The sequence below is a fragment of the Achromobacter sp. KK8 genome (assembly GCF_054188005.1).
In genome coordinates this window covers 954933-1009973 of the sequence record NZ_CM135178.1, presented here as the reverse complement: position 1 = coordinate 1009973, position 55041 = coordinate 954933, and the positions used below count along the sequence as shown (strand labels likewise).

Sequence of the window (55041 nt, the reverse complement as noted above, 5' to 3'; positions counted from 1 at the left end):
GACACGCCCAGCGCCGCGCCGACCTGTTGCAGCGTCGAGACCACGCCGGCGGCCATGCCGGCGTGATGGTCCTGCACCAACCCCAGCGCGAGGTTGACCAGCGGTGTATTGACCGCGCCCTGCGCGGCGCCCAGCCAGATCAGCGCCGGCACCAGCGACCAGGGCGCAAGCAGGGCGCCGGCCGCGTCCACCTGCCACATCAACGCGGCCGTGGCGCCGCCGTACAGCATCGCGGCCACCATGATGGCGCGCGTGCCGAAGCGCGCCACGAGTCGCGGCGCGGCCATCGAGCCCGCCACGAAGCCGACGCTGGCGGGCGCGAACACCGCGCCCGCTGTCAGCGCGTCCACGCCCAGCCCGGTCTGCAACAGCAGCGCGTAGCACAGGAACATCGCGCTGGCGGTGGAGAACACCAGCGTCACCAGCAGGCAGCCTGCCGCGAATCGGGGCTGCGTCAGCAGCGCCATATCGACCAGCGGCACGCGCCCGCCGGCGCCGGCGCTGCGCTGCGTCCACACGAACAGCGCCAGCAACGCGACCGCCGCCGCGCCGCAGGTCAGCGTCCACGCGGGCCAATGACGCGCCGGGCCTTCGACCAGCGCCAGCAGCAACAGGCCCAGTCCCGCCCCGACCAGCGCCGAGCCGCCCCAGTCCATCGGCGCGCCGGCGGTGTCGCGCGATTCGGGGATGTGGCGCGCCAGCCGCCAGGCCAGTACGCCAAGCGGCACGTTCACCAGGAAGATCGTGCGCCATGCCAGGCCGAACAGGTCGGCATGCACGATCCAGCCGCCCAGCACCTGGCCGGCGATGGCCGCCAACCCCAATGTCATGCCGAGCAGGCCGAAGGCGCGGCGTCGCGCGTGGCCGTCGTAGCTGACGCGGATCAGCGCGTAGACCTGCGGGAACAGCATGGCCGCGGCCACGCCCTGCAGCACGCGCGCGCCGATCAGCGTATTGGCGTCGGGCGCCAGTCCGCACAGCGCCGAGGCCAGCGCGAAGCCGGCCATGCCCAGCATGAACAGGCGGCGGCGCCCATGGCGGTCGCCCAGCCGGCTGCCGGCGATCAACAGCACGCCGTAGGCCAGCTCGTACGCGACGATGATGAAATTGATCTGCGCGAAGCTGGCCGACAGCATGGTCTGCATGCTGGGTATCGCGACGTTGACCACGAACAGGTCGAAGATCGTGATGAAGCCGCCGGACAGCAGCACCGCCAGGCCAAGGGGGCCGGGCGAGGCGGGCCGGGCGGGCGTGCCGGGGCAGGGCGAGGGGAGGGTGACGCAAGACATGAGCAGGCCGCGAGAGTGGGATCGGCGCTATTCTGTGGCCTGTTCGAGCCTCATACAATTTAGCTGTTTATGCTATTACTGAAGGCAATAGCCTATGCCCCGTTCCGCCTTGCATGACAGCGCTCCGGCCACCGCGCCGGCAGCGCGGGCCGACGCCCCCGGGCCGGGCGCGCAGCGGCTGGACCGCACCCGCGCCGACCTGGCCGAATTCCTGCGGCTGCGCCGCGAACGACTGAGTCCCGCCGCCGTGGGGCTGCCTGCTGGCGGCCGCCGCCGCACGCCCGGCCTGCGGCGCGAGGAAGTGGCGGCGCTGGCTGGGGTCGGCCTGGCCTGGTACACCTGGTTCGAGCAGGGCCGCAACATCAGCGTGTCGGCCACCTTCCTGGAAAACCTGGCGCGGGTGCTGAAACTGGACGCGGCCGAACGGCGCCACCTGTACCTGCTGGCGCACCAGCGCCCGCCGGCGGAGCCGGGACGCACCTGGTGCACCGTGCCGCCCCAGGTGCGCCGCCTGATGGACGACCTGTCCACCCGTCCCGCCTATATCCTCAACCTGCGTTGGGACGTGGTGGTGTGGAACGCCGCCGCCGAACGCGTGTTCGGTTTCGGCGCGCAGCCGGCGGGACGGCGCAATCTGTTGTGGATGCTGTTCGTGGATCCGGCGATGCGCGAACTGTTCGTCGATTGGGTGGCGCAGGCGCCGGCGATGCTGTCCACCTTCCGCCGCGATTTCGCCTCGGCCTCGGGCGCGCCGGACATCACCGAGTTGGTCGATGAACTCGAACGCGTGGCGCCCGATTTCAAGGCCTGGTGGCGCGAGCACGACGTGCATGGCGCCTGCATGGGCGTGCGCAGCCTGCGCCTGCCGGCGTTGGGCGAAGTGGCATTCGAGCATTCCACCCTGTCGGTCGATGAAAGCCGCCATCTGCGCCTGGTGGTCTACGCGCCCGCGCCGGATGAACCGCAGGCCGCGGCCTTTGCGCGCTGGCTGGCCCGCAAGCCGCGCGCGGCTGCGCGTGGCTCCAGGCAATAGACGTGGCGTGGCTCTAGGGCGGGGGCGAGGCGCACTTCTATAGTCGGGGCGATCCGCTTTCCATTCGCCACCGTCCGCCATGCCCGCTGAAATCCTGTCCCGCCGCAACGCCCTGTCTCTGCTCGTGGTGGTGGTGCTGGCCTGGGGCTTCACCTGGGTCGTCAGCAAGCTGCTGCTGCAATACATGACGCCGGTCTGGGCGGTGGCGGCACGCAGCGTTGTCGGCACTGCCGCGCTGCTGGCGCTGGGCCTGGCGCTGCGGCGCGTTGCCTGGCCGGTCAGGGCCGACATCCCCGTGATCCTGAGCGTGGGCCTGCTGCACATGGGCGCCTTCGCCGCGCTGGTCAGCCTGGGCCTGCAATACGTGCCGGCCGGCCGCTCGGTGGTGCTGGCCTACACCACGCCGCTATGGGTCATCCCGGCGGCGCGACTGTTCCTGGGCGAACCGATCGGCCGCGGACGGCAGCTGGGGCTGGCGCTCGGCCTGCTGGGGCTGGTCGTCATCTTCAACCCGCTGGCGTTCGACTGGCGCGATCACGATGCCGTGTTCGGCAATGGCCTGGTGCTGCTGGCGGCGCTGTGCTGGGCCGCCAACATCGTCTACGTGCGCGCGCATCGCTGGGTCACGCCGCCGTTCGAGCTGGCCTTCTGGCAGGCGTTGCTGGCATCGGTGGTGCTGACCGCCCTGGCCTGGGCGACCGAGGGCGCGCCGCGCGTGATCTGGAGTCCGGGGCTGGCCTGGCTGCTGGGCTATGGCGGCGTGTTCGGCATTGCCGTGGCGTATTGGGCGGCCGTGAACGTGAACCGGTCATTGCCCGCGGGCCTGACCGCGCTCGGCCTGCTGGGCGTGCCGGTGGTGGGCCTGCTGTGCTCGGCGGCGCTGTTGCGCGAGGCGCTGGGCCTGTCGCTGCTGCTGGGGATGGCATTGATCGTGGGCGGCATCGCCGCCGGGGTGCTGGGCGAGGCGCGCGGAGCCGTCGGATCAAAAGACGCTTGACGGCCTGAATCGTGTCTGTGTATCGTACGATCTATATCGTAAGATACATCGTAAGTAACACGTCAGACACCAGCGAGGCCTCCCATGCGCCATTTCCATTTCCTGACCGCCTTTGCCCGCGGCGCGCGCCACGAGTTGCGCGACGCCCATTCCGGACGCCGTGGCCATCACGGCTACCACCACGGCCACCAAGAATTCCACGAGCGCGCCGAGCGCTACGATCATCATGAACGCCACGGCCACCCGGGCGAACGCGAACACGGTCACGGTCGTGGCGCCCGCTACGCCACCGGCGACTGGCACGAGGGCGGCCGCGGCCGCCACGGACGCCATGCCGGCGGCGGGGGCGGCGGCTGGTTCGGCGGCCCATGGGGCGGCCGGGGCGGTGACGCCGACGACAGCTTCGGCGGCGATGGCCGCCACTTCGCGCGCGGCCGCAAGGTCACCGCTGACGACCTGCAGTTGATGCTGCTCGGCCTGCTGGAGCAGAACCCCAGCCATGGCTACGAGCTGATCAAGGCGCTGGGCGCCATGTCCAACGGCTTCTACACGCCCAGTCCCGGCATGGTCTACCCCGCGCTGACCTACCTCGAAGAGCTGGGCTACGCCACCGTCGAGCAGGAAGGCAGCAAGAAGCGCTATCACCTGGCCGATGCCGGCCGCGCGCACCTGCAAGCCAATCGCGAACGCCTGTCGGTGATGTTCAACAAGCTCAAGCACGTCGCCCGCAAGATGGACTGGATGCGCCAGGCCTGGAGCGGCGAACCGCGCGCGGCCGCCAGCGACGAGGACGCCGCCGGCTGGATCGACGAATTCGTGCATGCGCGCCAGGCGATCCGCCATGCGCTGCTGCAACGCACCGACGCGTCGCCGGCCGAGCAGCGCCGCATCGCCGCCATCCTGCGGCGCGCCACCGAGGAAATCACGGGCAAGGACCCTGCCTGATCCCGCCCGCCCCATTGGAGATTCCATGACCCAGACCGACCTGACCGTCGAACGCGTGCGCCATCCGCTCAAGATGCGCGTGCTGACCGTGGCCCGCGTGGAACGCATCGCCGGCCTGCTGGCCCGCGTCACGTTCCGCGGCGAAGACCTGCGCGACTTTGTGTCCGCCTCCTTCGACGACCACGTGAAACTGTTCTTTCCCGCCGACCCCTCGCAACCGCTGGCGTTGCCCGAGGTCGGGCCCGATGGCATCAAGTTCCCCGAAGGCGCGCCGCGCCCGGCCGCGCGCGACTACACCCCGCGCCGTTTCGACGCCGAGCGCGAGGAACTGGACATCGATTTCGTGCTGCACGGCGACGGCCCGGCCTCGAGCTGGGCCGAACAGGCGCAAGTCGGCCAGCGCCTGGGTATCGGCGGCCCGCGCGGTTCGTTCGTGGTGCCCAAGGGCTTTGACTGGCACGTGCTGATCGGCGACGAAACCGCGCTGCCGGCCATCGCCCGCCGCCTGGAGGAGCTGCCCGCCACGGCGCAGGCGCTGGTGCTGATCGAAGTGCCGGGCGCCGCCAACGAGATCCCCTTGCCGACCCAGGCCCGCGCTTCGGTGCGCTGGCTGCATCGCGACGGCACCGCGGCCGGCTACAGCACGTTGTTGCTGGAGGCCGCGCGCGAGTTGGCGTTGCCGCCCGGCGAGGGCTACACCTGGATCGCGGCGGAGTCGGCCGTGGCCAAGGCGGTGCGCGAGATCATGGTGGCGCAGCACGGCGTCGACAAGAGCCGCATCCGCGCCGCCAGCTACTGGAAGCGCGGCGCCATCGCGGTGCACGAGTCGCACGAAGACTGAGGCCGCCGCGTCCAGGCCGCCGTGCCCGGGCGCTACGGTATCGCGCATCATGTCCCGCTGTTGCGCGGCATCGGGCCGGCGCGGCTATGCCCGCGCCAACGCCAGCAGATTGGCCACGCGCCCGCCGGGCGCGTCGTCGCGCACCACCAGCCCCAGCACCGCGCGCGGCCAGTCCAGCGCGAAGGGGCGATAGACCACCCCGTCCGGCCGCAGGTGGCGCAGCGAGGCCGGCACGACCGCCACCCCCATGCCTGCCGCCACCAGGTTCACCGCCGATGACAGTTGCGGCGCGCGTTGGCCCGGCAGCGGGTTCACCCCGTGGCGGCGGCACGCCGCCATGATGTCGGCGCTCAGGCCATAGCCGGACTTGCGCGAATACTGGATGAAGCGTTCCTGCGCCAGGTCGGCCGGCGCCAGGCGCTTGCGCCGCGCCAGCGCGTGGCCCAGCGGCAGCGCCACCATCAACGCTTCCTCCGTCAGTTGCGTGAAGCGCAACCCGCCATCCATCGCGAATGGCGGCCGCACGAACGCCGCGTCGATCAAGCCGTCGCGCAGCCGCGCCACCAGCGTTTCGCTGTCGTCCTGCGACAAGGTCATTTCCACGTCGGGATATTGCTGCCGGTACAGGCGGATCAATTCGGTCACGACCGGATGGAACGAGGCCGATTCGGTGAACCCCAGCGACAGCTCGCCGACTTCGCCGCGCGCGGCGCGCTGCGCTGTCTGCACCGCGTCGTGCGCGCGTTGCAGGATGTCCTGCGCGCACGCCAGGAAGGCGCGGCCGGCGTCGTTCAGGCTGACGCCGCGCCCGCGCCGGTCGAACAACGGCGTGCCGACTTCCTCTTCCAGTTGCCGGATCTGCTGCGACAGCGGCGGCTGCGCCATGCCAAGCTGCTCGGCCGCGCGGGTGAAGTGCTGGGCCTCGGCCGTGGCGACGAAATAGCGCAGGTGGCGCAGTTCCATATCGGTATCCAAAAAGTACTAATTATAGATTTTCCATATATTGGACATTCTAGTTCCGCGGGACGATGATGCGGGCATCGATATCCCGTTTTCAAGGAATGCCCATGGCTACGACCCTTACTCCCGGCGCGCGTTTGCGCCAGCATCTCGCCCAGGACATCGTGGTGGCGCCTGGCGCCTACGACGGCATGTCGGCCCGCCTGGTGGCGGCCGCCGGCTTCAATGCGGTGTACGCCAGCGGCGGCGCCATCGCCCGCGCGGCCGGCTTTCCCGACATCGGGCTGCTGAGTTTCACCGAGGTCATGGACCGGGTCGAGAAAATCGTCGACGCCAGCGGCCTGCCGGTGGTGGCCGACGCCGACACCGGCTTCGGCGGGTCGGCCAACGTCGAGCGCACCGTGCGCGTCATGGAGCGCGCCGGCGTCGCCGCCTTCCATATCGAGGACCAGTCGTTTCCCAAGCGTTGCGGCCACCTGGATGACAAGAGCCTGGTGGACGCAGAGGAAATGTGCCGCAAGGTGCACATCGCGCGCCAGACGCTGGCGGATGCCGACACGCTGGTGATCGCCCGCACCGACGCCATCGCGGTGGAAGGCTTCGATGCCGCCATCGCGCGCGCCGAACGCTATGTGAAGGCGGGCGCCGACATGGTGTTCGTCGAGGCGCCGGAAACGCTGGAGCAGATCCGCGCCATCGCGGACCGGCTGCCGGGCCTGAAGCTGATCAACATGTTCTATGGCGGCAAGACGCCCCTGGTGCCGCTGCCCGACCTGGCGGCGATGGGATATCGCCTGGCCATCATCCCGTCGGACCTGCAGCGCGCGGCGATCCACGCCATGCAGGCCACCCTGGCGGCGATCCGCGCAAGCGGCGACAGCAGCGCGCTGGCCGATCGGTTGACCAGTTTCAAGGAGCGCGAGGAAATCGTGCAGACGCGCCGCTACCTGGCCCTCGACACGCAATAGCGGGGCGTGCGCGCGGCGCCCGCGCCGCGCTCACGCGCATTTCCTCACCGACGGCAGCCCTTCGGCAGCGACAACGGCCACAGCCGCTGGCCGTAGCTGCCGTAGAGCGTGCGCACGCCGCATTCCATGCCGACACGGGCCCGCACGGCGCCGCTTGCGTCCAGGATCATCGACTGCTCCCGGGTCGACACCACGGCGCGCTGGTTCGTGTAGTCGGAAGCCCACAGGTAGGCCGGCGCGATCGCCATGCGGCCCTGTCCGTCCGCATAGCCATATTGATCGCCGACCAGCGCGATCGAAAGGCCGTCGTGCCGGGCGCCCAGGTAGTCGAATGCCGGCCCGTTCGCCACGCCCTTCTCGTCGACCGCGCGCATGCCGCCATTGGGCTGCGCGACCACCGCCTGGCCTTCCGAGAATGCCGTGGCGTTGCCGGCCAGTGTCAGGCGGACCTTGCCGGCCGTGTCGACATAGGAGGTGGCCGGCATGCCCTGTCGTTCGTGGCGCCGCACCAGCCAGTCCGCGCCGGCGGGCCAGTACCACTCACCGGCCGGCAGGCTGGCGACGGTCTTGCCTTGCGTGTCGATCAGGCGCGCGCCATCGTCGCCGCTGAGCAGAGCCCGCGCCGGCGCGCCCTGGAACGCCGTGCCGGCCACCGGGCCGGGCGCGAACTGCCAGCGGCCCTGGCCGTCCACGTAGCCGTGGCGGTCGGCGCGGCGGACCGCGAGCCAGTCGCCCATCGCGGTGTAGCTGGCGTCCTGCAGATCGAGCGCATCGGAGGCGTCGGGCGAGATCACCCAGCGCTGCTTGTCGTTATAGGCCAGGAACGTGCCGTTGGCTTCGCGCGAGGCCTCCAATCCCGGCTCGAAGGGCGTCAGGGCGCGCCCGTCGCGATTGACCAGCGAGGTGGGGCGACGATACTCGTTCTCCTGCGGGCCGGGCTGCTGCACCAGCCACAGTTTGTCGCTGACGCGCTTGACGTCGTGGTGGCGCGGCGGCACGACCCATTTGCCCTGGAGGTCGATCACGCCCACCTTGCCGGGGCCGAGCGAGGCGGCCGCCTGGCCGTCGCGGAAGCCGCCGATGAACTGGAACACCGGGGCCGACACCTCCTTGCCGGCGTGGAAATCGTACAGGCCCCAGGGATCGCCTTCGGCGGCGGTCTTCAAGTAGCGCACCAGGCCGGGCGCGACCACTTCGGCCTCGAAATAATCCGGCAACACGTAGCGTTTGCCGGCGCGGTCGATCAGCTGCGTCACCCCCTTGGCGTAGACCAGCGCATAGCCCTGTCGGAAGGCGCCGATGTATTGCTGCATGGGCAAGTCCATCGGTTTGCCGCTGCCATCGAGCAACAGCACGCCCTCGTTGGTGTGCGCGGCGAAACGCAATTGGTCGGCGCCGAGCTTTTCGGCGTTGTCGTCGTCGGCGGCGTAGCCATCGCGTTCGCCATCGAGCGACACGACCTCGTTCCAGGCCTGGTCGGTGGCGACGCTGCCATCGGCCAGCAGCAGGCCCGCGCCGCCGTCGTTGCAGTGGCAATAGCCCTGGCCCAGCAGGCCGAGCGGTCCGCCCGGCACATCCAGCGGCATGTCCTGCAATTGCGAGCCTTGCGCCGCTTGCAGCGCTTCGGGCCGCAGCACCGTGCGGCCGTCGGCATCGAGTGCGTTGAGCAGTTGGCCGTCCTTGTCCGACAGCCACAGCTTGCCCTGGCGCAGCGTCAGCCGGCTGGCTTTCGCCAGCCAGGGCGGCGCGCTGTCGCCCTGCAGCCAGACGCCCTTGGGCGTCAGCAAGCCGGCGACCTGGCCGGCCGCATCGTGCAACAGCAGGTAGCCGCCTTCCTCCTGCACGGGCTGGAGGCCGGCGCCCAGCGTTACCGGCTCGGCACGGCCGGGAACGAACGCCTTGAGCGTCTCGCCTGACAGATAGAGCAGCGTATCGTCATGGAGCGTCGACGCTTGCGCTTCCTCCGGGGTCAGCGTCGTCAGTGTCTTGCCCGAGGCGTCCAGCAAGGCGTAACCCTTGCGCGGCAGCTGCGCGCTCCAGAAGGCGTTGCCCACGCGCGTCATGCGTTGATAGCCCCGGCCTTCGCCGATCAGTCCGCCGCCGGCGTCGATCAGCACGACTTCCTCCTCGCCGATAGCCAGCGCCACGGCGTCGCCCTTGCGTTGCGAGATGTCGCTGAAACTCGGCGCCACGCGCCAGTTCCAGTTGGCGTCGAGCAGGCCATACATCCCGTGGTTGTCGATCGCGATGAACAGATCCTTGCCATAGTGGGACAGGATGCGGATGCCGTCCCGGGCGTAGCGCCGTTCGCCATCGGGCGAGCGGTATTCTTCGCGGTAGCTGACCGATAGCCTGGCTGGCGACCCTTCGTGCAACCACGCGCTTTCGACGCTGGGATCGATCGCGTCGCCGACCGCCGCGCCGCTGCGATCGATCAGTTGGTACTGGCCGTCGCGCATCACCAGCGCCAACCCATTCTCGACGAAACTGAAGGCGGCGTCGTAGCGCGGCGGCACCGCCATCCGGCCCTTGGCGTCGACGTACCCCCACTTGCCTTGCCAGCGCACCGCCGCCAGGCCGTGGTGGAAGTCGCCCACGCGTTCGAACTGTGGCTTGATGGCCAGCCTGCCGTTGCCGTCGACGAAACCCCAGGCGTGCCGGCGCAGAGATTGGTCCATGGGGACCCGGTCGATCGGCTCCAGGGCGGATGGCAGCAGCACGGCGGCGCGATCGTCCGACAGCGTGCCGATGCAGCCGGTGGGGCCGTATTGGTCCTGGTCGCGGTAGACCGCGGCCGCATCCATCAGGCTGTCGACGCAGTTGGCCTGGCCATATCGATACTGCGCCTGGGCGGACAGGGAAACGCCGAGCGCGGCGACGGCGCAGGCGATGCGGGTGGCATGAAACGCGCGTGAGGTCATGATTGTTCTGCTTTGGCGGATTCGGGGGCGGGCGCGTATTCCATTTCGGCGGCGTCGGGGCAGGTGAGCTTTTCGCGCGGCCAGGTCAGCTTGCCCTGCCCATCCAGCACGATGACCTCGCCGCACATGACGCTGAACAGCGCCGTGGTGGCGCCGCGTTTGTCGATGAACTCCAGCAGGCCTTCGCGCCGCACCAGCGCGCGGCCTTCGTGGAAGTCATCGGCCCAGCCGAATTCAGGCGCGATCACGTAGCGGCCCGTCAGATCGATATAGCCCAGCAACTGGCCGCTGCGCTGGTCGCGCCTGGCCAGGGCCAGCCCGTCGCGCAGGGGGCCAAGACGGTTGAAGTACGGCCCGACGATACGCTTGCCATCGGCGTTGACGAACCCGTAGCGGTCGCCGTCGCCGCGGTAGGTCACCACGCCTTCGCTGGCGGTGCGCTCCTCGATCGTGAATTCGCCCTTGAAGCGCGTGATCTCGCGGCCCTGCAGATCGGTCATGACGCTTTGCGAGTTCTTGCGGTCGCGGAACACCACGCGCTTCATCGACGCCAGCGGCGTGCCGTCGCCAAGCTTTTCCAGCAGCGCCTTGCCGTTCTCGTTCATCACGCGGTAGCGCTGGCCGTCGTAGACGCGGGCCAGGCCTTCGGGTTGGACGAAGAACGGGTTGAACTCGCCAGTGCCGGCGGAAACCTTGAGATTGCCGCGCGCATCGATCGCGCCGTTGCTGGCGCGGTATTGCACATAGATCCAGTCGCCATATTGTTCCTGGCGATCGGGTTTGCCTTCGAACAGGCGGGTCATGCCGCCCTGCGCGTCGAACAGCAGCGTGGCGCCGTCCTTGCCTTGCGCCAGGTAACGGCCCTGCTTGAGATCCTGCGGCTTGTCGTGCAGCACCACGCTGCGCTTGCCGGTGCGCAGGTTGATCAGGCGGTAGTTGTCGCCGTACTCGGAGGCCTCCTCGCTTTTCGGTTCGCGCGCCAGCAGGTGGCCGTTGCCCAGGTATTCGAGTTCGTAGCTGCCGGAATAGGTGGCGGGCACGATCCATTTGCCTTGGCGGTCGATGACGCCCCAGCGATCGTTTTCCTGCGCCTTGGCCCAGTCGTCCTCGAAATCGTCGATGCGGTCCAGCGACGGCTTGACGGCCACGCTGGCGCCGCGGATGTTCCACAGGCCCCAGCGGCGCTGGCGCCGTTCATCCAGCGTGTAGTAGTAGAGCAGATCGCCGTCGAGCTTCTCGCCGTTGGCCGCGACCTGCGCCGGCAGCTTCTGCACTGTGCCGCGGGTATCGATAAGGATCGCGTTGCCCCGCGTCATGTCGGGCGTGCGGGCCCAGGCATAGGCGCCCTTGAAGCCGCCAATGCCGGCGTAACGGGGTTCCATGACCCAGTTGCCTTCGGCGTCGATGGTGCCGAACCGGCGTTCGCGGGTCTGTACCACCAGCGGCGCGACGGCGCCATAGGTATTCATGTCGTCCCAATCCGGATTGGTGACGATCTTGCCGGCACGCGTCAGGATGCCGTTCGGCTGCGTATAGTCCTTCGGGCGCAGCAGGGCCAGCGGCAGTCCATCGCCGTCCTGCCGCGCGTTGCGGGACCTGCCGCCGACAGGCTTGGCGGTGAAGGGCATGACCTGGTATTGCCGCAGCTGCTTTACCGTGTCTGCATCCAGCAGCGGCGTGCCGTCGGGCCGGTAGATCTGCACCAGCGTCCTTTCGGGATCCCTGCCGCCGGCGTCCGCGCTGGTGGCGGCGTCCGCGGCCGCGGCGGCGGCTTCGGCACCCGCGGCGGCGGCGTCGGCTACCGCCTGCGCGTCGGCTTCGACCTGCGCCGGATCCTGGGCCACGTCGATGTTGGCCGGGGCGGTCACCGTGTCGGCGGCCGCGGTTTCGATCGCGGCATCGGCCTCGGCCGCGGCAGTGGCCGCGGTCGCGGCATCGGCCTGGGTTGCGGCATCAGCCTCGGTCGCCCCATCGGCCTCGCTCGTTGGCCCGGCCGCGTCGCGCGCGGATGCATCGAACGGCGCCTGGCCATGAAGCCAGGCCAGGCCGTTGTTGACATTGACATCGCCAAAAACCGCCGGGACCACCTGGTGCTTGCCCGCCGGGTTTATCAGCACCACCGCGTCGATGTCGGCGAGCACTTTCCAGCCATCGGCTTCCTCCACGCTCAGGTAGTCGCGCGTGAAGGTGTAGAGCGGCTTCAGGGCGGCGTCCAGCAAGGCAAAGGGCGCCTTGCCCCGGGGTTTGGTCAGCCACAAACCTGGCACGACCCGCTGCACGGTTTCGTAACGGGTGGCGGTCAGCGGCGAACCGTCGGGGCGCACGAATTCCCACTCGTCCCGGCGGTACACGGCCAGCGTGTCGCCATCGCGCAGCGGCGCCTGTTGCGAGCGCAGCACATCGGGCGCGATGGCCCAGCGGCCATTGGCATCCAGCAGGCCCCACCAGCCGCCGTAGCGCAGACTGCGCTGCTGCGCCGGCAGGTAGCCCGATTCCGGCCGCGCCAGCGTCATCACGTCGGCGGGCAGCGTCAGGGCGTGTCCGGTCGCGGTGTTGAACAACTGCGGCGGCTGCGGCATTTCCATCGCCGCGAGTTTCTGGCCGGGCTCGAAGCCCCACGAGCGGGTGCCCAGTTCGAAAGTCTTGAGCACTTGCCCCTGGCGGTTGATCAGCACGTCGCGTTCTTCCGCCTCGACCAGCGCGGTGCCTTCGGCGTTGAAACCGGAGGCCCGCGTGAAGCGCGGCTTGATGGCCCAGTTGCCGCGCGCATCGATATAGCCCCACAGGCCATCGCGCTGCACCGCGGCCAGGCCGTTCTGGAACGACTCGGCTTCCTGGAACGCCGGCGTGATGACCATGCGGCCTTGCTTGTCGATGTAGCCCCAAGTCCCGGCCTGGTCGCTGGCCTTGCCTGTCAGCACCGCGGCCAGCCCTTCGGCATAGGGCCGGTTGCAGCTGACGTCGGGGTTGATGGCGTACGTGCGGCCGACGCAATCCTGCTGCCAGTCCGCGATCGATTCGGCCGTGGCGGGCAGGGGGCCGAAGCTGGCCAGCAGCGTGGCCAACGCCAATGGCCGCAGGGCGAACGCGCGCGTCATGATGCGCGCGCGTGTTGTGCGCGAAGGCGCGCGGACGTTACAGGACGGAAGAAGCGAAGCCGGACGTGCCGCATGGTCGGAATGCCTGCCAGAAGAGGAACGAAGGCAGCACTGTAACCAGCAGTAGCACTCAAAAAACCGGCAAATGTAACTATTAAGCACGAACCGTTAACAAGGCGTCCGTGTGTGCTTACGTGTCTGCTTACGCGTCCAGCCACGCCCCCTGCTGGCGCATGCGCGAGCGCAGCAGGGCGCGCGCCCGGGACAGGCGGCTGCGCACGGTGCCGACCGGCAGATTCAATTGCGCCGCGGCTTCTTCGTATGACAGTTCATCGGCGCAGATCATGATCAGCAGCTCGCTCAGGGCTGCCGGCATGGCGGCCAGCGACCGGTCCAGGATGCCGAGGGTCTGCCGCAGCTCGACGCAGGCTTGCGGGTCTGTCCGCGGATCGTGTTCCTCGACCAGTTCGTCCTCGCCAACGAAGGCGTAGCGCCGATCAGGCGCGCGCGCCAGATGGTTGCGGATCAGGTTGCGGGCAATGCCGAACAGCCAGGTCGACGCCTTGCTGTCGCCGCGAAAGCGGTCGTAGCAGGATGACATTTCCACGAAGGCCTGCTGCGTGATTTCATCGGCATCGGAACCATTGCCCACGTGGCGTTGCACGAAGCGACGCAGGCGTTCCGATTCCTCCCGCACCAGTTGGCTGACCGGGTCCGCACAGGCAGGGGCGACGGGAACGGAATGGGGAGCAGGGTGCATGGTGACGGTGCGGCTGTTCATGGACGGGATGCTCGGTGCGCCGGCATGGCCGGCGCCTGGCGCGGGCGCGCACCCATCCCGCGCGGAGCCCGGGCGGCCCGCGCACGAAGAGGCGTCGGGGAGTTCTGTGCAGCCCCCGCGATCCCCCATGGCCCCTTGCGGAAGGAGAAGGCGAAATGCTGCAAAACCAGTCTACGTTTGGAAGATTCGGTAGCAAATACGGCGCGTGCCGTATTTTTTCGGCGTCGGCAGGGGCGTGGAGGTGGCGGGCAGGCGGAGCGAGCGCGCCGTGCCGGTCAGGCGCTGGGCAAGCCCAGGCGGACCGCGTAGGCCACCAGTTCGGCGGTGCTGTGCAGCGACAGCTTGCGCATGAGGTTTTCGCGATGCTTGCGCGCGGTCAGCGGGCTGATGTGCAGCGCCGCGCCGATCTGCGCGGCGGTGGCGCCTTGCGCCGCCAGCGCCAGCACCTGTTGTTCGCGCCGCGTCAGGGTGTCGGCCGGCGCGGGCGTGTGGTTCGGCCGGGCGCGCGCCGGCCGGTCCGCGGGATCCTGGTGCAGCCGCTGGATCGCGGCCATCAGCTCATGCGAACTGCCGGTCTTGGCCAGGTAGGCGTCCGCGCCGGCCTCCAGGATCGCCTGGCGGCTGCGCGCGTCGGTATTGGCGGTGAGCACCATGATGTGCAGCGCCGGATGCCGATCACGCAGCGCGCGCACCCAGCCGGAACCGGCCACCCCTGGCATGCCCAGGTCCAGCACCAGCACGTCGGCGCCATGCGCCGCCAGCAATGCCAGCACCTGCTCGCCCGTGGCCGCCTCGTCGATCGTGCCGATCATGGCGGGAGCCTGTTGCAGCACCATCTTCAGGCCCTCGCGCACGATGCCGTGGTCGTCGGCCAGCAGGACGCGTAACAGGGGAGGCGGGAAGGGCAGGGTCATGGGGCGGATGGGGCGCCGCAGCTTGTGTCAGAATGATGCATCATTATAGGGACCGATCCAGGCGCATGACCGCCCCCGCCGCGCTCTCTCCGCCCCGCCCGCCGGGGTCCGCCGCGCCTCCCGCGGGTCCTCCCTCGCCCGCGCCGGTTGCCGATGCCGTCGCGACCGAACTGGCCACGCTGCTGTACAAGCAATCTTATGGCGTGCTGTTCGCCAATTTCGCCGTGGCGCTGCCTGTCGTCTACGTCATGCGCAACGCCGCCCCGGATTGGCTGCTGGCGTCGTGGATCGCCGTCGTGTACGCGCTGACCCTGGCGCGGGTCCTGGTCTGCCATCGTTTCCTGCGGCGCGGGCCCGGTCCGCTGCGGCCATGGATCCGGGGTTTCTGCCTGCTTTCCTGGACGTCGGGCCTGTTATGGGGCCTGGCGGGGGTGGTCGCCGTGCTGTCGGGGCAGGACATGATGCTGGCCTTCGGCTGTGTGATGCTGGCCGGCATGTGCAGCGGCGCGGTGCCGTCCTTGTCGGCCTATCCGCCCGCCTACGCCGGCTCGGCATTGGGCATGGTGGCGCCCTTCATCCTGGCCTGCGTGGCGGCGGCCGATGGCCTGCACCTGGTGTATGCCGCCTTCGGCGTCTGCCTGTTGCTGGTGAACCTGTATTTCAGCGCGGTCACCTATCGCAGTCTCAAGACCACCGTGGCGCTGCGCTTCGAAAACACGGCGCTGGTCCGGAGCCTGGAGCTCGAACGCGACCGCGTGGCCGCGGCCGACCGCGCCAAGACCCGCTTCCTGGCCGCCGCCGGTCACGACTTGCGCCAGCCGGTGCATGCGCTGGGCATGTTCACCGACATCCTGGCCAGCCGCGCCGAGAGCGGCAACGTCACGGCGCAGGACGCGCTGCACGTCGCGCGGCGCCAGCAGACCGTGCTCGACAGCCTGAACCGCCTGCTGGATGGATTGCTGGACGTTTCGCGCATGGATGCGCATCTGTTGCGGATCGAGGGGCGCGCCGTCGATCTCGATCAGCTGTTCGACGACATCCGCCTGGATTTCGAATCGCTGGCCCGCGCGCGCGGCTTGCGGCTGTCGGTCGCGCCCACCTCCCTGGCCCTGGACACCGATCCGGCCTTGCTGCGCCGCATCCTCGACAACCTGCTCACCAATGCCCTGTCGTACACGCCCAAGGGGGGCGTGCTGCTGTCGGCCCGCCGACGGCGCGGCGGCGTACTGATCCAGGTCTGGGACACCGGCGTGGGGATCGCCCCCGAGTTGCAGGAAGCCGTTTTCACCGAGTTCACCCGCGGCGCCGGCGCGCCAGCCTCGCCGCCTGCCGGGCAGGGCCTGGGACTGGGGCTGGCCATCGTGCGCCGCCTGGCAGGCCTGCTGCATGGCGAAATCACGCTGCGGTCGACGCCCGGCAAGGGGTCGGTCTTCTCGCTGTGGCTGCCGGCTGGCATTCCCCCGGCGCATGCAGCCGGCGAAAATTAATCAGTTGATCGGCGGCCGCGCCGCCCCTGTAATAGCGTCAACCGCCCGCCCGCGCGGGATCCGCCTTCACGCCAGGGGTTCGCCATGTCCGTCGCCGTTTCGCCGTCCGATCGTTCCCGCGCGTCGCGCAATCTGTGGCTGATGGTATTGGCCGGCGGCGTCGTCATGGGGCTGGCGCTGGGCGTGCGGCACGTGCAGGGCCTGTTCCTGCTGCCGGTCACCATGGAGCGAGGCTGGTCGCGCGAGACCTTCGCCATGGCCATGGCGGTGCAGAACCTGACGTGGGGCGTGGTGCAGCCGTTCACCGGCATGATCGCCGACCGCCATGGCTCGGCCAAGGTGATCCTGGGAGGACTCGCATGCTATGCCCTGGGGCTTGCCGGGATGGCGCATGCCGGCACGGTCACCGCCTTCATGCTGAGCGCCGGCGTCTGTATCGGCATCGCTTTGTCGGGCACGGCATTCGCGGTGATCTACGGCGCCCTCAGCCGCCTGGTGCCGCCCGAGCGCCGCGGCTGGGCGCTGGGCGTGGCGGGCGCGGTCGGCGGACTGGGGCAGTTCACCATGGTGCCCGCGGCGCAGTGGTTGATCGGCAGCCGCGGGTGGGTCGATGCGCTGCTGATCTTCGCGGTGGTGCTGGCCGTGGTCGTGCCGCTGGCATGGCCGCTGAAGGAAACGGCGCGCCAGGCCCCGGGCGGCGGCACGGCGCCGGATGAGCAGCCGCTGGGCGCCGCGATCCGGCAGGCGTTTGCCCAACCGGGCTTCTGGCTGCTGAACCTGGGCTTCCTGGCCTGTGGCTTCCAGCTGGCGTTCATCGGCACGCACCTGCCGGCGTACCTGATGGACAAAGGCATGCGGGCGGCGGACGCCGTCGCCGCGCTGGCCATCATCGCGCTCGCCAATGTCGCCGGCACCTACGTCTGCGGCATCCTGGGCGCGCATCACCGCCGCAAATACCTGCTGGCGGGCATCTATCTGCTGCGCACCGCCGCCATGGCGCTGTTCTTCCTGTTGCCGTTGTCGGCTGGCTCGGTCTACGTGTTCGCGGCTGTCATGGGCTTCGTCTGGCTGGGCACCGTGCCGCTCACCAACGGCCTGATCGCGCAGGTCTTCGGCGTGCGCTACATCACGACGCTGTTCGGCTTCGTCTTCTTCGGCCACCAGGTGGGGTCGTTTCTCGGCGTCTGGCTGGGCGGGCTGGTGTATGAGGCCACCCATTCCTATGACCTGATCTGGGTAGGGGCGATGGCGCTGGGCGTCCTGTCGGCGGCGCTGCATTGGCCCATCGATGATCGCCAGTTGCCGCGCGTCGGGGCCGCCGTGGCGGCCGGCTGAGCCAGGGCGCGATGCGAGCCGGCGCCCGGCGCGATCCCGCAAAGGGCGGGCATGGCTACAACGGCCGATGCTGCGTGCCCGCGCCCATGGTGATGTGCAGTATGCGACAGGACTCCGTCACCTTGAGCGTGTGCCAGGCGCCCTTGGGTATCACGTAGGCGTCGCCCGCCCGCAGGTGAACCGCCTGGATGCCGGTCGGCCACTCCAGCTGCAGTTCGGCGCTGCCGGACATCAGGCGCACGATCTCGTCGGCCTGGGGATGCATTTCCCATTGCGACCAGTCCGCGGCGCAGGCGTATTCCGACACCAGCCAGCCATCCCCATAGCGTTGCAGTTCGTCGCGAGGCAGCGACCAGAACGCGTCGCCGCCGGCCACCGTGGCGGCGTTGCCGGCGGCATCCAGGAAAACGTAATGCGAAGACAGGTCGGTCGGCATGGAGCGTCTCCAGTGGGTGGGGCGATACGCGCGTTATAACAGCGTTGCGGCCGTGTCGGTGGCGCGCGGCGTCCGGGGGCGAAAAAAGCTGCGATAATCCGGGACTTTCCCAGGGGGCGTCGGGTCGCATCCGGCGCAATGTCGGCATGAGCACAGGCTTTGACGGCGTACGGCCGGCATCCGAATCGTCCATCGAGATCGGCTTCTTCTACCAGGGCCGGCACTGCGTGGAACGCATCCGCGTCAAGCCCACCGCCGCCAACCTCAAGCGCGCCGCCGAGCGGCGCAACGCCATCCTCGCCGCCATCGCGCGCGGCGACTTCGACTACGACGCAGAATTCCCTCGACGCGCCGCTTCCTCCCGCTCCAGCAAGGACCCGACATGACCCGCGCCGCAGCAGTGCCCGTGCACGATCTGACCGCCGATGCCTTCAGCGCCTACGGCTGGATGCTGGGCAAGCCCATGCCCCTGGGCAACGGCGTGCCGCTGTTCAGCAACGACGCCACCGACTTCTGGCAGGAACATGTGTTCAACACGGGCGCTGGTGGCGATGCGCAAGTGTTGTGGGTGAACTACCGCAGCGCTTCGGCCGACGTGGCCAGCCTCGAAAAACACCTGCTGACGCAGCAGGCCATCGTGCCCCTGACCGGCGCCATCATCCAGGTGGTGGCGCGCAGCGCGGCCGACGGCACGCCGGACCTGGCCACGCTGGCGGCGTTTCGCGTGGAGCCGGGGCAGGGCGTCTGCATGCGGCCCGGCTGTTGGCATGCCACGCGCGTGACGGACGCGCAGGTCACCTGCCTGATGCTGACCCGCCGCTCGACCACGCTGGACCTGATCCAGCACCTGACGACCGACGCCGCCGCCAGTGAAAGCGCGATCGCGGCGATCCCCGCTTGCCGGCTGGACGTCCCGCATTCACAGGACTGACTTCCGCTCGGTGCGCCCGCTCGCCAAGGCGGGCCGGACCGTGGCGCGGCCCTGGGGGCGACGCTGTCATCGTCCCGCGGTTTCACTACGGTTGCGAAATGTGCCAGAATTTCAGCGCCTGTTTGTCCTGTCCGCGACGCTGCCGCCATTCGGGCGTTGCCAACGCCTCCCCCTGTTGGAGCATGGAATGCGCATACGCCCCGTCGGCGCCGGATCTTCCCCTTATGTCCGTGGCCTTGCCGCATTGGCGCTGGCCGCCAGCGTGAGCGGCTGCAGCTTCACCTCGCCGGATGCGGCCACGGGATCGCAATTCGTCGGCATCGATGGCGTGTCGGCGCCCGAAGCGCGTCGCATCGCCAAGGAAGCCTACCTGTACGGCTACCCCATGGTGGCCCGCTACCAGGCCATCTATTCCACCAACATCGACCAGGGCGGCGCGCAATACAAAGGCCCGTTCAATACCTTCAGCCACGCCGCGCCGGCCGTCACGCCCGACGACAACGCGACCGCCGCGCCCAATGTCGATGCGCCCGCGTCCTCGGCCGTGCTCGACCTGCGGGCCGAACCGGTCGTCATCAGCGTGCCGCCGATGGAGTCCAGGCGCTATTTCGCGTTGCAGCTGACGGACCTGTATGGCTACAACTTTGCCTACATCGGCAGTCGTGCCACTGGCAACGGCGGCGGTCGGTTCCTGGTGGCCGGCCCGCGCTGGAAGGGCGCCCCGCCGAAGGGATTCACCCAGGTGATCCGGGCCGAGACCGACCTGGTCAGCGTCAGCGGCCGGACCCAGCGATTCGCGCAGTCGGACATCGCCAACGTCAAGCGCATCCAGGCCGGCTACCGGATCCAGCCGCTGTCCGCGTACCTGAAGAAGGCCGCGCCACCGGCGCCCGCGGCGGTGCAGTGGATCAAGCCCGAGCCGCCCACGCAGATGCGCAGTTCGCTCGAGTTCTACAACCAGCTGGGCTTCCTGCTGCAATTCGCGCCGGTGGCGCACAGCGAAAAGACCTTGCGCAAGCGCCTGGACAGCCTGCGCATCCGCCCGGACGCGCAAGCGGTGACCGACGCCATGCCGCCGCGCCTGCGGCAGGTCATGCAGGAAGGCATGCATGACGGCCAGAACGACATCGACAAACATCGCGTGGCGCTGGCTGGCAGGACCGATACCTTGTTCGGCGATCGCCGGACATTGCGCAATGACTACCTGGCGCGCGCCACCGGCGCCCAGGTCGGCCTGGGCACCGACAGCCGCGAAGAATCGCTGTCGACGGTGCTGGCCACCGACATGGCCGGCCTGCCGCTGGATGGCGCCCAGGCCTACACGCTGCGGTTCGCGCCGCGCGCCCTGCCGCCGGTCAACGCCTTCTGGTCGGTCACGCTTTACCGGCTGCCGGGGCAATCGGTCGTGGCCAACCCCATCCAGCGCTACGTGATCGATTCGGCGATGCTGCCCGCGCTCAAGCGCGATCGCGATGGCGGACTGACGCTGCGCATCCAGCATCAGGCACCGGCCAAGGGCGGCCAGGCCAACTGGTTGCCGGCGCCGGCCGGCCCCTTCATGCTGGTCTTGCGCTACTACTGGCCCAAGCCGGGGTTGCTGGACGGCAGCTGGCAAACGCCGCAGGTGCAGCGCGCCGGTTCATAGGGCACAGGGCGCGCCGACGCGCCGCTGCGCGGCTCGCGGCCCGCACGTGCGGGCGGCGCGTCACAGATCCTCGCTGCGCCAGACCTTCAGCACGCGCCCGAAAATCTGCAGGTCCATGTCTTCGGTGATGTCCCAGGCATCGTATTTGGTGTTCTCGGATTTCGCGCGGATCAGCAGGCCGCGGGCGCTGGGAATGCGTTGCAGGCGCTTGATGAAGCCTTCGTTGCCGACGCGAAAGAAGAACACGCCATCCACGTCGGCCTTGACCACGCCCAGGTCCACCAGCAGGGGATCGCCGGGGTTGTACATGGGCCGCATGCTGTCGCCAAAACCGGTCACCACGCACAGGTTGGCGGCGGCGGTGTAGTGCCGCAGGTTCTTGTGTAGCCATTCCTGGCTGACGCGCAGGCTCTGGATCACGCCAGGCTGGTCGCGCAGTTCCACCCCCGCGCCCATGGCGCCGCCCGTGTCGAAGCGCGGAATGCGCAGGTCGCCAGCCGCGCCGTCGTCCGCGCGCGACGCCCCGCCGGTATCGGCCAGCACGACGTCCGGCGGATATTGCGCGGATTCGTCCAGCAGTTGTTCCAGCGTCAGCCCCAGCCCCGCCGCCAGGCGCGAGGCGTACTTGGAGCGTTCGCTGTCGCGCCCTTCAAGGGCGGCGATGGTGCCCACGCCCACACCGGTGCGCGCTTCGAGTTGTTCGAGGGTGAGGCCGAGCGCGGCGCGATAGTGCCTGATTTGTTTTCCGAGAGCCATGATAGGACGCTAAACAGTTGTGGAAAATTGTGCAACAACAAGTGTTGAAATGACGATTATACATTTGTAGAATTCTACTCATGGATCACCTAAAACGTGTGTTGTTATCAGACGGAAGCGTGGGTAGCGTATCGCTACTTGATCGCTTCTCCCGGCAACCCATCCGGACGGCGGCATCGCCCGTCCAACGTCGCGGTGCCGCCACGGCACCCATCCGGCCCCTCGTGTTGACGACGGGCGCCACCATCGAACCCAACGCCAAGGAGCGGCAAATGAATCAGGCAGGAAACATGGCGCTGCGGGCGCCGCAAGACTGGATCGCCGCGGCATCGCAGGCGGGCGCGGCCATCGCGCGCTCGCTTTCCGCGCGGCCGGCAGCGGCGGCCGCCAGCCGCCAGGAGGGCGCGCGCGGCCAGCACCAGAAGGGGCAGAACATGACACGAGAGGAATCGGATCAGGTCGAAGCGCTGATCATGGAGTGGTATCACTGGAGCCGCGGCTATCGGCCGCACCTGGGCGTGGGCAGGGTGGCGGCGTTCGCGCGCGGCATGACGTCCGACGAAGCCTATGACGACGAGGATGTCGACGCGCGCCTGGCCGCCACGCGCGGCGAGCAGACCGAATTGTGTATTGACGAGCTGCCGTGGCAGCAGCGCTCGGCGATCGGCGTGCATGCCGGCAACAAGGCGGCCGGCGCGCGCGTCTTCAGCAACCCGCGGCTGACGCCCGAGCAGCAGCACGCCGCCTACCAGGAGGCCAAGGCCGCATTGCTGCCCGCGCTGCGCCGCCGCGCGCTGGTGACGGCGCCGCAAGTGCGACACGCGGATCGCGCCAAACCTTGCGGCGCGCGCGGTGCTTCCGCATAATTGATTCGTCGGGGCAAGTTGCGCCCGAACCAGCCAGACCCGCTGAACGCCCAAAGGCGCCAGCGGGTTTTTTTATGAGAGCCGTCGGAACGGGCATCGCGCAACACGCATGCCGCGTGGTTCGCCATGCCGTTCCCGACAGACCGATCCAGCCCCGCGGCATTCGCCGCGGGGCTTTTTCGTGGCCGTCCCGGTTTGCCGGGCGTCCGCAATTGCCCGCCATTGGCGGGCTTTTTTTTGGAGTCTGCAATGGCAGGTACTACCGTTTCGCAATTCGTTCAAACCCAGGGCACGCAACTGGAAGTGTCGACCACGGCCACCGAGGACCTGGGCGCGGCTGGCCTGGCTTATGCCGATCTGGCCATCACCATCAAGGACCCGAACTTCCAGGGCGGCCAGACCACCGAGATCGACGTCACCGTGCTCAAGTCGACCGCCAAGGAATACGCCCTGGGCCTGGACGACAGCGGCACCTTCAGCATGGCCGGCAACTGGAAGGCCGGCGACCCGGCGCAGAAAGCGCTGGTGGCCGCGCGCAGCGACAAGAAGACCCGCGCCTTCCGCGTGACCTTCGCCGACGGCGCCAAGTTCGAGTTCCTCGGCCTGGTGACGCAATACCAATGGCAAGGCCAGCTGGACAACGTCGTGTCCGCCACGTTCAACGTGCGCGTGACCGGCGCCGTCAAGATGACCGACGCACCCGCCAACGGGGGCTGAGCGCCATGACGGACACGTCGATCAATTCCCCGGCTCGCGCGGCGGGCGTGCGCGGCCTGGCGGCCGATCCGCTGGCCGGCTTCGCGCATGAAACCCTCAGCGTGCCGCAATGGCAGGACGCGCGCGTCATCGTGCGCGCGCCCAGCGCCGGCGATCACCTGTTTCACATCCGCGCCATCTGGGCGGCCGCGGGCGTGGTGCCGGGCGAGGACAACGAGACCGTGCGCGCCAAGCTGGACGCGCCGGGCGTGGACTACACCCGCGCCTCGGCCAGCCTGCTGGTGCGCACGCTGTTCGAGCAGACCGAGCATGGCCCGCGGCGCGTCTTCAGCGATGACGACGTCGACATGGTGGCGGCGGCCTACGGGCCGGCCCACGCCACGCTGGTGGCCAGGGCAATCGAGCTGGGCAACCTCGGGGAGGGTGCGCAGGAGCGCGCAAAAAAGCCCTCCAGGAAACGCCAGACCTCCGTTTCCTGATGGTCCTGGCTCTTCGGCTGGGACGCACGCTGGGCGAGTTGATGGACAGCATCGACACCCATGAATTGTCCTTGTGGCGCGAACTGGACCGCACCTCTCCCCTGGGAGACGAGCGGGCCGACCTGCTTGCCGCCAGCCTCGCCGCCACGGTGGCGCAGGCCGCCGGCGCCAAGGTGCGCGCCACGGACATGCTGGTGCGTTGGGGCGCGCACGACGAGGAACCTCCCGCCGAGGCGGGGGCGGACGCGTTGAAGGCGTTCCTGCTGTCGAAGGCCGGGAAGGGGTCTTGACGACGTGTCCGGCCCGCGCAAGCGGGCCGGAGGCGGATCTATGAGAGGTAAAGGACCATGACAACCATACAGACCGCGGCGCAGATCGCCGCGGAAACTGCGGCGTTGAAGCAGCAGACCACCGAAATCAACCGGAATTGCACGGCGCTGAAGGCGCGCGGCAGCGAACTCGCGAAGACCGCGACGGCAGGCGCCAAGAACACCGCCGTCACCAGGTTGGGAACGGCTGAAAAGGCCAAGGCGACGCAGGCGCTGGATCGCAACGCCCGCGCTATCCGGTCGGAAGCCGTCGAGCAGACGCTGGCGGACATGCGCAAGACCGGCGCGCTGCTGGGCGTGGACTCGGAAGTTGGACGAATGCGGGTGGAAACCGAGATCGGCAGATTCTCGGGCGAGAGCGATGACGACAAGGTCAGCTTGCTGGCTGGCGCGTCGCGGTTGGACAAGTTGCGCGCGCAGATGAAGATGAGCGCGTATATCCAGAGCCTGGCGAATCCCGACGCGGCCGCCAACGAAGAAAAGCGTCAAAAGCAGGAGGCGCTCGATCAGGCCTTGAGCGATGGCACGCTGAGCCAGGACAAGTACGACACGGCAAGACGCGGTCTCGGTCTGGTGAAGCGGGACGGCGATTTCATGCTGGACGTGAACGACAAGCTGCTCGAATCGGCGCGTAACGGCGCAAGCAAGATCCAGGACATCCTGGGCACGAAGATGTACGACTTCGTCGCGGACAAGTTCGACAAGCTGGGCCTGTCGTTCCTGAACAACGTGGCAAAGATGGTGACCTCGGCGGCGTCCGCCAAATTGATGGAAACCCTGCTGGGCAATAGCTTCATGGAGGGCAAGGGCGGCGTGGGGGGATGGATCGGGAAAGCCGGATCGTTCCTCTCAGACCTGTTCAGCGGCGGCGGGGGGATTTCCGTTGGCAGCAGCTTCGTCTCCGGCGGAACGGCGCTGTCATTCTTCCCCAGCGCCAAGGGCAACGCCTTCACCAACGGCATGGTCACGAGTCCCGTCGCCTTCCCCATGGGCGTCATGGGCGAGGCCGGGCCCGAGGCCATCATGCCGCTGCATCGCGGCGCCGACGGTTCGCTCGGCATTCGCGCGGCCTTCTCGAACGTTGGCGGCGATACCAACCCCGTCGCGGGCGGCGTGGCCGTCAACGTCTACGTGCAGGACGGCAACGTCAGTGCCTCCAGCGAATCCGGGGAGGGCGGCTGGCAGCAGTTCGGCCAGCAGATCGGCGAATACGTCACGCAACTGGTCGATCGCCGCATGTCGCAATCGTATCGCCAGGGTGGCCTGGCGTGGCAAGCCAACAACAACCGTTTAGCGGGGGCATGAGCATGGCAATCGAAGTCTTCAACTGGTCGCCTCGGCCTAATCCCGTCGGCACGCTCAAGGACCGGACCCTGCGCGTGCAGTTCGGCGACGGCTACGAGCAGGAAGCGGCCGATGGCATTCATGCGGCGACGCAATCCTGGCCGCTGGAGTTCGTCGGCAGGGAGGCGTATGTCCGGCCCATTCTCGAATTCGTAAAGCGCCATGCGGGCTACCGCGCTTTCTTCTGGACACCGCCGATGGGGGAGCAGGGGTACTACAAGGCGCGCGAAGTGCGCTTGCGCGCCATGGAGGGCGACATGTTCGCCTTGTCGTTCACGATGGATCAGGTGTTCAAACCATGACGGCAATAAAGCAGATCAACATTGGCGCGGCGCCCAACGACCAAACCGGCGATCAACTGCGATCCGCATTCGATAAGGTCAACGCGAACATCGCTGAACTGGACCGGCGTACGGTCGCCAATGCAACGGCGGCCGCGATCGCCGAATTGAAAGCCGCGGACGCTGGCAAGGCCGCTGATGTCGCTGATGGCAAGGCTGTGGCGGCCCAGCGAACCGGGGACACGGCCGATGCGGCTGCCAGGCAAGCGCGACAGGCCGCCGATGAAGCGGACGCCAAGGCCCTGCATGCCCAGGCCAGCGCAGATTCTGCGGGCGCCGCGGCATCGCAAGCGCAGCGGTCCGCGCAGGCCGCCGCCGATGCGGCGGATCGGGCGCAGGGTACGGCGGACGCCGCGCTTCCTCGCAGCGACAAAGGCAAACCGGAAGGGGTGGCGCCCCTCGGCGCCGATGGTGCCGTGCCGGATGAGTACCGTCCCAAGCGCAAGTGTGTGGTCGTCCAAGGCAACGTCGATTTGAACGAGTACAAGCAGCCAGTGGAGGTTTTCCTGTCCTCGTCCGCGGGCGTGTCGAATCTTCCTGCCGGATTGAATGCTCCCGCCTTCCTGCTGGTCGAAGCGGCGGGCGACGCGGCGGTCCAGACGCTCAGTTCGCGCGAAGCTTCACCCCGGTTGTATTTTCGTACCCTTCTGTCGCAAAACGCCTGGACTCCTTGGCGCGAGGCGGGAACGGTGCAGGACATCACGGGAACCGGTGTGGATTTCAATTCGATGAAGTCCTCTGGCGCTTTCCTGTGGCGCACTGCCTACACGCTCGAGAATGGCGCCAACTATCCCAAGTTGCAGGCCCTGCGCCAATGTGGCGAGGTGAGTGTCCTCGATCTGTCCGGCGTGGTGATGCAACGTCTGCGCTACGGCGCCCTGAAAGCAGACGCGAGCGGACCGGAATTCTCGAGGCAGTTCGTCCCCGCGGGCGACGGAACCGCTACGGGGGGATGGACGCGATGGCGATACGTCGGAGCCATTTCGGATGCCGCCGATCTCGCGAGCGAGGATTGTGGCGACGTCTGGTTTGAAGGCTCCGGATGGCGTCGCTGGTCGCAGGCGCAAGGCGGCTATGTACGGTTCTCTCCGCCTGTCGCTCATATATGGCAGGACCGCAGCACGCAGGACTATGCCAATGGGCCGTTGATCCGTTCGTTGATAGACGAGAACTGCTTTTTCACCGTGGCCGGCAACAATGGCAAGGGCGCGATCTTCCGGGCCACGCCGTACGCCGATCCCAATTCCCCCACCATGATCATGGCCTGCGGCACCGGGGTGGCCACGTTGGGGACGACGAAAAACGGGTGGGGAGGTCCCATGCCCGTCAGATTCATTACCGATGATATCGAACGTGGCCGCATCATCGGGTCGCGCTGGGTTTTCGGCCCGGATCTGCTGACGCCGCCGCCGTATACCCACATCGCGACGATCAATTACCTGGGCGCCAATTATGAGTACGGCTTGATATTCAAGCCCCGCAACGCGGGCACCACGGTGGCGGTGGGCTTCATGAACAGCGCCAATAGCCTTGTGGGGTCGATTCAGGTAACCGATTCGATCACGCAATACAACACGGCGTCCGACTATCGACTCAAACATGATGTCGCCGCAACGCCGATCGCCGAAAGCTACAACCGCGTCATGGGCGTGCGGGTCGTCGATTACAGCATGGCCGACGCCGGCATCCGGTACCGCGGCGCGATCGCCCACGAATTGCAGGCGCTCATTCCTCATGCGGTGACCGGCACCAAGGACGAAATGATCAAGATGCCGGGCATGGAGGAGTCCGTTCCCGCCTACCAGCAGGTGGATTACTCCAAGATCGTCCCGGACCTGATTGCCGCGCTTCAGCATGCCGACATGCGGATCAATGCGCTCGAAGAACGTGTGAAAGCGCTCACGAAAATGGAGGCATAGGAATGCCGATAACCGCAGATATACAGAAACTGGAGCCCGGCGCGCTGGTCGAGTTGTTCGAGCTGGATGCCAGCGAGATCGGCGGCGCCGTACAGCGCTTCCATGGCTACATGCAGGTCGGGGCCATCCACTGGCAGGGCAGGCAATACGATCCGTGGTCGATCCAGGCCGAGGGCTTCGAGCAGGTGGGCGAGGGCCAGCAGCCTTCGCCCACGTTGCGGGTGGGCAACATCGGCCAGGACGAAAAAGGCGACCCTCTGCCCGGCGTCATCTCCGCCCTCTGCATCCACCTGGATGACCTGGTGGGCGCGCGCGTGGTCGTGCGCCGCACGCTGGGCAAATACCTGGACGCGGTGAACTTTGCCGAAGGCAACCCCACTGCCGATCCCCAGGAAGAACTGCCGCCCGAAGTCTGGATCGTGCAGCAGAAGACCGTGGAGACCGCGCAGGTGGTGGAGTTCTCGCTCTCCAGCGCCCTGGACTTCAACGGCCAGAAGCTGCCCGACCGCCCGATCATCGCCGGCGTGTGTTCGTGGCTGCGCAAGGGCGGCTATCGCGGCCCCTATTGCGGTTATACCGGCAGCCGCATGTTCGACCTGGACGGCAAGCCGGTCACCGATCCCACGCTGGACCGCTGCTCGGGGTTGATGTCCGACTGCAAGAAGCGCTTCGGCGAGTACGAAGTCATCAACTTCGGCGGCTTCCCGTCCGCCGACCTGGTAAGGGGGTAGGCATGCTCAAGCGCACGATGCAAGCCATCCGCGACCATGGCGTGGCGACGTATCCGCAGGAATGCTGCGGCCTGGTGCTCAAGGCCGGCCGCCGTGAATGGTATGTGCCGTGCCGCAATACGGCCGCCAGCGAAGAGCACTTCGTCATGTCGGCGCAGGACTACGCGGCGGCCGAGGAAAGCGGCCGGATCGTGGCGGTGGTGCATTCGCATCCGGACGCGCCCGCCGTGCCCAGCGAGGCCGACCGGGTGGCCTGCGAGGCGTCCGGCCTGCCCTGGTACATCGTGGCGGTGGAGAAGGACCTGGATGGAAAGGTCAAGGCGGGAGAGATCCGCGGCTTCACGCCCGAAGGCTTCCAGGCGCCGCTGCTGGGCCGCCAGTTCGCGCATGGCGTGCTCGATTGCTATTCGCTGGTGCGCGACTGGTATGCGCGCGAACGCGGGATCCGGCTGCCGGATTTCGCCCGCGAAGACGGCTGGTGGCAGCCTGGCCGTGCGGGCGATCTGTACATGGATCACTACGCCGAGGCGGGATTCCGGCCCCTGGCGCCGCACGAAACCATGGCGCCCGGCGACGTTGTGGTGATGCAGGTACGGTCGGACCGCGCCAATCACGCCGGCGTCTTCATCGGCCCGGAGCCGCTGCGCGAGGCGCCGGACTTGTTCCCGCTGCCCGACGCAATGTTGCATCACCTGTATGGACGTGACTCCGAACGGGTCGTGTACGGCGGTTTCTGGCGCGAAGCCACCCGCCTGGTGCTGCGTTATGGAGAAAGGACATGAACGACAAGGTACGCCTGGTCCGCCTGTATGGCTGGCTGGGCAAGCGTTTTGGCCGCGAACATCGCCTGGCCGTGGCCAGCCCGGCCGAGGCGGTGCGGGCGTTGTGCGCCCTGTTGCCGGACTTCGAGCCGGCCTTGCTGGCCAGTGAACGACGCGGGGTGCGCTTCGCCTGCTTCGCCGGTCGCCGCAATCTGTCGCAAGACGAGTTGCGGCACCCGGTGGGCGCGGATGTCATCCGCATCGCGCCGATGCTGGCGGGCGCCAAGAACGGCGGGCTGTTCCAGACCATGCTGGGCGCGGTGCTGATCGCCGCCGCGGCGATCTACAGCGGTGGCGTGGCGGCCGCGTTCCAGGCAGGGGGGATGGTGCAGGCCACGGCCACCATGGGATTGTCCATGATGCTGAGCGGCGTGGCCCAGATGCTGTCGCCCCAGCAGCGGCTGCTCAGCGCCAAGGACCGGCCCGACAACGGCGCGTCCTATAACTTCAACGGACCCGTGAACACCACTGCGCAGGGAAACCCCGTGCCTTTGCTGTATGGGGAAATGTTCGTCGGCAGCGCCACGATCTCCGCAGGCATCTATTCGGAAGACCACGTATGAAACAACGACATCGCAACAGGAACAAGGCGCCCGCGGGCGCCTTTGCTTTGGGGGGCGGGCGCCACGCCGGGAATCCGGCGCTGGTTGGCCACAAGGGCAAGGGCGGCGGCGGGGGACGCACGCCCGTGGAATCTCCCGACAGCCTGCACAGCACCGCCTATGCGCGCGTCATCGACCTGCTGGGCGAAGGCGAGATCTACGGCCCCGTGCACGGCATGGACAACGCGCTGCGCGACGTCTACCTGAACGGCACGCCCGTGGCCAACGAGGACGGCTCGTTGAACTTCAGCGGCGCGTCGATCGACTTTCGCACCGGCACGCAGTGGCAGGATCCGCTGCCCGGTTTTCCCGCCTCGGAAAGCACCATCGGCATCAATGCCGAGCTCAAGTCGAGCCAGCCGTGGACGCGCCTGTTCACCAATCTGCAGGCGTCGGCGGTGCGCGTGACGCTGGCCGTGGAAGGACTGAGCCGCGCCGACACCAAGAATGGCGACATCAACGGCTACCGCGTCGAGTACGTGATCGAGCTGAACACCGATGGCGCCGGCTACCAGGTGGTGCTGTCGACCGCCTTCGACGGCAAGACCACGCAGCGCTACACCCGCTCGCATCGCATCGACCTGCCGCGCGCGCGCCAGGGCTGGACCCTGCGCGTGCGCCGGATCACGCCCAATGCCAACAGCAATACCATCTCCGATCGCACCGTGGTGGATACGGTCACCGAGATCATCGATGCCAAGCTGCGCTATCCGATGTCCGCGCTGGTGGGCATCAAGATCGACGCGTCGCAGTTCCAGAGCATTCCCACCCGGGCTTACCACGTGCGCGGCCGCATCATCCGCGTGCCGTCCAACTATCACCCGGATCTGCGCAGCTACGACGGCGTATGGGACGGCACCTTCAAGCTGGCCTGGACCAACAACCCCGCCTGGATCTTCTACGACCTGGTCAGCAACGACCGCTATGGCCTGGGAACCCGCGTGCCGGCGGGCTGGCTGGACAAGTGGGGCCTGTACCAGATCGGCCGCTATTGCGACGAGATGGTCGACGATGGCTTTGGCGGCAAGGAACCGCGCTTCACCTGCAACGTCTACCTGCAGCAGGCGGCCGATGCCTATCGCGTGGTGCAGGACTTCGCTTCCATCTTCCGCGGCATGGCCTATTGGGCCAATGCCGCCGTGTTCGCGTCCGCCGACATGCCGGGCGATCCGGTCTACACCTTCTCGTCGGCCAACGTGGTCGATGGCAGGTTCAGCTACGCCGGCTCGGCGTTGACCACGCGCTACACCGTGGCATTGGTCTCCTGGAGCGATATGTCCGAGATGGGCCGCCAGAAGGTCGAGTACGTCGAAAACCGTGAAGGCATCGCGCGCTACGGCATCCAGCAGGTCGAGGTGACCGGCTTTGGCTGCACCTCGCGGGGCCAGGCGCACCGGATCGGCAAGTGGATGCTGCTGACGTCCAACCTGGAAACGCGTTCGGTCACGTTCTCGGTGGGCCTGGACGCCTGCCGCGTGCGCCCCGGCAGTGTCATCCGCGTGGCGGATCAGCATCTGGCGGGACGGCGCATCGGCGGCCGCATCCGCGAAGGCACCGTCAGCAAGATCACGGTGGACGCGGAGCTGGGGGTGCGCCCGGGCGACCGCCTGACCGTCAACCTGCCCAATGGCCTGTCGGAAACGCGCGTGGTGGCGGCCGCGGTGGGCACCGGCCTGACGGTGGACAACGTCGCCTTCACGGTGGATTCCACCGAGCTGACGGCCGACCTGGTCGGCCTGCCCGGCACCGTGCTGCACATCACGGTGACCACGCCGTTCTCGCAGGCCCCGGAGGCCGAATGCGTCTGGACGCTGGAATCCGAAGCCCTGTCGGCGCAGACCTTCCGCGTGCTGAGCGTCAAGCGCAAGGAAGGGCTGGTGGCCGAGATCTCGGCGGTCCAGCACGAACCCGGCAAGTTCGACAACGTGGACTTCGGCACCCGGCTGGATCCCAAGCCGATCACGGTGGTGCCGCCCTCGGTGCAACCGGCGCCGGGCAACATCCGCCTGGCGTCGCGCTCGGTGATCGACCAGGGCATCGCGCGCCACGTGGGCGTCATCAGCTGGGACGCCGCGCCCTCGGCCGTGGCCTACCAGGTGCAATGGCGGCGCGACAATTCCGACTGGGTCGAGGCGGGCCGCACGGGCGCATTGACGCTGGAGCTACCGGATATCCGGGCCGGCGCCTACGTGGCGCGGGTGCGTGCCATCAACGTGTCGGACATCTCGTCGGTGTGGGTCAATTCGACCGAAACGACGCTGGAGGGCGATATCGCGCCGCCGCCCGCGCTGGCCCTGCTGGCCGCCAAATCCCTGGTGTTCGGCATCGAGCTGCGCTGGGCCTTCCCGGAAGGCCGCTTCACCGCGCAGCGCACCGAGATCTGGTACAGCGCCTCCAACGACCGCGCCAGCGCCATCAAGCTGGGCGACTTCGCCTTCCCGCAAAGCGCGCATACGCTGATGGGCCTGTCGGCCGGCAAGCGCTTCTACTTCTGGGGCCGCATCGTCGCCCTGAACGGCGAGATCGGCGCCTGGTATCCGGCCGATCAGGGCGTGATGGGCGAATCCAGCTGGGAAGCGAGCGAGATCCTGGAGTACCTGAACGGCAAGATCAGCCGCGACGAACTGGCCAAGGATCTCGTCGGCACCATCGACGGCCTGACGACCGGCCTGGACGAAACGCGCGCGGCCATCACCGCCGAGGAGACCAAGCGGGCCGACGGGGACGGGGCGTTGTCCTCGCGCGTCGACACCGTGCTGGCGACCGCCAACGGCGCCGCCGCGGGTGTCGAGCAAGCGCGTACGGCGCTGGTCGGGCTGGACGGCAAGCTCAAGGCCACCTGGAGCGTGAAAGCCCAGGTCACGCAGGACAACAAGGTCTACGCCGCCGGCATGTCGCTGGGCGCGTACACCCAGCCCGACGGCCAGGTGCAGACCTCGGTGTACTTCCTGGCGGACCGGCTGGCCTTGCTGAACCTGGCCAACGGCGCGACCACCACGCCGTTCGTCATCGAGAACGGGCAGACCTTCATCAATGACGCGGTGATCGGCACCGGGCGCATCACCAACGCGATGATCCGCAGCCTGGATGCGGGCAAGATCGACGCGGGGTATATCAACGTGGATCGCCTGGAGGCGAATGCGTTGACGGCCAAGCTGGCGAACCTGGGTACGGCGTACATCTCGCGGGCGCATATCCGTGATGCGCAGGTCGATACGCTGTCGATCGCGGGCAACGCGGTGACGATTCCCACGTCGTGGGCGGGAAATACCGCAGGAACCGTCGTCATCAACAGCAATGTGGCGGGACCGGTCGTCGTGATTGCATACCGGTCCGGCTATGCCGGGCGCGCGTCGACTTTGCGGATCTACGTGAACGGCGCGTTGGTGGAGGCGGCGGCGGGCTCGCACACCGTCTGGCAGAGCGGCAGTGGGGAAGGTACCCAGCCCCTGGAGTACACGAGTCTGCCTTTGACCGCGGTGGCGGTGGGCAACGCCGGGGTGGGAAATACGACGATAACAGTCAACTCGTCGAGTTCAGAAAGCAATCAGGCGACGATCCGTATCGTTGCACTCATGGTGAAGAGGTGAGAAGCATGAACATGCATACCGCATCGTTCTACGATCCGACGGGTCGGATCATCGGTGTCATGCGCGGGCCGCGCGAGAGCGTGGACGCCACGGCGCAGGTCACCGGCCATCCCTTTGTCGACGGGGAGGGAAACCCGGAGTCCCAGTATGTGCGGGAAAACGCCCTCGTTTCCCGGCCGGAATCCCCCGCCATCCTGGCGCGGCATACCCTTTCGGCGCTCCCGATCCCTTGCACCATCAAGATCGGATCTATCGCGTACCCCTGCAACGACACCACCGCCGAGCTCGCATTCGATCAGCCGGGGACTTATCACGTCACCGTCGAAGCCTGGCCCTATCTGAACAAGGAGTTCACCGTTGAAAATCCGCCACTATGAACCCTACGCGCCGCTACGCGCGCGCGCCTATCCCGCCATCGGCGACCAGCTCGACGCGATCATGAAGTTCGCCGCGCACCTGCAATCCTCGGGGCAGGCCTTGCCCGAGCCGGTGGCGCAATGGGTGGCGCAATGCCAGGGCGTCAAACAACGCTACCCCAAACCCGCCAGCGTCGATGCCGGGGGCGGCGCGGAGCTCGCGAGGAATCCGACATGACCCAATCCCTGACAACCATCCGCCTCTATGGCAGGCTGGGCGCGGAATTCGGCCGGCTGCATCGGCTGGCCGTCTCCAGCACCGCGGAAGCGGTGCGCGCCCTGTGCGCGCTGCTGCCCGGCTTTGAAACCCGCCTGCTCGACAGCGAATCCCGGGGCGTGCGCTATGCCTGCTTCATCGGCCGCCGCAACCTGGCCGAAGCGGAGCTCGGCCGACCCGCCGGCAACGAGGACATCCGCATCGCGCCCATGCCCACCGGCGCCAAGCGGGGCGGCCTGATGCAGGTGGTGGTGGGCGTGGCGATGATCGTGGCGTCCTTCATCCCCGGCGTCAACGTGGCGCTTTGGGCGGGCGCCAGCACGTCGCTGATGACCATGGGGGTGGCCATGACCCTGGGCGGCGTGGTCCAGCTGCTGACGCCGCAGCAACGCGCCCTGAGCGTCAAGGACGGCCCGAACAATGGCGCGTCCTACAACTTCAATGGTCCGGTCAACACCACCGCGCAGGGCAATCCGGTGCCGGTGCTGTACGGCGAGCTGTTCGTCGGCAGCGCCACCATCTCGGCGGGGATCTACTCGGAGGACCAGGTGTGAGAAGCGGCGGGCGGGCGTCCCCATGTCGGACGCGGTTCCCATCCGCTCTGCCTGCATTTGGCGCCGACTCGACCTAGAATCAGGAACCGGCGCGAGCAGGGCCGCGCCGGCCATATCCAATCGGGGGAGCCGCGACGCCGCATGAAGCGCAACTTCAATATCCACGACCTGCGCATTTTCTACACGGTGGTCATGACCGGATCCACCCGCCAGGCCGCGCAGGCCATGCACCTGACGCAGCCGGCCGTCAGCCACGCGATCTCGCGCCTGGAACAGGCCACCGGCGTGCAGTTGTTCGACCGGTCCCACAAGACTCTGCGCCCGACCGAAGCCGGGCAGTATCTCTACAGCGAGGCCAAGCACGTCCTGGACGAGCTGGTCCGCATCGACGAGGCATTGCACAGTATCGAGCAATTCGGTGGCCGCAACCTGCGGATCGCGGCATCGCCGGCGCTGGCGCTGGCGTACGCGCCCGATGCGGTGCGGCGCTACCTCGATGCCAACGGCACCCGGCCGTTCTCGATCGACCTGGAATCCTCGGTGCAGGTCATCGGCGCCGTGGAGACCATGCGCGCCGATTTCGGCCTTGGCGCCGTGTCGCGCGATAGCGCCCGCCTTGCCTTCCTGCCATTCCTGCGCACGGAAGTCATGGCCATCGTCCATCGCGACCATCCCCTGGCGCGCCAGGAGGCGGTCGCGGTCGGCGACATCCGGCCCGACAGCTACGTGCAGCCGCTGTGGTCCGACTACGTCATGCCGCAAGGCGATATCGCCGAGTCGCTGCAACTGCGTTCGGGCATGCAGGCCCACATGTCGCTGCTGCCGGGCACCGTCAGGGCGGTGCGCGGCATCAGCATGGTCAACGCCTTGTCGGCCGCCGACATCGTGCCGGCCTATCCCGAACTGGTGGCGCTGCCGCTGGCGTCGCGCCAGTGGTTCGATTTCGTGCTGATCACGCGCAAGGAATCCGCCAGCCAGGATCTGGCGGAGCGCCTGCTGGACGCGTTGCGCGCCGCGGCCGAGGATCGTCGGCACGGCGTCTATGCGCATACCATCCAGCTGCTCGCATGAGTCGCCGGCGGTCGCGTGTCAATCCGCCGGCGGCTGCCAGGGCAGCGACTGCAGGTCGCCATCGATGCTGATGGCCTGGCCGCTGACCATCGCGCCGAACGGGCTGGCCAGGAACAGCGCCATGTTGGCGATGTCGGCCGCCCGCACGAACTGCCCCAGGCTGACACCGGCCAGTTCCAGCCGGGTTTCCTCGGCCACCGTCACGCCCATGTTGCGGGCGCGCGCCTCGATCACCCGGTCGATCCGCGGCCCCGCCACCAGTCCGGGCAGCAGCGCGTTTACCCGGATGCCGTAGCCACCCAGTTCCACAGCCAGCGATCGCGTCAATCCCACCACGCCCCATTTCGTGGCCGCGTAGGGCGTGCGCATCGGCACGCCCATGCGGCCGGCCACCGAGCTGATATTGATGATGCTGCCGCCGCCGGCCTGGCGCAAGGCCGGCAGCGCGTGGCGCACGGTATGGAATTGCGACGCCAGGTTGATGTCCAGCGTCGCGTCCAGCTCCTGCGGCGCAATGTCGGCGATACCGGCGGTCGGCCCGGCGATGCCGGCGTTGTTCACCAGCACGTCCAGCCCGCCCAGCCGCGCCAACGCTTCCTGCATGTAGCGGTCGATCTGGTCGCGCTGGCTGACGTCGGCGCGCGACCAGGGATGCGGGCAGGCCGCCAGCGCGCGTTCGTCCACATCGCAGATATGGACCTGGGCGCCACGCGCGGCGAAGGCGCCGGCGATGGCCGCGCCGATGCCGGCCGCGCCCGCCGTCACGATCACGCGCTGGCCGGTCAGGTCGACGGGCAGGGCGGCGATATCGCCGGGAATGGGGTTCTTCGTGGTCATGCGGATTCCTTGCGGGAGTGGGGCGCGGGATCAGGGCTTCATCAATCGGCAGGTCGATTCCGCCGGCGAGGTGTAGATCTGGTCGCCCGGCGCGCGCGCCACCAGCTTGTAGTAGTCCCAAGGCCCCTTCGATTCCGCCGGGGTTTTCACCTGCATCAGGAACATGTCGTGCACCATCAGGCCGTCGGCGCGGATCCTGCCATCCTTGACGAAGAAGTCGTTCACCGGATTGGCCTTGAGCCACTTCATCACCGTGTCGCCGTCGGTGCTGCCGGTGGCGGCCACCGCCTTCAGGTAGGTCGTGGCGGCCGAGTAGTCGCCCGCCTGCAGCATCGATGGTTTCTTCTTCATCTTCTCCTCGAAGCGCGCGGCCCATTGCCGCGAGGCGTCGTCCTGGTCCCAGTACCAGGCGGTGGTCAGGTACATGCCCTGCGCCGCCGGCAGGCCAAGCGCATGGATGTCGGTGATCAGCACCAGCAGGCCGGCGATCTTCATCTTCGGCGTCAACCCGAATTCGGCCGCGGCCTTGACCGCGTTGCTCGTGTCGCTGGCAGAATTGGCCAGGCCCAGCACCGACGCGCCAGAGGCCTGCGCCTGCAGGATGAACGAGGAGAAATCCGCGGTGTTCAGCGGGTGGCGCACGCGCCCCTTGACCTGGCCGCCGTCGGCCTGCACCACCGCCGAGGCGTCGCGCTCCAGCGCCTGGCCGAAAGCGTGGTCCACCGTCAGGAAGAACCAGTCCTTGTTGCCTTCCTTGAGCATGGCGCGGGCCGTGCCCCGGGCCAGGGACACCGTGTCATAGGCATAGTGCACGGTGTACGGGGTGCATTGGGAATTGGTCAGTTCCGAGGCGCCGGCGCTGACCACGAAGAACGGCGTCTTCTTTTCCTCGGCCACCTTGGCCATGGCCAGCGCCGCTGCCGAATTCGCGCCGGCGATCAGCATGTTCACGCCTTTCTGGTCGAGCCATTCGCGGGCCCGCGACGAAGCGATGTCGGCGCGGTTCTGGTGGTCGGCCACCAGAACCTCGACCTTCTTGCCCGCCACCACGCCGCCCAGGTCCGCCACCGCCATCTTGATGGCCTCGGCGCCGCCCGGGCCGTCGGCGTCGGCCGACAGGCCCGACATATCGGTGATGAAGCCGATGCGGATCACCCCATCATCGGCCTGCGCCGCGCCCGTCCATCCCAGCGCGGCGGCCAGCGCGGCCGCGCACAGTGTTTTTTTCATGTGTGTCTCCTCGATCCCGCGGATCTTGTTGATATGGACGCCCCGCCGCCGCTCAGAAGGCGACGTCGTGCCCGCCCTTCAGTTGCAGGGTCGCGCGCGCCTCGTCGGGCGTGGCGACCTGCAGCGACAGATCTTCCAGGATGCGGCGGATGCGCCGCACCTGGTCGGCGTTGGACCGCGCCAGTTCGCCCGGCCCGTCCCACAGCGAATCCTCCAGGCCCACGCGCACGTTGCCGCCCATCGTCGCCGCCATCGTTGCCAGCGGCGTCTGCTTGCGCCCGGCGGCCAGCACCGACCAGGTGTAGTCGGCGCCGAACAGCCGGTCGGCGGTGCGCTTCATCATCATCACGTCTTCGGGGTGCGTGCCAATGCCGCCACGAATGCCAAAGACCGACTGGATAAGGAAGGGCGGCTTGAGCAGCTTGCGATCCACGAAATGCGCGGCGGTGTAGAGATGGCCGATGTCATAGCATTCGATCTCGAAGCGCGTGCCGTTGTCGCCGCAGGATGCCAGGATGCGCTCGATATCCTTGAAGGTGTTCTTGAAGATCAGGTCGTTGCTGCCTTCGAGATAGGGGCGTTCCCAGGCGTGCTCGAACGCCTTGAAGCGCTCCAGCAGCTCGTACATTCCGAAGTTCATCGACCCCATGTTCAGCGAAGCCACCTCCGGCTTGAAGCGCAGCGCCGGCGCCATGCGGTCCGCCAGCGGCAGGATCGGCGATCCGCCCGTGGTGATGTTGATCACCACGTCCGACGCTTCCTTGATGCGCGGCAGGAACTGGGCATATAGCGCAGGGTCCTGGGTAGGTTGCCCGGTGTCGGGCTGGCGCGCATGCAGATGCACGATGGCCGCGCCCGCCTGGGCGGCTTCGATCGCCGCCTGGGCGATCTGGTCCGGGGTGACGGGAAGGTGGGGCGACATCGACGGCGTGTGGACCGAGCCGGTGATGGCGCAGGTGATGATGACTTTGTTTCGGGACGGCTTCATGGGCCTGGCACCTCGCGGTTTTTTGGGGCCCCGGTTGTCTCCTCCGGGTGCAGGCCATTCTGTCGTACCCCCGCAGGGCTGTCACCTGAACAGAAATTATCAATTGATAGGAAATCCGGTGCTGCGGCGCAGCGCACGGTCCACCGCGACCGTCCCGGCCTCTTGCCGGCGCATGGCATTTCCGGTTGGGACTACGTTCCAGAACAACTGGAACGACGTCATCAGCCTGGGCTGGGGATATGCATTGCGGCCGGGGGACGGCGTGCAGCCCGACGCTCCCCGCGTCGGTCGCGGGCAATAAAAAAGCCGCCGCCGGACATGCCCGGCGGCGGCCTCGCAACTTGACGTGGCGGAATCAGTCCTTGCGGCTGGTGACTTCGACCAGGTGATAGCCGAATTGGGTCTTCACCGGACCCTGGACTTCACCAACCGGGGCGCTGAACACCACGGTATCGAATTCCTTGACCATCTGGCCCGGGCCGAACGTGCCCAGGTTGCCGCCATCGCGGCTGGACGGGCAGCTGGAGTTTTCCTTGGCCAGTTGCGCGAAGTCGGCGCCGTTCTCGATGGCGGTCTTCAGTTCGTTGGCCTTGGCTTCGGTCGAAACCAGGATGTGACGGGCGGAGGCTTGTGCCATGTAGTGGCTCCTTGCTGGGGAATGATCGGGGAGGGGAGAGTAACGCATTTGGGCGGACTCGATACCGCTCCATCATAAACGGGGTTGGGAACGCGGCCGGTGCCTGGCGGGACCGCGCTTACATCTTGGAATGGATGGCAGCAAGGCGCACAAGAAAACGGGCGCATCGCGCGCCCGTTGGTCCTGCTGGATGGCCGTCTTACCGCACCGGCCACCCATACATCAACCCGCCATTCCGATACGACGCATTCAACCCCCGCGACAGCTTCATCGGGCTGGTGGCCCCGAGGTTCTTCTCGAAGCTCTCGCCGTAATTGCCGATCTGCTTGATGACGTTGTAGGCCCACTTGTCATCCACGCCCAGGTTCTTGCCCATGCCCGGCGTCACGCCCAGCAGGCGCTGCACGTTGGGGTTGGTGCTCTTGAGCATCTCGTCCACGTTCTTCGAGGTGACGCCGTATTCCTCGGCCTCCAGCATCGCGAACATGGTCCAGCGCACCACGTTGAACCACTGCTCGTCGCCCTGGCGCACCATGGGGCCGAGGGGTTCCTTGGAGAAGTTCTCCGGCAGGATGTCGTACTTCTCGGGATTCTCCAGGTTGGTGCGGGCCGCGGCCAGTTGCGATTTGTCACCGGTGAACGCATCGCAGCGGCCCACCGCGAAGGCGCGGATGATCTCGTCCAGGCGCTCGACCACCACGGGCTTGAAGGCGATGTTCTGCGAGCGGAACCAGTCCGACAGGTTCAATTCCGTGGTCGTGCCGGGCTGCACGCAGACCGTGGCGCCGTCCAGTTCCTTGGCGCTTTTCACGTTGAGCGACTTGTTCACCATGATGCCCTGGCTGTCGTAGTAGTTCACGCCCACGCCGATCAGGCCCAGGGTAGTGTCGCGCGTCAGGGACAGCGTGGTGTTGCGCGGCAGGACGTCGACTTCGCCGGACTGCAGGGCGGTGAAGCGCTGCACCGCGCTGACCGCCATGATCTTGGCCTTGGACGCATCGCCGAACATGGTCACGGCCAGCGCGCGGCACAAGTCCACGTCCAGGCCCATCCAGCCGCCCTTGCTGTCGTTGACCGAGAAGCCGGCCACGCCCGTGGACACGCCGCACTGCACGAAGCCCTTGTTCTTGACGCTCTCGAACGTCACGCCCGCGCTGGCGCCCCACGCCGAGAGAAGGAGCGCGGCGCCTGCCGCGACGGTAGTCAGTGCTTTCATGGTGTCTCCGCGCGGGCGCGCAACTTATTGATTCGTGTCCGCCGGCCGGCGGAAATTCGGCGAATGGTATCGGCCGGACCCGGGGCGGAGAATCGGGGAATTCCCCTTAAATCCACTGGGCGGAATTTACCGGGGCCAGATCGGTGGGCCGCAGGTCCCGTGGCGCGTCTCACCGCGCGAAATCCACTGAAACCGTCTGCCCCCGGCGCGTAACCCTTTCGATAATTTCCTGCGCGCACACTCGCCTTACCGCGTCCGCATCGGCGGGCGCGACTGCGAGGGAAATGCATCATGAAGAATCTTGCCAAAGCCGCGATGGCTGCGGGCGCCGTGGTGGTCCTGTCCCTGGGGGCGTTGAGCGTCCCGGGTGTGGCGCGGGCCGGCGTGGCCATCAGCATCGACGTGGCGCCGCCGCCGCCGCGCGTGGAAGTGCTGCCCCCGCCACGCGTGGGCTACGTCTGGGCGCCGGGTCATTGGGAGTGGGTCGGCGGCCGCCACGCCTGGATTGGTGGCGTGTGGATGCCGGCCCGGCCTGGCTACGTGTATCACGGGCCGGAGTGGCGCCAGCGGCATGGACATTGGGTGTACTACGAGGGGCGCTGGGGGCGGCATTGAGAGTGCGTCCGGCGTGAGGGGGCAGTGGCGTAAGGGGCGGCCTTCCCGACGCGGGCGGCCCTCTTGCGCTTCAGCGCTTGAACAGGCGTTCGTGCAGCCAGCCGTCGTTGGTCAGCACCAGCCCCGCGTGGCCACGGATGTCGCCCTTCGCTTCTTCCGCCACGTTCGTGTATGCGGCTCGCACTTTGTCGTTCTTGATCCAGTCGGCCGTGTCTTTCGCCTTGTAGTGGAAGTTCACCTGCGAGACCTTCATGCCCATCATGTCGCTGGGCTCGGTGAAGTTGTCCACGTCGACCACGGTGTACGAGCCCGTGCAGAAGGCAAACTTGTGGCGCTCGCCAAGGTACTTCCTGCCCAATTCGGTGACCTCGTATTCGGTGCCGGGCACGGTGCCGCCGAACAGCGCCTTGAGTTCCGTATCGTGCTTGCTGAGCAGGCCGGCATCGGCAAGCGCGTCCGCGCGGGCTTTGCGGCCTTGGCCCAGCATGTCCTGGTTTTCCAGCCTGAAGGGCAGTTCGCGCGCGGGGAGATTGGCGCAGATGCCGTTCTGCGTATCCAGGTAGGCCTGGATGGCTTTGCTGAAGTTGCTCTTGTTGGCGTCCTTGGCGCTGCCGCACGCCGCCAGGGCGAGGGCGATGCTGCTCACGGCAACGAGTTTGAAGGCGGTCTGCAAGGTGGGATCCTCCGTGTAGGCAACGCGCCCAGGCGCAAGCGTGTCGCGACGGATGTCGACCCCTGGCTGAGCCAGACGATTATGTCGGTGATCGCACGGTCGGATCAGGTGAATTCTTCTGATTCGCTCCGTGGAGCGCGGGATCAGGAAGGGCGGCAGTCAATGGTCAGGGCGCGCCCTTCGGGTGCTGAAACCCGGCCGAAAGTGTGCTCGTAATGCCCATGTTGAGGTCTCCGTGCGTGTTGGGGAGCTTACTCCGGCATCTATCCCTTTTGAGCGACAATGTCGAGATCTCGAGCTTCCAGAAGCCGATGTTTGTTCAAGACGGATTTATGGGCGCGTGGGCAACCGCGAAACGCCTGTGGAGCGAACTGAAAGGGAAGGCACTCAAATGATCCAGCTGCGTGATTTCGATCTGGCTAACTACTTGTCCGACGAAGAGACGATTGCGCATTACCTCGCCGATGCCGCAGGCGATCCCGATCCGGATGTCTTCCTCCAGGCCTTGGGCGATGTGGCTCGTGCAAAAGGGGTGTCGGAGCCATTGCCAAGGGACCGGTTTGGCGCGCATGAACCTTTATCTCGTGCTCGTGCAGGGAGCCAACCCAAGATACCTGATGTTGCACCGGGTGATGGACGCGCTGGGGGTATCGTTGACGGCCATCTCTAAAGGCAAGGACGCAGCGCACGCATATAGCCTCACTGACCCAAAAAAAGCCGCGCTGCAAGGCAGTCGCGGCTTTTCAATCTGGTGCCCGGGGCCGGAATCGAACCGGCACGCCTTGCGGCGGGGGATTTTCTGATCCGGTGTGCTTGAGGTGCCAAATCTCGCAGTCTGGCTATGGCCACGCCTTCGAACTCAGCGCACGTGCACTTGTGGCCGGACTCACCGTCTACGCTCTGTATCTTCCAGAGCTGGAAAGCGCTCTTTAAAGATCATGACGACCAACAAAGTGCGGCGTTTCTGGCAACACTGTGTTAGCGAGATGATTCCTTACCTCGCGCGTGATCTCGGCTGCGGATTCACTGCGTTCCTTGCACTTCAGGGCCCACATGCGTCCGGGATGTAGCGTATCCCATCGCGGCCGAAGACCGTTGTAGCGACCCGAGCCAGGATCATGGTTTCCAAATCCCTCCACTATTAGGTTCCATAGTGGAGAAAATTTAGCAATCATCAGGGATTCACCTAGTGGAATCCAAATCTCATCCACCACCAAATAACGGCACGTGAAATCATCGATGTTGAGGGTTTTAGTTGCTTCGACAGATTCGGAATGTTCCTGCAACCGTGAAAATAGCGCCTTCGACTTGGTCGGGTCGGGCAGTACTTTGCCTTTGCGGGCTCCTTGCGGCACTGCTTTGCCGACGTAAATGGGAATGCTTGGACTGGTTATGTCCATTTGGTTCGGCGTGGAGATTGGACCATAGGCTTCATGCTTGCCATGGTAGTAAATCGCGTAGATGCCCGCACCAAAGAAGGACGTTACCGCGCCTAGCGGATGAGCTGGCTGGCTGACCAAGGCCTCCGCAACGCTGGCTCCCAGATTTTTCTTGTCCAGTGGATTGAAAGGAATGATCTCTGCTGTGTGGGATTTATTATTCATGCAGCGGATTTTTTCTTGTTTGCGTTTACGTTGGTTTCGATTTGGCGAAGTTCGCTCTTGATTAATGCTTCTGCTACTGACGACGCCACGATGCGCCCGAGTGCCACCGGCACCGCATTACCGAGTTGGCGCATGGTTTCCGTCCATGATCCATGAAAAACGTAGCCGTCAGGGAAGGTCTGAATGCGGGCCGTTTCGCGCGCGGTGAAATAACGCACGCTACCATCGGTTAGTACCATCATGTTTTCGCCACCGGGCACACCATGATCGCCGGCCTTGATGGTCTTCGCGGGCTGATCCAGCGGGCTACCAGTATGTCCAGGGTAGCTCTTCGCGCCATCCTGGAATCTATGGTCACGGATATTGGCTGCTGCGTGCGACCGTGGGTCAGGCAAATCCGCAATAGCGTCGCGTACCGTGCGCCATGGCAACGTCTTGGGGGGGCAGGCCGTGAGGGCTTGAATACGCTTGGCCAACTTGAGGGGTTGCATTGGACGATTCTTCTGTGCGATCTTGTGACGGTCCCAATATTCGCCGGTTATCCATTGAGCATATATTAGAGCGTCTTCGCTATGTGTCGCATCGGGAAAGTGCCAATCGATGTCGAGGTCAGAGCGGGTGCCTACAATGAAAACACGTTCCCGCTTTTGGGGCACGCCGTAGTCCGCCGCGTTTACGAGGGTCGCGGTCACATTGTAGGTCAGTCCGGTTTCATGCATGCGGCCGCTTGTTTTCTCAGTCTGCAAGCGCATCAAATGGTCAAACCAGGACTCTTCCTCCTGGCGTGGTGCTTCCGGGAACTCTAGTTGCAGCTTGATGTATTCGAAGTAATTCGCAAAGCTCGATCGGGTGAGTCCCTTCACATTTTCGACGATGAAGCTTTTAGGCCGGAGCGCACGCACGATTTGCACCGTGGCCGGGAACATATCGCGCTTGTCGTCATGGGCCTTGTGCTTGCCACCCATCGAGAAGGGTTGGCACGGTGGGCCTCCCGCTAATAGCTCGATGTCTTGCGGGATGTTAGACCAATCGACTGTGCGCACGTCCCCTTCACTTAGTGGCCAATTGCAAACCAACGGGTAGCCGCGCCGCTGATTCTCGCGCACGGTGTCGCAAGCCCATTTGTCCCATTCCACCACGGCCAGGGACCTAAATCCAGCCAGGCTCACGCCCATCGCCAGTCCGCCAGCTCCGGCGAATAGCTCCACCGCTCGCATCATTTCGTTTCTCCTGCATCTTCATTTAGGAATGTCATAAGTCGAGTCAGGACACTTTCCATATCACGCAACTCGCATTCCCATACCACCAATACTTTCCAACCCAACGCAACTAACTGTTCGAGCTTCATTGCGTCACGAGCCCGGTTTCCTTCCAGCTTCGCGCGCCAGAAGTCGAGCTTCGACTTGGGCATGCGCGTGAGCGCGCATGCCCCGCCGTGCATGTGCCAGAAACAGCCATGCACGAATACAACCTTTCGTCGGCTAGGAAAGACCATGTCGGGCTTTCCCGGGAGGCGTTTGTCGTGCAGCCGATATCTAAATCCACGCGCGTGGAGTGCCTTGCGAATGCTAAGCTCGGGCTTCGTGTCACGGCTCCGTATGCGTGCCATGCGTTCCGAGCGTTGTTCGGGGGAGAGTGTATCAATCACTGTAATTTTGTCCAGTGAATCTCGCCTATCTTCGGACGTTTCTGTGGCGGTTCACCATCCAGCAGGAGAAAGGCGGGCATTGTGCGCTCACGACATGCCGCAGAGTGGCAAGGAATGTTAGCTCATGGCAACGGTTAACGGCTATGGAGGGCTTGCCTGCAGCATTTGTTAGCTCGCGGTCGTTGATGGAGCAGTCGTATGTGTCGCGAGGGGCACTCGCTGCATCGGTGCTAACGAGAGGGGCTGACCGAGGCTTGGCGGTTTGTGAGCGCATGCGGCTGAAATCCGGCTAGTTTTACTGGAAGTACTAGGGATTTCTGAGATGGTGCCCGGGGCCGGAATCGAACCGGCACGCCTTGCGGCGGGGGATTTTGAGTCCCCTGCGTCTACCAATTTCACCACCCGGGCAGGCTGGTCGCGGAGCCGTCCAGGTGACGGTCGCGGGTAAAGCGAAGACCGCGATTATATGCGGTCTGGGAAAAATTGTCAGGCAAGGGGCCGGCGCGGGGCGCGCCGGCCCGCATGCTTACTTCTTTTCCGGCAGGAACCAGTTCATCACCAGCGCGCAGATGCCGCCGGTGGCAACACCCGATTCCAGCACGTTTTTCACGGCGTGCGGCAGGTGCGACAGGATCTCGGGCACTTGCGACACGCCCAGGCCCAGCGCCAGCGACACGGCGATGATCAGCAGGGCGCGGCGGTCCAGGTGGATGCCGGCCAGGATGTTGATGCCCGAGGCGGCCACGGCGCCGAACATGACCATGGCGGCGCCGCCCAGCACGGGTTCGGGCACGGCCTGCAGCACGCCGGCGACGGCGGGGAACAGGCCCAGCAGGACCAGCATGCCGGCGATCCACACGCCGACGTGGCGGCTGGCGATGCCGGTCAGCTGGATGACGCCGTTGTTCTGGGCGAAGACCGAGCTGGGGAAGGTGTTGAAGACGCCGGCCAACAGCGAGTTGGCGCCGTTGACCAGTACGCCGCCCTTGATGCGCTGCATCCACAGCGGGCCTTCGACCGGTTGCTTGGACACCTTGCTGGTGGCGGTGACGTCGCCGATGGCTTCGAGCGAGGTGACCAGGTAGATGATCAGCATCGGCACGAACAGCGACCACGAGAAGCCCAGGCCGAAGTGCAGCGGCATGGGCACCTGGAACAGGGCGGCTTCGCGCGCGCCGGTGAAGTCCAGGCGGCCCATGTAGGCGGCGGCGATGTAGCCGACGGCCAGCGCCAGCACCAGTGCGGTACTGCGGATCCACACCACCGGCACGCGGTTCAGCAGGATGATGGTGCCCAGCACCAGGCCCGACAGCGTCAGGTTCTCGGCGCTGGCGAAGGTGCCTTTGGCCATGGCGCTGTAGCCGCCGCCCATGCTGATGAGGCCGACCTTGATCAGCGTCAGGCCGATCAGCAGCACGACGATGCCGGTGACCAGCGGGGTGATCAGGCGCTTGACGAAGGGCAGGATGCGGCTGATGCCCATTTCGACGAAGGAACCGGCGATGACGACGCCGAAGATCGCGGCCATGACGGCCTCGACCGGCGTGCCCTGCTTGACCATGACCGAGCCGCCGGCGATCAGCGGGCCGACGAAGTTGAAGCTGGTGCCTTGCACGATCAGCAGCCCCGCGCCCAGCGGGCCGAAGCGCTTGCACTGCACGTAGGTGGCGATGCCGGAGATGACCAGCGACATCGACACGATCAGGGTGGTGTCGCGGCTGCTGACGTCCAGGGCCTGGCAGATCAGCAGGCCGGGGGTGACGATGGGGACCAGGATGGCCAGCAGGTGCTGCAGGGCGGCGACGAAGGCGACGGGGGCGGCGGGACGGTCGTCCGGGCCATAGACCAGGTCGTGGCGGGGTTCGGCGTCGTCGGACGCGCCGTGGGAGGCGGGTTGGGTCAGGGAGGCGGGTTGCATGGCGGCAGGGTCGGCCAGGGCGGGGGGTAGGGGAGGAAAGTGCGGGATTTTAGCGGGGAAGGCCCCCGGGCGCACCGCGACCGCCGCGGGGCCGCCAGGAGGCTTGATAGAATTCCTGTCCGCCAACCAGGGGCCGCCGGCCCGGGAATCGATGCAAAAGCGCACCAGAGGGATCGTGATCGGCCTGGTCCTGTTGATCGCCATCCTGCCGCTGTGCCTGCTGTTCTGGTTGATCGACGACGGCGACAATTTCGCCGCCATCGATCGTGGCGAGTCCTACGGCAGCAGTATCTACAGGCGCTACCAGGGCGAGGTCTATGCGGCCGTGCCCAGCAATGGCTATTACCGGATGCCCGAGGCCGACCCGGCCGGCCTGCAGACGTTCGACACCGGTCGCTACGACGGCCGGCAGGCGGCGCGCGACAGCCGCCACGTGTATTGCGGCAACCTCGTGCTGCCTGGGATGCGGCCCGGATCGACGCGCTACCTGGGCAATAGCTATTTCAGCGACGGCGCCATCACCTATTTCTGCGACTTTGCGTCCGAACTCAACCGCGACCTTGGCGGGCTGGACGAGGTCTGGCAGAAGATCCTGTATCGCGCCGGCAAGGGCGACAAGCCGCAGACTTACCTGTACCCGTTCCTGGCCCTGCCGGCCAGCGCCCAGCCGTATCGCCCTTTGCTCGACCGCCAACTGGCCACCGACGGCGCGCGCGTGTTCTACGAGGGCCGCGAAATGCCACGGGCGGACCCGTCGCGGCTGCGCCGTATCGCGGCGATCCAGGGCGGCGAAACGCGGCCGGGCAACGACTTCTTCGCCGATGGCAGCCGGGTGTATTACCGGGAAACGCCTTTGCCGCTGTCGGATGATCCGGCGCTCTATACCTTCATGGTGGGCAACCTGCACCGCCAGCCCTATCTCTATGACCGGCGCGATGGCATGGTGTACCTGGGCGCGCTGGCGTTCGACGCGGCGCATGCGCCGTACCGGCTGCTGAACGAGCCGGGACGGCACGTGCACCACGCCCTGTTCGCCAGCAAGGACGGCATCTACTTCTATGACAGCGAGAAGCGCCAGGTGGAGCGCGCCGGCGACGATCCGTTCGCGGCGGGCGGTTTCACGGCGCTGTCGCCGTACGTGTTCTGGGACGGCAGGCAACTGCTGTTTCTCAAGAGCGAGGAGGTGTGGAGCCGCTCGCGCAGCGGGGGCGGCCTGATGTCCCGTTCCACGCTGGTCCTGCGCATGAAGGACGCGCCGACTGGCCAGTGGACCAAGCTGGGCGATGTCTATCACGGCTTCGGTTCGGTCTGGCGCCACGGCGATGCGCTCTATTATCTCGACGAGTTGGGCGCCACCCAGCTGATCTACAGCCCGATCTACCGCATCCTGGACCCCAAGGCGGCGGATTTCCTGTTGCGGTCGCAGCAGACCCGGCAGATCAAGGCGGACGACATCCGCAAGCTGGTCCACGGCGGCACGCTGGCCGTGCCCGCGTTCGACGAGGTGCTGGAGGCAAAGACGCGTTATCGCCGCGGCTTGCTCTCCCTGTTCTGATGTGCCGGGCGGCGCATCCTTGCCCGTTCGGTTCCCCTTTTTTCGTGTTCGCCGGCAGGGCTGGGGCGGGTTGGCGATTTCCTGGTCTTGAAATATTTCGGATGGCCCCCATCACAACAGGGTTTCCCGGAAACCGCCTGGGCCGCGCGCCCCGCCATCCGGCTTTCTTTTGTCCCTAATTTTCCGACTTTTCATACAACGATGAGCCAAACCGCCACGTCCGAAACCCTGGGATTCCAGGCCGAGGTGAAGCAGCTGCTGCACCTGATGATCCATTCGCTGTACAGCAACAAGGAAATCTTCCTGCGCGAGCTGGTGTCGAACGCATCCGACGCCTGCGACAAGCTGCGCTTCGAGGCCATCGATAATCCGGCGCTGCTGGAAGGCGATGGCGAGCTGGCCATCACCGTCAGCTACGACAAGGACGCGCGCACCATCACGATTTCCGACAACGGCATCGGCCTGTCGCGCGAAGAGGCCGTGGCCAACCTGGGCACCATCGCCCGTTCCGGCACGCGCGAGTTCTTCTCGCAGCTGACCGGCGACAAGCAGAAGGACGCGCAGCTGATCGGCCAGTTCGGCGTGGGCTTCTATTCCTCGTTCATCGTGGCCGACAAGGTCACGGTGGTCAGCCGCCGCGCCGGCGCCGCCGACGCGATCCGCTGGGAGTCCGACGGCCAGGGCGAATTCACCATCGCCGCCGCCGACAAGGCCACGCGCGGCACCGACGTCACGCTGCACCTGCGCGCCGACGAAGACGAGCTGCTCAACGGCTGGAAGCTGCGCGAGATCCTGCGCCGCTACTCCGACCACATCTCGCTGCCGATCCGCATGGCCAAGGAAGAGTGGGATTCGGAAAAGGGCGAGCAGGTCAAGAAGGACGAACTCGAAACGGTCAACCAGGCCAACGCGCTGTGGGCCCGCAACAAGGCGGATGTGACCGAGGAACAGTACCGCGAGTTCTACAAGACGGTGTCGCACGACTACGACGACCCGCTGGCCTGGACCCACAACCGCGTCGAAGGCCGCAGCGAATACACGCAGCTGCTGTACGTGCCCAAGCATGCGCCGATGGACCTGTGGGACCGCGACGGCCGCCGCGGCGTCAAGCTGTACGTCAAGCGCGTCTTCATCATGGACGACGCCGACCAGCTTCTGCCGTCGTACCTGCGCTTCGTGCGCGGCGTGATCGACTCGGCCGACCTGCCGCTGAACGTGTCGCGCGAGATCCTGCAGGAAAGCCGCGACGTGCGCGCCATCCGCGAAGGCTCGGCCAAGCGCATCCTGTCGCTGCTGGAAGACCTGGCCGAAAACAAGCCGGAAGACTACGCCACGTTCTGGTCGGAATTCGGCCAGGTGCTCAAGGAAGGCGCGGGCGAAGACCATGCCAACCTGGAACGCATCGCCAAGCTGATGCGCTTTGCCTCGACCCACACCGGCGACCAGGCCCAGACCGTGTCGTTCGCCGACTACGTGGGCCGCATGAAGGAAGGCCAGGACAAGATCTACTACGTCACGGCCGACACCTTCGCCGCTGCCAGCAACAGCCCGCACCTGGAAATCTTCCGCAAGAAGGGCATCGAGGTGCTGCTGCTGTCCGACCGCGTCGACGAGTGGATGCTGTCGTACCTGCGCGAATTCGACGGCAAGTCGCTGGTGTCGGTGGCCAAGGGCGGCCTGGACCTGGCCGAGCTGGCCGACGAGGAAGAAAAGAAGCACCAGGCCGAAGTGGCCGAGGACTTCAAGCCGCTGGTCGAGCGCCTGCAAAAGACCCTGGAAGACCAGGTCAAGGAAGTGCGCGTGACGCTGCGCCTGGTGGATTCGCCGGCGTGCGTGGTGGTGGGCCAGAACGAACTCAGCCCGCACCTGCTGCGCATGCTGAAGGCGGCCGGCCAGGAAGCGCCCAACGTCAAGCCGGTGCTGGAAATCAACCCGGAACACCCGCTGCTGGCCCGCATCCGCGCCGCCGAAGACGGCGAGTTCGATCAATGGGCCCGCCTGCTGCTCGACCAGGCCCTGCTGGCCGAAGGCGCGCAGATCGCCGATCCGGCGGCGTTTGTGAAGCGGCTGAATGCGTTGCTGCTGAAGTAAGCGGCGGTACGAAGGCAGGAAAAGGGCGCCCGCGAGGGCGCCCTTTTTCATTGGCGAGCGGCGGTTGGGGCCGGACTACCTCGTTGGGGATGGAATCGTGCAACCGGTCCCTGTTGTCCTCGACGCATATTCCCGCTCGGTAATTTCTTGATGAACAACGCGATTTCCGTCGAAAAAATTACCGAGCGGGAATTTTTCTTGTGCAATCCGCGCCCGTAAAACGTTTGGCGTTGACGGGCCGAGCGCGTTCCTCTCTCGAACCCCCCCACGTCATTCATGACTCCAAGTCAAAAGTCTTTCCCCGTTTAGTCGCTTTTTCCGTAAGGGTATACCCGTCATACTGGCCGCCTGTCTTCCGATCAGACCCGCCCCACGCTCCGGCCTTCGCCGCGACGCTTCTGGATTCCCTGGTCGGCGCACCCAACCAAGGAACCCGTATGTCTACCCACGAAACCCCGCCGGTGAAAGCCGGCCTGCCATTGCTGGCATTGGCCGTCGGTGCCTTCGGCATTGGCGTCACCGAATTCTCTCCCATGGGCCTGCTGCCCGTGATCGCCGACGGCGTGGGGGTGTCCATCCCCAGCGCCGGCATGCTGATCAGCGCCTACGCCATCGGCGTGATGCTCGGCGCGCCGCTGATGACCCTGGCGCTGTCGCGCTGGTCGCGCCGCAAGGCGCTGATCGTGCTGATGGCGATCTTCACGCTTGGTAACCTGCTGTCGGCGCTGTCGCCCAACTACACCACGCTGCTGCTGGCGCGCCTGGTGACCAGCCTGAACCACGGCGCCTTCTTCGGCCTGGGTTCGCTGGTGGCCGCCAGCGTGGTGCCGCGCCACAAGCAGGCCAGCGCGGTGGCGACCATGTTCCTGGGGCTGACCATCGCCAACGTCGGCGGGGTGCCGGCCGCGACCTGGCTGGGCCAGGTGATCGGCTGGCGCATGTCGTTTGCCGCCACGTCGGTCCTGGGCCTGGTGGCGATGCTGTCGCTGTGGTTCGCGCTGCCCGCCGGCGAGGCCGGCCGGCGTCCGGATATCCGTCATGAGCTGGCGGTGCTCAAGACCCCGGTGGTGCTGGTGGCGCTGTTGACCACGGTGCTGGGCGCGGGCGCGATGTTCACGCTGTACACCTACGTGGCGCCGACCCTGGCGGAGTTGACCGGCGCATCGCCCAACTTCGTGACGGCGATGCTGGTTCTGATCGGCCTGGGCTTCACCATAGGCAATACCGCGGGCGGTCGCTTCGCCGACCGTTCGCTCGATGGCAGCCTGATCGCCTTCCTGGTGCTGGTGATCGCCGACCTGCTGGCTTTCCCCTGGCTGGCGCAGACCCCGGTGGGCGCCGCGATCGGCCTCTTGATCTTCGGTTTCGGCACGTTCGCCGTGGTGCCGCCGCTGCAGATGCGGGTGATGCGCGCCGCGACCGACGCGCCCGGCCTGGCGTCGTCGGTCAACGTGGGCGCCTTCAACCTGGGCAACGCGGTGGGCGCGGCGGCCGGTGGCGGCGTGATCTCGGCCGGGCTGGGCTACGCCGCGGTGCCGGTGGCCGGCGCGGTGATCGCCGCGGCCGGCCTGGGGCTGGTGCTGTGGCAACGCGCCGCCAACCAGCGCCAGCGCAAGCTGGCGGTGCAAGGCTGCTGAACGTCAGAACTCGAACGTCGCGCCCAGTTCGTACGTGCGCCCCGGCGCCAGCAGCACCTGGCTGGTGGCGCGGCCGCCGTAGTAGGCGTAGAGCTTGTCGGTCAGGTTGCGCACGCGGAAAGTGATCAGCGCCGGCCGGATGCGGTAGCTGACCGCCGCGTCCACCGTGGTGTGGCTGTTGATGCGGACCTGGTTGGCGTTGTCGGTGTAGATCTTGCCGGTGTGGTTCAGGCCGACGAAGAAGTCCATCGGCACGTCCTTCAAGCGGTAGGTGGCGTACAGGTTGGCGACGCGCTCGGGCACGTTGGGCGGGGTGTTGCCCACGCGGGAGGTGCCGTCGGCCTCGGTCAGCGAATCGAAGCGCGCGTTCAGCGCGGCGATGTTGCCCGACAGCGTCAGCTGTGGCGTGATGCGCCAGTCGGCCGACAATTCCACCCCGCGCGAGGATTGGCGGCCATTGTTGACCGTCACGCGCGGGTCGTTGGCGTCGCGCGTCAGCACGTTCTCCAGCTTGATGTGGTAGACCGCCGCGGTCCATTCCACGTCGCCCAGGCTCTGCTTGAAGCCGGCTTCCCATTGTTCGCCCTTGGCCAGCGGGAACGAGGCATTGGACTGCGACAGCAGGAACAGCGAGCCCACCGGGATGGTGGCATTGGTGTACTGCGCGTAGACCGACGACGACGGCGTTACGTCGTATACCGTGCCCAGGCGCATGGAATTGGCGCTGTAGCGCGTGCCGAAGGCGCTGCGGGTGCCGGCATTCAGGTCGGTGACGCCGCGGTCGACGCGGATGCGGTCGTAGCGGTAGCCGCCCACCACCGTCCAGCGCTCGGTCAGCTTGAGCGAGTCTTCCAGGAACAGCGCGGCGCCGCGCACGTCGGTGGTGAAATCGGTGCGGTTGCCGGGGCCGCTCATCAGCGCCGGGTCATCGTTGAAGTAGCCCACCTCCGGATTCCACAGCGAGACGCGCAGCGCGTCCGCGGTGGCGGCGGAGCGGTTGGAGAAGCGCCGCTCGCTGTCCAGCGTGGTCTTGCTGAGTTCGCCGCCGATCACGAACTTGTTCGGCAGGCCGGCGATGGTGCCGTCATGGCTGGCGTCGAAGCGGTCGATGAAATAGCGTTGGTGGTGCGTGATGATGGTCTGGTCGCGGTCGATCGACGCGGGGGCGCTGAAGGTGGCCGATTCAGAGTTCTTCCACAGGCGGTCGACCTTGTTCATCGCGAATTCATTGCGCAGCGTCCACGACGGCGTCAAGCGGTGCGTGACGCGCGCCCGCAGCCAATAGGATTCGGCCTCGTTGCGGTCGTCCAGCACGTTGTAGTTCTTGCGCGCCAGGGCGCGGTCCAGCACGCGGCCATCGGGCGTGCTGACCACGCCGGTGGGATCCTTGGCCAGGCTGCGCGGGATCAGCGGCGTGCCCCAGTAGGCGTGGCCGGTGTCGCGCGAATAGTCGAACGACAGGTCCAGCCGGGTGGCGGGAGCGACGTCGAAGGCGATGCCGGTGGTCAGGTGGTCGAGCTTGTTGCTGTTGCGGTCGATGGTGCCGACGCGGCTGTCGTTGTGGCTGTAGTCGATGCGGTAGGCGCCGGTCTCGCCGAAGTTGTCGCCCAGGCCGATACCGGTGCGGGTGCTGCCGTAGCTGCCGTAAGAGAACATCGCTTCGCGCGACGGGTTGTCGCGATCGGGGCGCTTGGTCTGGAAGTTGACGATGCCGCCGATGGCGCTGTCGCCCTGCAGCACCGATGCCGGGCCTTTCAGCACCTCGATGCGTTCGTAGTTCCAGGTGTCTTCGACCCGGTTGGTCGAGCCCGCGCCCGACATGCGCAGGCCATCGTACAGGTACAGGATGTCGGTGAAGCCGCGCGAGGACAGCGTGGTGGGCGAGGACGGCGGGCCGCCGCCGGCCAGACCGGTGGCGCCGCGCAGGGCTTCGCTGAGGGTGCTGGCGCCGCGCTCGCGCATGGCCTGTTGCGACACGATCTCGACCGATGCCGGCGTCTCGCGCAATGTCAGGCCCAGCCGCGAGGCGCTGCTGCTGCGGCTGTCCAGGTGCAGGCTGTCCGCGTCGCTGGAGGCTTCCACGCGGATGCTGGGCAGTTCGGCCTCGCGCGCCTGGGCCTCCTGGGCCTGGACATTGGGCACGGCGGTGCATGCCGCGAGGGCGGCGGTGGATACGACTCTTCTCATGACGCTTTCCCGAAACTCGATGGGGGGTGAAAAACCTGTCTCTAGACCACGCGGTAGCGGCGCAGGCGCCAGCCGGCCAGGGCCAGCAGCAGCGCCGCGGGCACCAGCAGTTGCAGCAGCGCGCGCGCGGCCCGGGCGCGGACGGCGGCGGGATCTTCTTCCCGCCACTGGAATACCGGCATGGCGGCGAAGTCCGCGGGCGTGATGGCGCGGCTGGCTTCGATGCGGGGTAGAAAGAAGTCCTTCCAGGCGCGGTGGTAGGCGTCGATCTGCCGCATGAAATGCGCGTGGCGGCGTTGGCCGGTGCCGGCCAGCGCGGTGATGCCTTCAAAGGCGACCGCCGCTGGCGACAGCACGCTGTAGCGCGCCACCAGCGCCTGCTGGCGCGCCATCTGCGCGTCGAAGCGATCCAGCTCCGGTTGCATTGCCGCATCCACCTGGCGCTCGACGCGGGCGTGGCCCAGCGGACGGCCGGTGATTTTCAGGCGGCCATCGCGTGGAATCAGGGCGTCGGGCTTGTCCATGTGCTCGTAGTCGGTCGACAGCAGGGCGGCGTGGTCGCGCATGGCCAGCGCCGTGGCCACGCGGGTGCGGGTGGCCAGTTCGGCGCGCGACGGCGCCGGACTGGCGTAGGCAGCCACCAGATTGAGCAGCACCGGCACCACCAGGACCAGCAGCACCCAGCTGACCATCAGGATCATGGCGTTGGCGGCGGAAGACTTGCCAAAGGCGTTGACCGCGACCACCGCCGCGAACCAGAACAGCGCGTAGGCGCCGACCAGCAGCGCCCACCACAGCGTGGCGCTGGCCGCCTGCAACGCCTGGGGGCGGGCGATCAGCAGGGCGGCCACCGGCAGCAGCACCGCGGCGC

The 55041-nt window shown here is 66.9% G+C and carries 50 protein-coding genes and 1 tRNA gene (2 of these 51 running past the window's edge); 30 read left to right on the top strand and 21 right to left on the bottom strand.

Features of this window, described 5'->3' with window-relative positions; translation table 11 throughout:
• On the bottom strand, positions 1 to 1289 hold the 5' portion of the coding sequence (locus ACVN9Z_RS04620; RefSeq protein WP_458213175.1) for an MFS transporter. 157 nt of this gene lie to the left of the window's left edge; only the first 1289 of its 1446 coding nucleotides appear in the window; its start codon is at positions 1287 to 1289; its stop codon lies beyond the left edge, outside the window.
• Between the two features lie 94 nt (positions 1290 to 1383).
• Here ACVN9Z_RS04620 and ACVN9Z_RS04615 point away from each other — a divergent pair, with 94 nt between their 5' ends.
• The 4 genes from ACVN9Z_RS04615 to ACVN9Z_RS04600 all read left to right on the top strand — a co-directional run bounded on the left by ACVN9Z_RS04615 (position 1384) and on the right by ACVN9Z_RS04600 (position 5105).
• Positions 1384 to 2322: a helix-turn-helix transcriptional regulator gene (locus tag ACVN9Z_RS04615; protein ID WP_458213174.1), complete on the top strand. Its 939-nt coding sequence runs from the start codon at positions 1384 to 1386 to the stop codon at positions 2320 to 2322.
• A 79-nt stretch (positions 2323 to 2401) separates the two neighbouring features.
• Complete coding sequence (locus ACVN9Z_RS04610) at positions 2402 to 3319, top strand: DMT family transporter (RefSeq protein ID WP_173000039.1); 918 nt, start codon at positions 2402 to 2404, stop codon at positions 3317 to 3319.
• Between the two features lie 84 nt (positions 3320 to 3403).
• Positions 3404 to 4264, top strand: coding sequence for a PadR family transcriptional regulator (locus ACVN9Z_RS04605; protein ID WP_047991987.1), 861 nt, complete (start codon positions 3404 to 3406; stop codon positions 4262 to 4264).
• Between the two features lie 25 nt (positions 4265 to 4289).
• Entirely contained in the window at positions 4290 to 5105 is an 816-nt protein-coding gene (locus ACVN9Z_RS04600) for a siderophore-interacting protein (protein ID WP_024070543.1), read from the top strand.
• An 84-nt stretch (positions 5106 to 5189) separates the two neighbouring features.
• Here ACVN9Z_RS04600 and ACVN9Z_RS04595 read toward each other — a convergent pair whose 3' ends face one another.
• Positions 5190 to 6068, bottom strand: coding sequence for a LysR family transcriptional regulator (locus ACVN9Z_RS04595; protein WP_035199499.1), 879 nt, complete (start codon positions 6066 to 6068; stop codon positions 5190 to 5192).
• Between the two features lie 104 nt (positions 6069 to 6172).
• Here ACVN9Z_RS04595 and ACVN9Z_RS04590 point away from each other — a divergent pair, with 104 nt between their 5' ends.
• Positions 6173 to 7033: an isocitrate lyase/PEP mutase family protein gene (locus ACVN9Z_RS04590; protein ID WP_020926146.1), complete on the top strand. Its 861-nt coding sequence runs from the start codon at positions 6173 to 6175 to the stop codon at positions 7031 to 7033.
• Between the two features lie 44 nt (positions 7034 to 7077).
• Here ACVN9Z_RS04590 and ACVN9Z_RS04585 read toward each other — a convergent pair whose 3' ends face one another.
• The 4 genes from ACVN9Z_RS04585 to ACVN9Z_RS04570 form a co-directional block, all read right to left on the bottom strand.
• Positions 7078 to 9954, bottom strand: coding sequence for a WG repeat-containing protein (locus ACVN9Z_RS04585; RefSeq protein WP_458213173.1), 2877 nt, complete (start codon positions 9952 to 9954; stop codon positions 7078 to 7080).
• A complete protein-coding gene (locus ACVN9Z_RS04580) occupies positions 9951 to 13052 on the bottom strand; it encodes a WG repeat-containing protein (protein ID WP_458213172.1) in 3102 nt (1033 codons plus the stop codon). Before ACVN9Z_RS04580 ends, ACVN9Z_RS04585 begins: the two co-directional genes overlap by 4 nt.
• A 202-nt stretch (positions 13053 to 13254) precedes the next feature.
• On the bottom strand, positions 13255 to 13833 hold the full coding sequence (locus ACVN9Z_RS04575; RefSeq protein WP_020926149.1) for an RNA polymerase sigma factor: 579 nt from the start codon (positions 13831 to 13833) through the stop codon (positions 13255 to 13257).
• Between the two features lie 275 nt (positions 13834 to 14108).
• A complete protein-coding gene (locus ACVN9Z_RS04570; RefSeq protein WP_054482512.1) occupies positions 14109 to 14747 on the bottom strand; it encodes a response regulator in 639 nt (212 codons plus the stop codon).
• A gap of 65 nt (positions 14748 to 14812) precedes the next feature.
• Here ACVN9Z_RS04570 and ACVN9Z_RS04565 point away from each other — a divergent pair, with 65 nt between their 5' ends.
• Together ACVN9Z_RS04565 and ACVN9Z_RS04560 are read left to right on the top strand one after the other, a co-directional pair.
• Positions 14813 to 16234: a sensor histidine kinase gene (locus ACVN9Z_RS04565; protein ID WP_458213171.1), complete on the top strand. Its 1422-nt coding sequence runs from the start codon at positions 14813 to 14815 to the stop codon at positions 16232 to 16234.
• A gap of 84 nt (positions 16235 to 16318) precedes the next feature.
• Positions 16319 to 17569: an MFS transporter gene (locus ACVN9Z_RS04560; RefSeq protein WP_054448644.1), complete on the top strand. Its 1251-nt coding sequence runs from the start codon at positions 16319 to 16321 to the stop codon at positions 17567 to 17569.
• Positions 17570 to 17624: 55 nt separating this feature from the next.
• Here the strand turns inward: ACVN9Z_RS04560 and ACVN9Z_RS04555 are convergent, their stop codons facing one another.
• Entirely contained in the window at positions 17625 to 18005 is a 381-nt protein-coding gene (locus ACVN9Z_RS04555; protein WP_006385683.1) for a cupin domain-containing protein, read from the bottom strand.
• Positions 18006 to 18151: 146 nt separating this feature from the next.
• Here ACVN9Z_RS04555 and ACVN9Z_RS04550 point away from each other — a divergent pair, with 146 nt between their 5' ends.
• From ACVN9Z_RS04550 to ACVN9Z_RS04540, 3 genes are all read left to right on the top strand, one after another.
• Entirely contained in the window at positions 18152 to 18391 is a 240-nt protein-coding gene (locus ACVN9Z_RS04550; RefSeq protein WP_006385684.1) for an Arm DNA-binding domain-containing protein, read from the top strand.
• Complete coding sequence (locus ACVN9Z_RS04545; protein ID WP_006385685.1) at positions 18388 to 18936, top strand: ureidoglycolate lyase; 549 nt, start codon at positions 18388 to 18390, stop codon at positions 18934 to 18936. Before ACVN9Z_RS04550 ends, ACVN9Z_RS04545 begins: the two co-directional genes overlap by 4 nt.
• Positions 18937 to 19123: 187 nt before the next feature.
• Positions 19124 to 20581 carry a DUF1254 domain-containing protein gene (locus tag ACVN9Z_RS04540; RefSeq protein ID WP_458213170.1) on the top strand — a complete coding sequence of 486 codons (1458 nt, stop codon included), beginning with the start codon at positions 19124 to 19126 and terminating at the stop codon, positions 20579 to 20581.
• 60 nt (positions 20582 to 20641) lie between these two features.
• On the opposite strand, the gene ACVN9Z_RS04535 is transcribed toward ACVN9Z_RS04540, so the two are convergent.
• Entirely contained in the window at positions 20642 to 21337 is a 696-nt protein-coding gene (locus tag ACVN9Z_RS04535) for an XRE family transcriptional regulator (protein WP_053497387.1), read from the bottom strand.
• A gap of 272 nt (positions 21338 to 21609) precedes the next feature.
• On the opposite strand from ACVN9Z_RS04535, the gene ACVN9Z_RS04530 reads away from it, so the two are divergent.
• The 15 genes from ACVN9Z_RS04530 to ACVN9Z_RS04460 all read left to right on the top strand — a co-directional run bounded on the left by ACVN9Z_RS04530 (position 21610) and on the right by ACVN9Z_RS04460 (position 35334).
• Positions 21610 to 22203: a hypothetical protein gene (locus ACVN9Z_RS04530; RefSeq protein WP_020926155.1), complete on the top strand. Its 594-nt coding sequence runs from the start codon at positions 21610 to 21612 to the stop codon at positions 22201 to 22203.
• 249 nt (positions 22204 to 22452) lie between these two features.
• On the top strand, positions 22453 to 22920 hold the full coding sequence (locus ACVN9Z_RS04525; RefSeq protein WP_006385689.1) for a phage tail tube protein: 468 nt from the start codon (positions 22453 to 22455) through the stop codon (positions 22918 to 22920).
• A 5-nt stretch (positions 22921 to 22925) separates the two neighbouring features.
• Complete coding sequence (locus tag ACVN9Z_RS04520) at positions 22926 to 23399, top strand: phage tail assembly chaperone (protein ID WP_006385690.1); 474 nt, start codon at positions 22926 to 22928, stop codon at positions 23397 to 23399.
• Positions 23399 to 23689, top strand: coding sequence for a phage tail assembly protein T (locus tag ACVN9Z_RS04515; protein WP_006385691.1), 291 nt, complete (start codon positions 23399 to 23401; stop codon positions 23687 to 23689). Before ACVN9Z_RS04520 ends, ACVN9Z_RS04515 begins: the two co-directional genes overlap by 1 nt.
• Before the next feature lie 57 nt (positions 23690 to 23746).
• Positions 23747 to 25033 carry a phage tail tape measure protein gene (locus ACVN9Z_RS04510; RefSeq protein WP_458213169.1) on the top strand — a complete coding sequence of 429 codons (1287 nt, stop codon included), beginning with the start codon at positions 23747 to 23749 and terminating at the stop codon, positions 25031 to 25033.
• 2 nt (positions 25034 to 25035) lie between these two features.
• Positions 25036 to 25374, top strand: a complete 339-nt coding sequence (locus ACVN9Z_RS04505) for a phage tail protein (RefSeq protein WP_024070534.1) — start codon at positions 25036 to 25038, stop codon at positions 25372 to 25374.
• Positions 25371 to 27332 (top strand): pyocin knob domain-containing S74 family peptidase, encoded by a 1962-nt coding sequence (locus ACVN9Z_RS04500; protein ID WP_458213168.1) that lies wholly within the window; start codon positions 25371 to 25373, stop codon positions 27330 to 27332. Before ACVN9Z_RS04505 ends, ACVN9Z_RS04500 begins: the two co-directional genes overlap by 4 nt.
• 2 nt (positions 27333 to 27334) lie before the next feature.
• Entirely contained in the window at positions 27335 to 28063 is a 729-nt protein-coding gene (locus ACVN9Z_RS04495; RefSeq protein WP_054448638.1) for a phage minor tail protein L, read from the top strand.
• A 2-nt stretch (positions 28064 to 28065) separates the two neighbouring features.
• A complete protein-coding gene (locus ACVN9Z_RS04490; protein ID WP_054482521.1) occupies positions 28066 to 28845 on the top strand; it encodes a C40 family peptidase in 780 nt (259 codons plus the stop codon).
• Complete coding sequence (locus tag ACVN9Z_RS04485; protein ID WP_241076464.1) at positions 28842 to 29447, top strand: tail assembly protein; 606 nt, start codon at positions 28842 to 28844, stop codon at positions 29445 to 29447. The genes ACVN9Z_RS04490 and ACVN9Z_RS04485 overlap by 4 nt, the downstream gene beginning before the upstream one ends.
• Positions 29444 to 33076: a TipJ family phage tail tip protein gene (locus tag ACVN9Z_RS04480; RefSeq protein ID WP_204371389.1), complete on the top strand. Its 3633-nt coding sequence runs from the start codon at positions 29444 to 29446 to the stop codon at positions 33074 to 33076. The genes ACVN9Z_RS04485 and ACVN9Z_RS04480 overlap by 4 nt, the downstream gene beginning before the upstream one ends.
• A gap of 5 nt (positions 33077 to 33081) precedes the next feature.
• Entirely contained in the window at positions 33082 to 33453 is a 372-nt protein-coding gene (locus tag ACVN9Z_RS04475; protein WP_458213167.1) for a hypothetical protein, read from the top strand.
• On the top strand, positions 33434 to 33670 hold the full coding sequence (locus ACVN9Z_RS04470; RefSeq protein ID WP_458213166.1) for a hypothetical protein: 237 nt from the start codon (positions 33434 to 33436) through the stop codon (positions 33668 to 33670). The genes ACVN9Z_RS04475 and ACVN9Z_RS04470 overlap by 20 nt, the downstream gene beginning before the upstream one ends.
• Positions 33667 to 34263 carry a tail assembly protein gene (locus ACVN9Z_RS04465; RefSeq protein ID WP_006385701.1) on the top strand — a complete coding sequence of 199 codons (597 nt, stop codon included), beginning with the start codon at positions 33667 to 33669 and terminating at the stop codon, positions 34261 to 34263. The genes ACVN9Z_RS04470 and ACVN9Z_RS04465 overlap by 4 nt, the downstream gene beginning before the upstream one ends.
• A gap of 141 nt (positions 34264 to 34404) precedes the next feature.
• Positions 34405 to 35334 carry a LysR family transcriptional regulator gene (locus ACVN9Z_RS04460; protein ID WP_458213165.1) on the top strand — a complete coding sequence of 310 codons (930 nt, stop codon included), beginning with the start codon at positions 34405 to 34407 and terminating at the stop codon, positions 35332 to 35334.
• 18 nt (positions 35335 to 35352) lie between these two features.
• Here the strand turns inward: ACVN9Z_RS04460 and ACVN9Z_RS04455 are convergent, their stop codons facing one another.
• The 5 genes from ACVN9Z_RS04455 to ACVN9Z_RS04435 all read right to left on the bottom strand — a co-directional run bounded on the left by ACVN9Z_RS04455 (position 35353) and on the right by ACVN9Z_RS04435 (position 40242).
• A complete protein-coding gene (locus ACVN9Z_RS04455) occupies positions 35353 to 36171 on the bottom strand; it encodes an SDR family oxidoreductase (RefSeq protein WP_006385703.1) in 819 nt (272 codons plus the stop codon).
• A gap of 30 nt (positions 36172 to 36201) precedes the next feature.
• Entirely contained in the window at positions 36202 to 37401 is a 1200-nt protein-coding gene (locus ACVN9Z_RS04450; RefSeq protein WP_070668607.1) for an ABC transporter substrate-binding protein, read from the bottom strand.
• Between the two features lie 52 nt (positions 37402 to 37453).
• Positions 37454 to 38389 (bottom strand): beta-keto acid cleavage family enzyme, encoded by a 936-nt coding sequence (locus ACVN9Z_RS04445; protein WP_024070524.1) that lies wholly within the window; start codon positions 38387 to 38389, stop codon positions 37454 to 37456.
• A gap of 355 nt (positions 38390 to 38744) precedes the next feature.
• Positions 38745 to 39026 (bottom strand): peptidylprolyl isomerase, encoded by a 282-nt coding sequence (locus ACVN9Z_RS04440; RefSeq protein WP_006385706.1) that lies wholly within the window; start codon positions 39024 to 39026, stop codon positions 38745 to 38747.
• A gap of 199 nt (positions 39027 to 39225) precedes the next feature.
• On the bottom strand, positions 39226 to 40242 hold the full coding sequence (locus ACVN9Z_RS04435; RefSeq protein ID WP_238877558.1) for an amino acid ABC transporter substrate-binding protein: 1017 nt from the start codon (positions 40240 to 40242) through the stop codon (positions 39226 to 39228).
• 291 nt (positions 40243 to 40533) lie between these two features.
• On the opposite strand from ACVN9Z_RS04435, the gene ACVN9Z_RS04430 reads away from it, so the two are divergent.
• Positions 40534 to 40857 (top strand): YXWGXW repeat-containing protein, encoded by a 324-nt coding sequence (locus ACVN9Z_RS04430; RefSeq protein WP_006385708.1) that lies wholly within the window; start codon positions 40534 to 40536, stop codon positions 40855 to 40857.
• Between the two features lie 70 nt (positions 40858 to 40927).
• Here ACVN9Z_RS04430 and ACVN9Z_RS04425 read toward each other — a convergent pair whose 3' ends face one another.
• Positions 40928 to 41530 carry a hypothetical protein gene (locus ACVN9Z_RS04425; protein WP_458213164.1) on the bottom strand — a complete coding sequence of 201 codons (603 nt, stop codon included), beginning with the start codon at positions 41528 to 41530 and terminating at the stop codon, positions 40928 to 40930.
• A 391-nt stretch (positions 41531 to 41921) separates the two neighbouring features.
• On the opposite strand from ACVN9Z_RS04425, the gene ACVN9Z_RS04420 reads away from it, so the two are divergent.
• Complete coding sequence (locus ACVN9Z_RS04420) at positions 41922 to 42200, top strand: helix-turn-helix domain-containing transcriptional regulator (RefSeq protein WP_409142992.1); 279 nt, start codon at positions 41922 to 41924, stop codon at positions 42198 to 42200.
• A 259-nt stretch (positions 42201 to 42459) separates the two neighbouring features.
• On the opposite strand, the gene ACVN9Z_RS04415 is transcribed toward ACVN9Z_RS04420, so the two are convergent.
• The 5 genes from ACVN9Z_RS04415 to ACVN9Z_RS04395 all read right to left on the bottom strand — a co-directional run bounded on the left by ACVN9Z_RS04415 (position 42460) and on the right by ACVN9Z_RS04395 (position 46700).
• Entirely contained in the window at positions 42460 to 43134 is a 675-nt protein-coding gene (locus ACVN9Z_RS04415; RefSeq protein WP_409142991.1) for an Eco29kI family restriction endonuclease, read from the bottom strand.
• Positions 43131 to 44354: a DNA cytosine methyltransferase gene (locus tag ACVN9Z_RS04410; RefSeq protein ID WP_457548256.1), complete on the bottom strand. Its 1224-nt coding sequence runs from the start codon at positions 44352 to 44354 to the stop codon at positions 43131 to 43133. The genes ACVN9Z_RS04415 and ACVN9Z_RS04410 overlap by 4 nt, the downstream gene beginning before the upstream one ends.
• A complete protein-coding gene (locus tag ACVN9Z_RS04405; RefSeq protein ID WP_458213503.1) occupies positions 44351 to 44743 on the bottom strand; it encodes a very short patch repair endonuclease in 393 nt (130 codons plus the stop codon). Before ACVN9Z_RS04405 ends, ACVN9Z_RS04410 begins: the two co-directional genes overlap by 4 nt.
• 362 nt (positions 44744 to 45105) lie before the next feature.
• Positions 45106 to 45190, bottom strand: a tRNA-Leu gene (locus ACVN9Z_RS04400).
• Between the two features lie 118 nt (positions 45191 to 45308).
• On the bottom strand, positions 45309 to 46700 hold the full coding sequence (locus ACVN9Z_RS04395; RefSeq protein ID WP_006385723.1) for a nucleobase:cation symporter-2 family protein: 1392 nt from the start codon (positions 46698 to 46700) through the stop codon (positions 45309 to 45311).
• A 151-nt stretch (positions 46701 to 46851) separates the two neighbouring features.
• On the opposite strand from ACVN9Z_RS04395, the gene ACVN9Z_RS04390 reads away from it, so the two are divergent.
• The 3 genes from ACVN9Z_RS04390 (at position 46852) to ACVN9Z_RS04380 (ending at position 51983) form a co-directional block, all read left to right on the top strand.
• Positions 46852 to 48255: a DKNYY domain-containing protein gene (locus ACVN9Z_RS04390; protein WP_173010539.1), complete on the top strand. Its 1404-nt coding sequence runs from the start codon at positions 46852 to 46854 to the stop codon at positions 48253 to 48255.
• Between the two features lie 201 nt (positions 48256 to 48456).
• Positions 48457 to 50346 carry a molecular chaperone HtpG gene (gene htpG / locus ACVN9Z_RS04385; protein WP_053499565.1) on the top strand — a complete coding sequence of 630 codons (1890 nt, stop codon included), beginning with the start codon at positions 48457 to 48459 and terminating at the stop codon, positions 50344 to 50346.
• A 437-nt stretch (positions 50347 to 50783) separates the two neighbouring features.
• Positions 50784 to 51983: an MFS transporter gene (locus ACVN9Z_RS04380; RefSeq protein ID WP_006385726.1), complete on the top strand. Its 1200-nt coding sequence runs from the start codon at positions 50784 to 50786 to the stop codon at positions 51981 to 51983.
• 3 nt (positions 51984 to 51986) lie between these two features.
• On the opposite strand, the gene ACVN9Z_RS04375 is transcribed toward ACVN9Z_RS04380, so the two are convergent.
• Both ACVN9Z_RS04375 and ACVN9Z_RS04370 read right to left on the bottom strand, forming a co-directional pair.
• Positions 51987 to 54170, bottom strand: coding sequence for a TonB-dependent receptor (locus ACVN9Z_RS04375; protein ID WP_058665649.1), 2184 nt, complete (start codon positions 54168 to 54170; stop codon positions 51987 to 51989).
• A gap of 41 nt (positions 54171 to 54211) precedes the next feature.
• Positions 54212 to 55041, bottom strand: partial view of an ABC transporter permease subunit gene (locus tag ACVN9Z_RS04370; protein WP_150101193.1) — the 3' portion only. Its footprint extends 631 nt past the window's final position; 830 of the gene's 1461 nt are visible here — the last part of the coding sequence; the start codon falls outside the window, past its right edge — the gene reads right to left on this strand; the stop codon is at positions 54212 to 54214.

What these genes read in the sequence shown, in the direction of transcription:
- ACVN9Z_RS04610 (WP_173000039.1), top strand. Translation starts at nt 2,402, where the DNA reads ATGCCCGCTGAAATCCTGTCCCGCCGCAACGCCCTGTCTCTGCTCGTG.
- ACVN9Z_RS04405 (WP_458213503.1), bottom strand. Translation starts at nt 44,743, where the DNA reads ATGGCACGCATACGGAGCCGTGACACGAAGCCCGAGCTTAGCATTCGC.
- ACVN9Z_RS04465 (WP_006385701.1), top strand. Translation starts at nt 33,667, where the DNA reads ATGACCCAATCCCTGACAACCATCCGCCTCTATGGCAGGCTGGGCGCG.
- ACVN9Z_RS04500 (WP_458213168.1), top strand. Translation starts at nt 25,371, where the DNA reads ATGACGGCAATAAAGCAGATCAACATTGGCGCGGCGCCCAACGACCAA.
- ACVN9Z_RS04550 (WP_006385684.1), top strand. Translation starts at nt 18,152, where the DNA reads ATGAGCACAGGCTTTGACGGCGTACGGCCGGCATCCGAATCGTCCATC.
- ACVN9Z_RS04395 (WP_006385723.1), bottom strand. Translation starts at nt 46,700, where the DNA reads ATGCAACCCGCCTCCCTGACCCAACCCGCCTCCCACGGCGCGTCCGAC.
- ACVN9Z_RS04410 (WP_457548256.1), bottom strand. Translation starts at nt 44,354, where the DNA reads ATGATGCGAGCGGTGGAGCTATTCGCCGGAGCTGGCGGACTGGCGATG.
- ACVN9Z_RS04450 (WP_070668607.1), bottom strand. Translation starts at nt 37,401, where the DNA reads ATGAAAAAAACACTGTGCGCGGCCGCGCTGGCCGCCGCGCTGGGATGG.
- ACVN9Z_RS04565 (WP_458213171.1), top strand. Translation starts at nt 14,813, where the DNA reads ATGACCGCCCCCGCCGCGCTCTCTCCGCCCCGCCCGCCGGGGTCCGCC.
- ACVN9Z_RS04535 (WP_053497387.1), bottom strand. Translation starts at nt 21,337, where the DNA reads ATGGCTCTCGGAAAACAAATCAGGCACTATCGCGCCGCGCTCGGCCTC.
- ACVN9Z_RS04455 (WP_006385703.1), bottom strand. Translation starts at nt 36,171, where the DNA reads ATGACCACGAAGAACCCCATTCCCGGCGATATCGCCGCCCTGCCCGTC.
- ACVN9Z_RS04420 (WP_409142992.1), top strand. Translation starts at nt 41,922, where the DNA reads ATGATCCAGCTGCGTGATTTCGATCTGGCTAACTACTTGTCCGACGAA.
- ACVN9Z_RS04430 (WP_006385708.1), top strand. Translation starts at nt 40,534, where the DNA reads ATGAAGAATCTTGCCAAAGCCGCGATGGCTGCGGGCGCCGTGGTGGTC.
- ACVN9Z_RS04460 (WP_458213165.1), top strand. Translation starts at nt 34,405, where the DNA reads ATGAAGCGCAACTTCAATATCCACGACCTGCGCATTTTCTACACGGTG.
- ACVN9Z_RS04590 (WP_020926146.1), top strand. Translation starts at nt 6,173, where the DNA reads ATGGCTACGACCCTTACTCCCGGCGCGCGTTTGCGCCAGCATCTCGCC.
- ACVN9Z_RS04540 (WP_458213170.1), top strand. Translation starts at nt 19,124, where the DNA reads ATGCGCATACGCCCCGTCGGCGCCGGATCTTCCCCTTATGTCCGTGGC.
- ACVN9Z_RS04415 (WP_409142991.1), bottom strand. Translation starts at nt 43,134, where the DNA reads ATGAATAATAAATCCCACACAGCAGAGATCATTCCTTTCAATCCACTG.
- ACVN9Z_RS04600 (WP_024070543.1), top strand. Translation starts at nt 4,290, where the DNA reads ATGACCCAGACCGACCTGACCGTCGAACGCGTGCGCCATCCGCTCAAG.
- ACVN9Z_RS04545 (WP_006385685.1), top strand. Translation starts at nt 18,388, where the DNA reads ATGACCCGCGCCGCAGCAGTGCCCGTGCACGATCTGACCGCCGATGCC.
- ACVN9Z_RS04580 (WP_458213172.1), bottom strand. Translation starts at nt 13,052, where the DNA reads ATGACGCGCGCGTTCGCCCTGCGGCCATTGGCGTTGGCCACGCTGCTG.
- ACVN9Z_RS04485 (WP_241076464.1), top strand. Translation starts at nt 28,842, where the DNA reads ATGAACGACAAGGTACGCCTGGTCCGCCTGTATGGCTGGCTGGGCAAG.
- ACVN9Z_RS04530 (WP_020926155.1), top strand. Translation starts at nt 21,610, where the DNA reads ATGAATCAGGCAGGAAACATGGCGCTGCGGGCGCCGCAAGACTGGATC.
- htpG (WP_053499565.1), top strand. Translation starts at nt 48,457, where the DNA reads ATGAGCCAAACCGCCACGTCCGAAACCCTGGGATTCCAGGCCGAGGTG.
- ACVN9Z_RS04375 (WP_058665649.1), bottom strand. Translation starts at nt 54,170, where the DNA reads ATGAGAAGAGTCGTATCCACCGCCGCCCTCGCGGCATGCACCGCCGTG.
- ACVN9Z_RS04570 (WP_054482512.1), bottom strand. Translation starts at nt 14,747, where the DNA reads ATGACCCTGCCCTTCCCGCCTCCCCTGTTACGCGTCCTGCTGGCCGAC.
- ACVN9Z_RS04390 (WP_173010539.1), top strand. Translation starts at nt 46,852, where the DNA reads ATGCAAAAGCGCACCAGAGGGATCGTGATCGGCCTGGTCCTGTTGATC.
- ACVN9Z_RS04445 (WP_024070524.1), bottom strand. Translation starts at nt 38,389, where the DNA reads ATGAAGCCGTCCCGAAACAAAGTCATCATCACCTGCGCCATCACCGGC.
- ACVN9Z_RS04480 (WP_204371389.1), top strand. Translation starts at nt 29,444, where the DNA reads ATGAAACAACGACATCGCAACAGGAACAAGGCGCCCGCGGGCGCCTTT.
- ACVN9Z_RS04495 (WP_054448638.1), top strand. Translation starts at nt 27,335, where the DNA reads ATGCCGATAACCGCAGATATACAGAAACTGGAGCCCGGCGCGCTGGTC.
- ACVN9Z_RS04575 (WP_020926149.1), bottom strand. Translation starts at nt 13,833, where the DNA reads ATGAACAGCCGCACCGTCACCATGCACCCTGCTCCCCATTCCGTTCCC.
- ACVN9Z_RS04555 (WP_006385683.1), bottom strand. Translation starts at nt 18,005, where the DNA reads ATGCCGACCGACCTGTCTTCGCATTACGTTTTCCTGGATGCCGCCGGC.
- ACVN9Z_RS04380 (WP_006385726.1), top strand. Translation starts at nt 50,784, where the DNA reads ATGTCTACCCACGAAACCCCGCCGGTGAAAGCCGGCCTGCCATTGCTG.
- ACVN9Z_RS04490 (WP_054482521.1), top strand. Translation starts at nt 28,066, where the DNA reads ATGCTCAAGCGCACGATGCAAGCCATCCGCGACCATGGCGTGGCGACG.
- ACVN9Z_RS04520 (WP_006385690.1), top strand. Translation starts at nt 22,926, where the DNA reads ATGACGGACACGTCGATCAATTCCCCGGCTCGCGCGGCGGGCGTGCGC.
- ACVN9Z_RS04475 (WP_458213167.1), top strand. Translation starts at nt 33,082, where the DNA reads ATGAACATGCATACCGCATCGTTCTACGATCCGACGGGTCGGATCATC.
- ACVN9Z_RS04435 (WP_238877558.1), bottom strand. Translation starts at nt 40,242, where the DNA reads ATGAAAGCACTGACTACCGTCGCGGCAGGCGCCGCGCTCCTTCTCTCG.
- ACVN9Z_RS04615 (WP_458213174.1), top strand. Translation starts at nt 1,384, where the DNA reads ATGCCCCGTTCCGCCTTGCATGACAGCGCTCCGGCCACCGCGCCGGCA.
- ACVN9Z_RS04560 (WP_054448644.1), top strand. Translation starts at nt 16,319, where the DNA reads ATGTCCGTCGCCGTTTCGCCGTCCGATCGTTCCCGCGCGTCGCGCAAT.
- ACVN9Z_RS04440 (WP_006385706.1), bottom strand. Translation starts at nt 39,026, where the DNA reads ATGGCACAAGCCTCCGCCCGTCACATCCTGGTTTCGACCGAAGCCAAG.
- ACVN9Z_RS04525 (WP_006385689.1), top strand. Translation starts at nt 22,453, where the DNA reads ATGGCAGGTACTACCGTTTCGCAATTCGTTCAAACCCAGGGCACGCAA.
- ACVN9Z_RS04515 (WP_006385691.1), top strand. Translation starts at nt 23,399, where the DNA reads ATGGTCCTGGCTCTTCGGCTGGGACGCACGCTGGGCGAGTTGATGGAC.
- ACVN9Z_RS04605 (WP_047991987.1), top strand. Translation starts at nt 3,404, where the DNA reads ATGCGCCATTTCCATTTCCTGACCGCCTTTGCCCGCGGCGCGCGCCAC.
- ACVN9Z_RS04505 (WP_024070534.1), top strand. Translation starts at nt 25,036, where the DNA reads ATGGCAATCGAAGTCTTCAACTGGTCGCCTCGGCCTAATCCCGTCGGC.
- ACVN9Z_RS04585 (WP_458213173.1), bottom strand. Translation starts at nt 9,954, where the DNA reads ATGACCTCACGCGCGTTTCATGCCACCCGCATCGCCTGCGCCGTCGCC.
- ACVN9Z_RS04510 (WP_458213169.1), top strand. Translation starts at nt 23,747, where the DNA reads ATGACAACCATACAGACCGCGGCGCAGATCGCCGCGGAAACTGCGGCG.
- ACVN9Z_RS04595 (WP_035199499.1), bottom strand. Translation starts at nt 6,068, where the DNA reads ATGGAACTGCGCCACCTGCGCTATTTCGTCGCCACGGCCGAGGCCCAG.